General features: G+C 40.6%; 46 protein-coding genes and 1 tRNA gene (2 of these 47 running past the window's edge). 19 read left to right on the top strand and 28 right to left on the bottom strand.

Features of this window, described 5'->3' with window-relative positions; genetic code table 11:
• On the bottom strand, positions 1–737 hold the 5' portion of the coding sequence (locus V7S75_RS08725; RefSeq protein ID WP_459513147.1) for a hypothetical protein. It extends 586 nt beyond the left edge of the window; the window shows 737 of its 1,323 coding nt (coding positions 1–737); it begins with the start codon at positions 735–737; the stop codon falls past the left edge of the window.
• Positions 738–888: 151 nt separating this feature from the next.
• Between V7S75_RS08725 and V7S75_RS08720 the strand changes: the two genes are divergently transcribed.
• The 4 genes from V7S75_RS08720 to V7S75_RS08705 are packed head-to-tail and all read left to right on the top strand — an operon-like array spanning position 889 to position 9,430.
• Positions 889–4,440, top strand: a complete 3,552-nt coding sequence (locus V7S75_RS08720) for a T9SS type A sorting domain-containing protein (protein ID WP_459513145.1) — start codon at positions 889–891, stop codon at positions 4,438–4,440.
• The gene (locus V7S75_RS08715; protein ID WP_459513144.1) at positions 4,440–6,083 is read left to right on the top strand and encodes an InlB B-repeat-containing protein; all 1,644 of its coding nucleotides are present in this window, start codon (positions 4,440–4,442) and stop codon (positions 6,081–6,083) included. The genes V7S75_RS08720 and V7S75_RS08715 overlap by 1 nt, the downstream gene beginning before the upstream one ends.
• On the top strand, positions 6,083–8,161 hold the full coding sequence (locus tag V7S75_RS08710; protein ID WP_459513143.1) for an FG-GAP-like repeat-containing protein: 2,079 nt from the start codon (positions 6,083–6,085) through the stop codon (positions 8,159–8,161). The genes V7S75_RS08715 and V7S75_RS08710 overlap by 1 nt, the downstream gene beginning before the upstream one ends.
• Positions 8,162–8,203: 42 nt before the next feature.
• A complete protein-coding gene (locus V7S75_RS08705) occupies positions 8,204–9,430 on the top strand; it encodes an aminotransferase class V-fold PLP-dependent enzyme (RefSeq protein WP_459513141.1) in 1,227 nt (408 codons plus the stop codon).
• On the opposite strand, the gene V7S75_RS08700 is transcribed toward V7S75_RS08705, so the two are convergent.
• The 12 genes from V7S75_RS08700 to V7S75_RS08645 form a co-directional block, all read right to left on the bottom strand.
• Positions 9,431–10,180, bottom strand: coding sequence for a GW dipeptide domain-containing protein (locus tag V7S75_RS08700; protein ID WP_459513140.1), 750 nt, complete (start codon positions 10,178–10,180; stop codon positions 9,431–9,433).
• A gap of 3 nt (positions 10,181–10,183) precedes the next feature.
• A complete protein-coding gene (locus V7S75_RS08695) occupies positions 10,184–11,797 on the bottom strand; it encodes a hypothetical protein (protein WP_459513138.1) in 1,614 nt (537 codons plus the stop codon).
• Between the two features lie 9 nt (positions 11,798–11,806).
• Positions 11,807–14,557, bottom strand: coding sequence for a multiheme c-type cytochrome (locus tag V7S75_RS08690; protein WP_459513137.1), 2,751 nt, complete (start codon positions 14,555–14,557; stop codon positions 11,807–11,809).
• 17 nt (positions 14,558–14,574) lie between these two features.
• A complete protein-coding gene (locus V7S75_RS08685; protein WP_459513136.1) occupies positions 14,575–16,383 on the bottom strand; it encodes a cytochrome c3 family protein in 1,809 nt (602 codons plus the stop codon).
• Positions 16,384–16,421: 38 nt separating this feature from the next.
• Complete coding sequence (locus V7S75_RS08680; RefSeq protein ID WP_459513134.1) at positions 16,422–17,744, bottom strand: NAD(P)-binding domain-containing protein; 1,323 nt, start codon at positions 17,742–17,744, stop codon at positions 16,422–16,424.
• 1 nt (position 17,745) lies between these two features.
• Entirely contained in the window at positions 17,746–18,591 is an 846-nt protein-coding gene (locus V7S75_RS08675; RefSeq protein WP_459513132.1) for a hypothetical protein, read from the bottom strand.
• A complete protein-coding gene (ccsA, locus tag V7S75_RS08670; protein ID WP_459513130.1) occupies positions 18,588–21,665 on the bottom strand; it encodes a cytochrome c biogenesis protein CcsA in 3,078 nt (1,025 codons plus the stop codon). The genes V7S75_RS08675 and ccsA overlap by 4 nt, the downstream gene beginning before the upstream one ends.
• A 275-nt stretch (positions 21,666–21,940) precedes the next feature.
• Positions 21,941–24,325, bottom strand: coding sequence for a hypothetical protein (locus V7S75_RS08665; protein ID WP_459513128.1), 2,385 nt, complete (start codon positions 24,323–24,325; stop codon positions 21,941–21,943).
• Between the two features lie 8 nt (positions 24,326–24,333).
• Positions 24,334–24,993, bottom strand: coding sequence for a hypothetical protein (locus tag V7S75_RS08660; protein WP_459513126.1), 660 nt, complete (start codon positions 24,991–24,993; stop codon positions 24,334–24,336).
• A gap of 37 nt (positions 24,994–25,030) precedes the next feature.
• On the bottom strand, positions 25,031–26,242 hold the full coding sequence (locus tag V7S75_RS08655) for a BaiN/RdsA family NAD(P)/FAD-dependent oxidoreductase (protein WP_459513124.1): 1,212 nt from the start codon (positions 26,240–26,242) through the stop codon (positions 25,031–25,033).
• 30 nt (positions 26,243–26,272) lie between these two features.
• Positions 26,273–26,668, bottom strand: coding sequence for a hypothetical protein (locus V7S75_RS08650; protein ID WP_459513122.1), 396 nt, complete (start codon positions 26,666–26,668; stop codon positions 26,273–26,275).
• A 91-nt stretch (positions 26,669–26,759) separates the two neighbouring features.
• Positions 26,760–27,485, bottom strand: coding sequence for a hypothetical protein (locus tag V7S75_RS08645; RefSeq protein ID WP_459513118.1), 726 nt, complete (start codon positions 27,483–27,485; stop codon positions 26,760–26,762).
• Positions 27,486–27,940: 455 nt separating this feature from the next.
• Here V7S75_RS08645 and V7S75_RS08640 point away from each other — a divergent pair, with 455 nt between their 5' ends.
• Complete coding sequence (locus V7S75_RS08640) at positions 27,941–28,780, top strand: helix-turn-helix domain-containing protein (protein ID WP_459513117.1); 840 nt, start codon at positions 27,941–27,943, stop codon at positions 28,778–28,780.
• A 22-nt stretch (positions 28,781–28,802) separates the two neighbouring features.
• Here the strand turns inward: V7S75_RS08640 and V7S75_RS08635 are convergent, their stop codons facing one another.
• Positions 28,803–29,597 carry a hypothetical protein gene (locus V7S75_RS08635; protein WP_459513115.1) on the bottom strand — a complete coding sequence of 265 codons (795 nt, stop codon included), beginning with the start codon at positions 29,595–29,597 and terminating at the stop codon, positions 28,803–28,805.
• A 241-nt stretch (positions 29,598–29,838) separates the two neighbouring features.
• Here V7S75_RS08635 and V7S75_RS08630 point away from each other — a divergent pair, with 241 nt between their 5' ends.
• The 3 genes from V7S75_RS08630 to V7S75_RS08620 all read left to right on the top strand — a co-directional run bounded on the left by V7S75_RS08630 (position 29,839) and on the right by V7S75_RS08620 (position 32,033).
• On the top strand, positions 29,839–30,381 hold the full coding sequence (locus V7S75_RS08630; protein ID WP_459513113.1) for a hypothetical protein: 543 nt from the start codon (positions 29,839–29,841) through the stop codon (positions 30,379–30,381).
• 167 nt (positions 30,382–30,548) lie between these two features.
• Positions 30,549–31,289 carry a hypothetical protein gene (locus tag V7S75_RS08625; protein WP_459513111.1) on the top strand — a complete coding sequence of 247 codons (741 nt, stop codon included), beginning with the start codon at positions 30,549–30,551 and terminating at the stop codon, positions 31,287–31,289.
• Positions 31,290–31,529: 240 nt separating this feature from the next.
• Positions 31,530–32,033: a nuclear transport factor 2 family protein gene (locus tag V7S75_RS08620; RefSeq protein WP_459513110.1), complete on the top strand. Its 504-nt coding sequence runs from the start codon at positions 31,530–31,532 to the stop codon at positions 32,031–32,033.
• 48 nt (positions 32,034–32,081) lie between these two features.
• Here V7S75_RS08620 and V7S75_RS08615 read toward each other — a convergent pair whose 3' ends face one another.
• A complete protein-coding gene (locus V7S75_RS08615) occupies positions 32,082–32,834 on the bottom strand; it encodes a hypothetical protein (RefSeq protein ID WP_459513108.1) in 753 nt (250 codons plus the stop codon).
• Between the two features lie 148 nt (positions 32,835–32,982).
• Between V7S75_RS08615 and V7S75_RS08610 the strand changes: the two genes are divergently transcribed.
• Complete coding sequence (locus tag V7S75_RS08610; RefSeq protein ID WP_459513106.1) at positions 32,983–35,628, top strand: M14 family metallopeptidase; 2,646 nt, start codon at positions 32,983–32,985, stop codon at positions 35,626–35,628.
• A gap of 20 nt (positions 35,629–35,648) precedes the next feature.
• Positions 35,649–36,173 carry a lipocalin family protein gene (locus tag V7S75_RS08605; RefSeq protein WP_459513105.1) on the top strand — a complete coding sequence of 175 codons (525 nt, stop codon included), beginning with the start codon at positions 35,649–35,651 and terminating at the stop codon, positions 36,171–36,173.
• A gap of 70 nt (positions 36,174–36,243) precedes the next feature.
• Here V7S75_RS08605 and V7S75_RS08600 read toward each other — a convergent pair whose 3' ends face one another.
• Entirely contained in the window at positions 36,244–36,642 is a 399-nt protein-coding gene (locus V7S75_RS08600; protein WP_459513103.1) for a hypothetical protein, read from the bottom strand.
• 143 nt (positions 36,643–36,785) lie between these two features.
• Here V7S75_RS08600 and V7S75_RS08595 point away from each other — a divergent pair, with 143 nt between their 5' ends.
• Positions 36,786–37,604 carry a hypothetical protein gene (locus V7S75_RS08595; protein WP_459513101.1) on the top strand — a complete coding sequence of 273 codons (819 nt, stop codon included), beginning with the start codon at positions 36,786–36,788 and terminating at the stop codon, positions 37,602–37,604.
• 101 nt (positions 37,605–37,705) lie between these two features.
• Positions 37,706–38,104 carry a hypothetical protein gene (locus V7S75_RS08590; protein ID WP_459513099.1) on the top strand — a complete coding sequence of 133 codons (399 nt, stop codon included), beginning with the start codon at positions 37,706–37,708 and terminating at the stop codon, positions 38,102–38,104.
• Positions 38,105–38,136: 32 nt separating this feature from the next.
• On the opposite strand, the gene V7S75_RS08585 is transcribed toward V7S75_RS08590, so the two are convergent.
• Positions 38,137–39,093 (bottom strand): tetratricopeptide repeat protein, encoded by a 957-nt coding sequence (locus V7S75_RS08585; RefSeq protein ID WP_459513097.1) that lies wholly within the window; start codon positions 39,091–39,093, stop codon positions 38,137–38,139.
• Between the two features lie 258 nt (positions 39,094–39,351).
• Here V7S75_RS08585 and V7S75_RS08580 point away from each other — a divergent pair, with 258 nt between their 5' ends.
• From V7S75_RS08580 to V7S75_RS08570, 3 genes are all read left to right on the top strand, one after another.
• Positions 39,352–40,527: a Fic family protein gene (locus tag V7S75_RS08580; RefSeq protein ID WP_459513095.1), complete on the top strand. Its 1,176-nt coding sequence runs from the start codon at positions 39,352–39,354 to the stop codon at positions 40,525–40,527.
• Between the two features lie 192 nt (positions 40,528–40,719).
• Entirely contained in the window at positions 40,720–41,283 is a 564-nt protein-coding gene (locus tag V7S75_RS08575) for a hypothetical protein (protein WP_459513093.1), read from the top strand.
• A 23-nt stretch (positions 41,284–41,306) separates the two neighbouring features.
• Positions 41,307–41,852 carry a hypothetical protein gene (locus V7S75_RS08570; protein ID WP_459513091.1) on the top strand — a complete coding sequence of 182 codons (546 nt, stop codon included), beginning with the start codon at positions 41,307–41,309 and terminating at the stop codon, positions 41,850–41,852.
• A gap of 200 nt (positions 41,853–42,052) precedes the next feature.
• On the opposite strand, the gene V7S75_RS08565 is transcribed toward V7S75_RS08570, so the two are convergent.
• Positions 42,053–42,547, bottom strand: coding sequence for a hypothetical protein (locus V7S75_RS08565; RefSeq protein ID WP_459513089.1), 495 nt, complete (start codon positions 42,545–42,547; stop codon positions 42,053–42,055).
• A gap of 127 nt (positions 42,548–42,674) precedes the next feature.
• Positions 42,675–42,749, bottom strand: a tRNA-Val gene (locus V7S75_RS08560).
• A 151-nt stretch (positions 42,750–42,900) separates the two neighbouring features.
• Between V7S75_RS08560 and V7S75_RS08555 the strand changes: the two genes are divergently transcribed.
• The gene (locus V7S75_RS08555; protein ID WP_459513087.1) at positions 42,901–43,713 is read left to right on the top strand and encodes a TerC family protein; all 813 of its coding nucleotides are present in this window, start codon (positions 42,901–42,903) and stop codon (positions 43,711–43,713) included.
• Between the two features lie 139 nt (positions 43,714–43,852).
• On the opposite strand, the gene V7S75_RS08550 is transcribed toward V7S75_RS08555, so the two are convergent.
• The 8 genes from V7S75_RS08550 to V7S75_RS08515 all read right to left on the bottom strand — a co-directional run bounded on the left by V7S75_RS08550 (position 43,853) and on the right by V7S75_RS08515 (position 53,788).
• Positions 43,853–44,266 carry a thioredoxin family protein gene (locus tag V7S75_RS08550; RefSeq protein WP_459513085.1) on the bottom strand — a complete coding sequence of 138 codons (414 nt, stop codon included), beginning with the start codon at positions 44,264–44,266 and terminating at the stop codon, positions 43,853–43,855.
• Between the two features lie 158 nt (positions 44,267–44,424).
• Positions 44,425–45,549 carry a DNA polymerase III subunit beta gene (gene dnaN, locus V7S75_RS08545; protein WP_377977292.1) on the bottom strand — a complete coding sequence of 375 codons (1,125 nt, stop codon included), beginning with the start codon at positions 45,547–45,549 and terminating at the stop codon, positions 44,425–44,427.
• A gap of 71 nt (positions 45,550–45,620) precedes the next feature.
• Entirely contained in the window at positions 45,621–47,288 is a 1,668-nt protein-coding gene (gene gldG, locus V7S75_RS08540) for a gliding motility-associated ABC transporter substrate-binding protein GldG (protein WP_459513083.1), read from the bottom strand.
• Between the two features lie 60 nt (positions 47,289–47,348).
• Complete coding sequence (locus V7S75_RS08535) at positions 47,349–49,466, bottom strand: peptidylprolyl isomerase (protein WP_459513081.1); 2,118 nt, start codon at positions 49,464–49,466, stop codon at positions 47,349–47,351.
• A 123-nt stretch (positions 49,467–49,589) separates the two neighbouring features.
• Positions 49,590–50,717 carry an aspartate aminotransferase family protein gene (locus V7S75_RS08530; RefSeq protein WP_459513256.1) on the bottom strand — a complete coding sequence of 376 codons (1,128 nt, stop codon included), beginning with the start codon at positions 50,715–50,717 and terminating at the stop codon, positions 49,590–49,592.
• 258 nt (positions 50,718–50,975) lie between these two features.
• Positions 50,976–51,926: an N-acetyl-gamma-glutamyl-phosphate reductase gene (gene argC, locus V7S75_RS08525; protein WP_459513079.1), complete on the bottom strand. Its 951-nt coding sequence runs from the start codon at positions 51,924–51,926 to the stop codon at positions 50,976–50,978.
• Positions 51,926–53,122, bottom strand: a complete 1,197-nt coding sequence (locus tag V7S75_RS08520; RefSeq protein ID WP_459513077.1) for an argininosuccinate synthase — start codon at positions 53,120–53,122, stop codon at positions 51,926–51,928. The genes argC and V7S75_RS08520 overlap by 1 nt, the downstream gene beginning before the upstream one ends.
• A gap of 3 nt (positions 53,123–53,125) precedes the next feature.
• The gene (locus V7S75_RS08515; protein ID WP_459513075.1) at positions 53,126–53,788 is read right to left on the bottom strand and encodes a GNAT family N-acetyltransferase; all 663 of its coding nucleotides are present in this window, start codon (positions 53,786–53,788) and stop codon (positions 53,126–53,128) included.
• 226 nt (positions 53,789–54,014) lie between these two features.
• Here V7S75_RS08515 and aat point away from each other — a divergent pair, with 226 nt between their 5' ends.
• From aat to V7S75_RS08500, 3 genes are all read left to right on the top strand, one after another.
• Positions 54,015–54,623, top strand: coding sequence for a leucyl/phenylalanyl-tRNA--protein transferase (gene aat, locus V7S75_RS08510; protein ID WP_459513073.1), 609 nt, complete (start codon positions 54,015–54,017; stop codon positions 54,621–54,623).
• Positions 54,624–54,669: 46 nt separating this feature from the next.
• Positions 54,670–55,698, top strand: coding sequence for a glutamate 5-kinase (gene proB / locus V7S75_RS08505; protein WP_459513071.1), 1,029 nt, complete (start codon positions 54,670–54,672; stop codon positions 55,696–55,698).
• Positions 55,699–55,901: 203 nt separating this feature from the next.
• Positions 55,902–56,276 carry a four helix bundle protein gene (locus tag V7S75_RS08500; protein WP_459513069.1) on the top strand — a complete coding sequence of 125 codons (375 nt, stop codon included), beginning with the start codon at positions 55,902–55,904 and terminating at the stop codon, positions 56,274–56,276.
• A gap of 286 nt (positions 56,277–56,562) precedes the next feature.
• Here V7S75_RS08500 and secA read toward each other — a convergent pair whose 3' ends face one another.
• Positions 56,563–57,671, bottom strand: the 3' portion of a protein-coding gene (secA, locus tag V7S75_RS08495; RefSeq protein WP_459513067.1) for a preprotein translocase subunit SecA. The gene runs 2,251 nt beyond the window's last position; the window shows 1,109 of its 3,360 coding nt (coding positions 2,252–3,360); its start codon lies beyond the right edge, outside the window; its stop codon occupies positions 56,563–56,565.

Here is a 57,671-nt window from a genome sequence, read left to right as displayed (position 1 = left end):
ATTTGTACAAAATGCGTGCCATTCCAAAAAATCGTACGATGCTCCTCTAGGGAAATTTTACGGGATATTTCGCCTAATAACTCCCAGGTTTTTGATTTGAAACTAAACTTGTAGAAGTCTCGCTCGAAAGTGATTTTTTCGTCTTCTAGAAAGTTTTTGTTCGTTCCCCCTCCTGAATAGAAGGCATCTTCTTTCGCAGAATAGCCTTGAAATCCAGCTGAAATATGTTCAGGACCTTTGTTTTTGGGCCTAAATAACTCCCATTCCTTTGTCGTTCTATCATCGAAATAAGTAATTTGTCGATTGTATCCCCAAAAGCCTTCACCACCAATAGAATAAATAATGTTATTTCGAAAGAATCGAATGGCACTAAAGTTATATCCACTGTGTAAGGTTTGATCGATTCGATTGACTTGGGCGCTAGAAACATGAAAATCGAATACGATTCCAGTCCCTTGCACGGCAAAGCGGATAAGATCTTGGTTCAAGAAATAATAATCAGCTCGGTAATATTTCGTGATTAATGTATTTCGGTCGTCTTCCGAAATAACGATGGGGCGGACGATTTTCCATTGATCAACTGCCGTTTCGGTCTCAAGATTGCGCGTGTCTAAGTTGATGCGATGGCGCAATGAGGCCCCTTTGGGAAGCCAATCGATCACATGATCTATGGCAAAACTACTCCATGAGAGTAGCAAAAAGGTTATCAAAATGAGAGGTCGAACTAGTTTGTACACGCAGAATAATATTTGATGCAAATTAAGAAATTCAACGAAATTAATGTGATTGAATTTTCACGGAATTCGTTACAATAACGTGAATAACGGATTTTTTAACGGTATTCTCAGGATATAAAAGGTATTTTGAATAAAACATTTTACTGTCCTTATGAAAATTCAAGTTCGGATCTTTTTACTTTTAATACTATCTGCCAAATGTTACGCTCAAGATATTCGAGTGAAATCTGTAAGCAAGAATGTTCTAGCTTTTGATTCCAGTACCCCCAAACTCTTAGCTGACCTCGGCATTGCTGATAGATTCCATGTTTCACGATATCATGAATATGCCGACTTCACCGGCGATGGGAAAAAAGATTTTTTCATCAACTATGCGGGGAATCCAGAGAAGGCATACATAAGTGCCTTGTTTGTACAAAAAACCGTTAATGGTAAAATGCAGTGGGTCGAAGATGTCAACTACCGCGTTAAACAAAATTCTGATTTTGGTTTTGTGACAGGATTATCTGCAGATTTCAACGGCGATGGGAAACGGGATATTTACCAATTTACCCAAAACTACCACGGAAAACCGGGGAATCAACCATCCAATTTTATAGGTAGAAAAAATAATTATCCGGACAACTATTTAATTAACACGGGTTCGGGATTTAATTATGTAATGGCCGATGATTATTTTGATGGTGATCAAACTAATGGTGATTATCTAAATCAGAAGGAACCTATCATATTAGACCCCGATAAGGATGGGATACCCAATGTTGTGTTTGCCAATCAGGGGCAATTTGGTAATGACGTCTACCAAAGAAAGCCTCTTTTCTATGATTTATTTTATTCGTATGAAATGGATGCGAATAACAAATGGACGCGGGAATTTTTATATCCGAATGCAAATCCGATTGGGTTTTGTTGTGATCACTTGGAGGCATTTCCGTTTAATGGGCAAGTTGTCAATAACAAAGACTACTACTTCTTGCTGCGCTATGATCAAATGTGGGATAAATCAACTGGCAAAGTACAGCCTTTTACTTCATGGAATTTGTCTGATAATCAATACGTAGTCCAGCAGTATCAAATTCGGAAACAAGATTTAAGTCTCAAATTTGACAGCAATGGGGCCCAGGATTTTGGACAGCTACAACGCGAATATCCTTATTCCATCGTGAATGATTGGGGAACACATTTTGCGGATTTGGATAAAGATGGGAATCTGGAAATGATTACCCTCGAATGGGGGAATAATAAAGGGACGGATAATCGCCCGAATAAAATTGGAATCTACAATCTGAAAGGGGAGGAGATATCGGCTCAGTGGTTTGATAATCGATTGAATTATGATAATACGAACTCGCATGGGAATGGTATTCACTTGGTCGATGTGAACAATGATGGCTTGGTCGATATCGTTCCGCAGAACGGATGGTATGAAAAGAAAAACGATCAATGGGGCTATTTTATTTTCATGAATAATGGAAAGAAAATGGTGAAACGTTCGGTGGTTTTCCCAACCAACGATCATTCGAGTGAATTTTTTGATCAAAGTGGAAATTGGAAAGGTTTCAAGATTCCCATCGATTTCAATGGCGATGGGGTTTACGAAATCATGCAAATTCGCATGGATTATAACATCGATATTGTTGAGTTAAATTTAACGGATGTAGATAAGGATGGTTTTATCGACGACTTGGATAATTGCCCCAAATCCTATAATCCGGATCAAGCAGATACGGATAAGGATGGTATCGGGGATGTGTGTGATGTAGTGAATTCTTATTTGGTCAATCCTATTAAATTAAAAAGTACTGAAACGGTAGATATCTATGCGATTAAAAATCCGTTTGCCTATGAGAACGAAAACGGTCGAATCGTGAATGGCTTGGAGGAGTTTCATCCCCCATTTGACCGGGGAAGTATTCCAATAGATTATAATCAAGATGGCAAAATGGACATCATTCATTCGAGTACTTTTATTGATGGGATTAGCTCATCTATTGCAATGGGTCATCTATCTGTACCGTTGTATTTTAAAAACAAAGGCAATTTTAGTTTTGAGGTGTATCGAAATCCGAATTACCTTGACTATTCTATTTTCCATGCCATCCAAAATTATGAACTCGTCGATGTGAATAAAGACGGGAAATTGGAAATTTTCCCGGGTGGAGAACATTATCATTCAGAGCAAACAGGGGTAGATAATTACAAAAATCTGCAATTTTGGTTAGCCAAAAACAATAACCACCAAGTGGAAATAGATTATAGCAAGTGGGAATTTAAATTGAACCGCTATTATTCATTTAAAGACCAAAATTACATAGTTGATGAAGTCGCTAAAATTGATATTTCAGCCGAAAAAGCGAAAGACCCGAGCAATATTTTTGACTCCATTCAGTCGATTGGATCTGGTGATATTGACAATGACGGCGATGTGGATTTGGTCCAAATGGCTCAGAGCACGAATGGACGTTACTTTTCCGTGATGCTGAATGATGGCAAGGGCAATTTTACGTTGACAAAAACGAAGACCGATATTACTTTTCCGGAAGGCCGACTGATCTTAGACGATTTGAACCAGGATGGGAAGATGGAATTGTTGGGCGTCGGGAAAAAGGGGGATTCGAAACAATTGTATTTATACCAATACGAAAATTTGGGTGGGACAAGTTTTGATTTTCAGAATCCTAAACAACTTGATTTGGTGTACAATGCCACAGATCCTATCAACCCGGGGAATCAAAGTTTGCGATCCTTTAAAAAGCAGGATTTGGATGGGGATGGGAACCCTGAATTCATATGTTATTTGACAAATCAATATTCTGGATTGGGTAATTTGGATTTTCAGCCCACAAAACTAGCTTTGATTGAGCCGCATAATCAGGTGCTTATTTATACGAATACTAAAGGTGTTCTTAGTAATACGACCGCCAAATATATTCCCGACCAAAAGAATTTGGGCAAATGGTTTAGCAATGAAAGTGGCATGTATTTCATGGATATGGATTTGGATGGGAATTTGGATTTGGTGCCGTTTGTGAATACGTTGGAACCTAGTTATTTGTGGAATGGCACGTCTGATTTTCAGTATTTCAGCTTTAACCCTTCCACGAAGAAATTTGAGTACAAAAGCAAACCCAATTACATTTCGTTATTCCCAGCATCCGATAAAAATTATGGTTATTTGGCCAAAAATTTAGGTCGCTACGCATATGATTATGCGGATTTGGATGGGGATGGGGCTTTAGAAGTGATTCAGCCTTCGGTAAGAATGGATTTAGATCCAAATGTAAAAGGCAATGAAAATTATCTGTTGATTATCAAAGATAAAGCCTTAGATAAGCGCCCAGATGATGATGGCGATGGGGTTAAAAATGTTGTGGATAAATGTCCCAATACCGTCGCAGGAGCTAAGATTGACTCGTATGGTTGTGAAATTGTGCTTGCCACAGCGAAGGAAGATATCGGACTTTTGGTTTCACCAAATCCATTCGATCAAGTTGTGAAAATTACGTACCCCACTAGTTTTGGTTCTTTTGTTTCGGCTGAATTGACGGATATCAAAGGGGCTTTGGTTTGGAGAAAAAATCAAGTGACGAATGATGAGCCATTTGATCTGTCATTCTTGTCGGCAGGCAATTATTTCATGAAAGTGTTGTCGTTGACGACGGGGCAGTCGCAGGTTATTAAATTAAGTAAATCAATACATTAATGAAACGATTACACATTGCAATTTTGTGCATGGCTTTAGTAGCCTGCTCCAAAGAAGTTTTAACCCACAAATTAAGCACAGACGCGAGTCCCATGAACGGCGGAACCGTTACGCCTCCCGGGAATTCCTATGAGCATGGGCAACAGGTAAACCTAACGGCTACCCCGAGTGGGGAATATCTTTTCAAGGAGTGGAAAGGGAGCGTGACAGGAACAACGAATCCGACGAGTTTGGTGATGGATGCCGACAAGCAAGTAACGGGTGTTTTTGAGAAGCGTCAATATCCGTTGACCTTAACAATCGAGGGGAATGGAACGGTGAAAGAGGAGGTGATTGCGATGGCATCGCAGGCACAATACCCTTCGGGGACAATGGTGAAGTTGACCGCCAAAGCCAATCCTGGTTCCACATTTAGTGAGTGGAAGGGAGACATTACAGGGAAGGATTCAGTTTTGACAACAAGCATTATCAAGCCTATTAGTTTGACGGCGAAATTTTTGGACCGACCGCTGGTACCTGCCATCAATACGGATATATTTCCTGATTTAAACTGGAATGATCACGTGGCTGGTCGCAATGCTCCTTATGATTTTAATCAAGATATGATTCCGGATATTGTGACATACCGCCGAGTTTCAGAAAAGTCGATACTTCCTTCAATATTTCAAATAAAAGATTATTCCGGTTCGAGCTTGTATTCTTTTAATTTGAAGGATTTTAAACCGGCTGCGCGTGATTCCCTCCAACACATTATCATCGATTTTCAAGATTTGAACAATGACGGTTATGCGGATTTTGGTTTATCCTACATGGGTGAGTGGTGGACTGGACAAAACGGGGCTCCAGGAAGTACCGTGAAATATATTGGAAACAATATTTATTTACTTTTGTCCAAAGGGAAGTTGCAGTACGATGCGGTTGAAATTTTAGATGCCCCGAATAAGCCGCTCTCTTTTAACATTAACTTGTTTGATTGGGATTTTGATGGGAAGCAAGATGTTTTGCTTTCGGATTTAGCCAATGGTGATTATTTGAAAAACCTGGGCGGGAATAAATTTGAACGAAGTAAACTGCCGGCCTTTCCATTTAAACAAGGGATGTCCAATAAAGTTGATTTTGATAAAGATGGTAAACCGGAATTCATTAATTTATATGTTAATGAATTCGATGAGAATAATCGTCCCAAGTCATCAGATAACTCTCAAACATTATCCGTCCTTTCCTCGAAAGGAGTTTCGAGCTATCCTGTAGTAGGTAAGACCATAACCAAATACGTGTATATTTTGGGGGATATTCTATCAGCCGAACGCATTAATATGGTGGATGGCGACGGAGATGGGGACGTGGATTTGGTAGTTGGAAGTTTACGCGCCAAGCCCAATGCTCCGTGGACTTATGTTCAGGACTATTTCGAAAATACAGGGAAGCAATTTGAATACAGACCTGGTTACATCGAAATGGATGAAAATCTTATTGGTGAACTTCAAGTTTGGACTGGCGATATTGACAAGGATGGCGATGTAGATCTCTTTTACCCAACCTATCGGAAAAGCCAATTGAACGCGAATCATGGAGGGTATTTTTGGTGGGAAAATACCAAAACGGGTTTTAAGATTAATAAGAATTTTTATTTGAAATATTAATGAAAAAATACCTATTCGCTTTTTATCTACTTTCAAATTTGGCATTCGGTCAAGGAAAAGGAGAGAAAAAAATCCTTTTGGAAAAACCGATTAATGCGAATACTACATTCGAATTTGGCGATTTACATTTTGAGAAAAATGGTAAGAATTATTGGCTTACGACGTTTACTGCAATTACTGGGCCCGAGGTTGATTATTATCGGGTATTTGAAATTAAGCAAGATAGTGGATATGTGAAGGAGGTTACATCCCAACTTTTAGGCGGATTTTATCCGGTGGGTGGCATAAATCCTCCTTATTATTATGAGGATATTGATAATGATGGGATCAAGGATATTATCATTTTTGACCATGGGAAAGAGGAAGCCAATAAGCAGCCTTGGGCGGATTACAATGTTTTTTTTAAAGGAACTAAAGAAGGATTTGTTAAAAAAGAATTGCCATTAATTACAACTGATAAGCAATATTATCACGCTCATGCTGTCGCTGATTTTGATGTAGATGGAGATCTAGATATAGCATTTAGCTACAATTCTGCCCATATTTTCATGAACAATGGCAAGGGGGAGTTTAGCGAAATGAAAACGACCAATGTTAGTTTTTCTGAGTGGTTGGGTTATCAATATGTAATTAATAATCAAAAATATAATCAGGGCTCATTTGGGCTTAAGTTTGCTAATATTGATGCCGACAAGGAGTTGGAATTAATTATACCGATATCGGATCAGTCGGTCTATTTGGATTTAGTGAACAATGCCTGGGAGGCAAAATTGATAGGTTCAGCAAAGCCTTTTCAATGGAAGGAAAATGTACACATCGGAGGTGAGCAAGTTTTGAGTTTTGTAAATCCAATTACTAAAAAGACCGATTTGGTTTATCGTATTGCTTCTCAAAAGGTAACGCCTTCCGCTCCAGGAGGTAAATGGATATCGCTGTATTTTAAATCGGATGGGACTGACTATTCCAAAATTTCACCATTTAAAGGAGGCTTTATTGATACAGCTACGGTATATTATATTGACCCCAAAATTGCCGACATTAATTTTGATGGGTTTGATGATTTGACCTTTAAGGAATACGATTATACACAATATCAAAATTACCCTTGCTGTAAATATTATAATGGTGCCCAGCTTCATGCTGTAAATAACCGTATTTGGTTGAATAATGGGAACAATGACTTTGCTCCTGCGAATATTAAGTTTTCAGATGATGCGAATAAGAGTGTTTATTTATTTGTTAAGTCAGATCCCAAACTAAAATACAATCTTTTTTTGAGGGCTTCACACGTGATGAATTTTCCAATTGACAACGACTACAAGACAAAAAATGTAGAGTTCTATACGAAGATTGATAGCTTAATTTATCCAAAAGTTGATAAGCAAAAGTTGAGTCTTTGTAAAGGCAGTTCTATTAAATATGTACCTGCTTTAGTACCCGTTGAGCTTTCTATATCAAGAGCAGGTAAATTGGGCTCTCAGACTGTTGGTACAAACCTTATAACATATTCGTCAAATTCTGCAGGTTCTGACACCTTGCGATATAAACTAAAAAACAGTTTTTTCGAAAGTCCTGATTACGAGTTGACGCTGCAGGTTTTTGATAACCCAACGACGCCTTCTATTTCGAGAGAAGGTGCATCAACGCTTGTGTCCTCTGTCGAATCGGGGAATCAATGGTTTTTAAACGGGAATAAATTAGTCGGTGAAACAGGACAAAAAATCACTGCAAATGCGAATGGCCTTTATACCGTTCAAACGACTAATTCAATGGGTTGTTTGTCGGCCGTTTCCAAAGAATCATATGGTCTCATAACGGCTACGAACAGCGAACCTATTGATGTAGTAATTGCTCCCAATCCCTTTAAAGACTATATAAAAATCGAGTTTCCGGCTTCTTTTGGGATTTATTCTAAAGTTGAATTACTCGGCTTATCTAGTGTAGTTTCCAAATCAAAAATGCATGTACAATCTGGTGATGTTTTGTCAGTATCTGATTTAGCTTCGGGTATTTATGTGCTTAAAATTACGTCTGAAAGTTCGAAAGAATCTAAAATCGTTAAATTGGTCAAAGAGTAATTCTGCAATTTCTTATCTTGTGTCATATTCGCTTCAATGACTATGAACAAACGCCAATTTCTCAAATCCACCCTCGGCCTAAGCCTCGCGCCTTCGTTGGCAAAATTACTCGCACAACCCGCCGCAGCCGACGATGAAGTTTTTTGGGCGACATTACGAAAAGCCTATCGCATTAAGCCGGATTACATTAATTTGGAAAATGGCTATTACAATATTCTTCCCGAAGCTACCCTCGAAAAACACATTCAGCATATTCGAGATGTGAATTACCAGGGAGCTTATTACATGCGGACGACCCAGTTCCCCGACCGCAAAGCAATGAGTAAACTGGTTGCGGATATCGTACATTGTTCCCCGGATGATTTGATTTTGACCCGGAACACGACGGAATCTTTGGACATGATTATCGGAGGTTTCCCCTGGCAAGCAGGTGATGAAGCCGTTTTCGCTATCCAAGATTATGGTGCGATGCAGGATATGTTTGAGCAGGTTGCTCGCCGACAAGGCGTCGTATTAAAAAAGGTGTCCGTACCCTTGCATCCCGCTAATGATGAAGAAATCGTCGAGCTTTATGCGAACGCGATTACGCATAAAACCAAATTGCTCATGGTTTGCCACATGGTCAATGTGACGGGCCAAATACTACCCATCCGAAAGATTTGTGACATGGCTCATGCCAAAGGCGTTGAGGTAATGGTCGATGGGGCACATGCGGTCGCACATATTGAATTCAATCTTCCGGATTTACATTGTGATTATTACGGAGCGAGTCTCCATAAATGGTTAGCCGTTCCGCTCGGCGTCGGGATGCTCTATGTGAAACCGGAACATGTCAACAAGATTTGGCCGGTTTTTGCTGAACATGAAAATGCCGCCAAAGGCATCGAACGCCTAAATCACCTAGGAACAAATCCCGTGCATGCACATCTGGCGATTGAGGATGCGGTGGCGTTTTATCGCCAACTAGGCCCTGCGCGGAAGGAGGCGCGTTTGCGATATCTCCAACAATACTGGACCCAGCAGGTGCGTCATGTTCCGGGCATCATCCTAAATACGCCGGAAGATCCTAATCGCCACGGGGCAATTGCGAATGTAGGCGTCGCTAAACTGAAACCTGCGGAACTAGCCAAGCGCCTTTTAGAAGATTATAAAATCTACACAGTGGCCATTGATGGCAATGATGTACATGGTTGTCGGATTACACCTAATGTCTTCACAAGCACCGCGGAACTCGACCAATTGGTTCGTGCATTAAAGGCTTTGGCTTAATTATTTTAATTTTCCATTTTCCATGATAAGCTCATAGACATAGCCCGCTCCAAAATCCTTATTCAAGCGGAGCACACCCTCAAACGCTACCGGAGCACCTAAAGGAATGTTATCATCAGACGTAATGGTAAAGTCACAAATTTTGCCATCTGCCTTGCTGCCGTCCTGAATATGATACCAGTTCTTATTCATGATGCCATAATTTGCCTTCACACAGGTTCCGGCAACCAAGATTTTTTGGCCTTTGTATTTTGACTTATTGGCCATTAAAACGCTTAATTTCAATGCTCCTTTAATGTTGGGCGTAGCGGCCACCGCCACGTCATGCGTATGCGTATGCTCCGTTTCCATCGAACCACCCGGATGCGCGTTCGCATTAATGATTTCAGAAACCAAATAGATCTTATCAAATGTGCGTTTGTGTTCCACACTTTCAAAATTCGTTTTCATTAAACCGCCTTGATATAAGTACGATTCCCCGACCTTCGCCTCCAGTTTTTTCGTCGCAATCCAGAACGTATTCAACTTTTCCTTCACCTTTAAATAGGTATAACGCTCCGCTTGAAGAACTTCGACTACCTCAACTTGATGCATGTCATTTCCCACCGCAGGCGCTTGATTACTACTGCTGTCGACCGCAATACTTGGGTTAGATGGGCTTGTCGTTTCGGCGGCAATCACCTTCGGTTTTGAGTCACAAGCGGCGAATGTCAAGCTAATAAGCAGGATGAGGCTATTTAGGTATTTCATGATTTAGGTTGTTTTTGGTTTTTTCGTGCGAAAACGCTGCGTTAAAGTTAAATAATAACGACCATATTGAATCGTTGGCTCAATCGTCCCTTCATAAGAAAGCATCAAACTGGTCCTTTTTTTTCCATAAAAATTCAAAGAGCCTCCCCATATATGCTGGTTTAATGTTCCTTGCTCTTTATTGACAAATAAATAATCTACTTTTCGATAGGAGAATTCTGTCGATAAAAATCCTTTAAACAAATCTTTGTTGACACTCGCTCCCCAAATCGTCCCGCTAAAATAATAGGTGTCCATGTAATTGAAGTTCAAATTGACCGATGCCTGAACTTTTGGAATTTGGCTAATCGACAAATTCGCCACATAGTTTTTGGTGGGGTCCGGCCGGTTCGATTGATAGCGATAAAAGCCCGATAAGGATAAATAGGCCAAAGGATGTACCCGGTAATTCATTTGCAAACGAAAGCCTTGGCGGGTTTCTTGATTCAATAATTGATCCAAAAAATTTCGGTAACTCTCATAATAAATGATGTTCTTCCGGTTGTCATACGAGGTCGTGAAACTCAATTTATTGCTGGCTTTATAGCGCAAAGACAGGTACATACTTGTTAAATCCCAACGGTTTGTCTGCACACTATCTACATTTTGAAATAAATCACATTCCACCGAATAGAAGAGTTGTAGGTTCTTCAAATACGCATTTGAATGTTGGAAGTAGATAAATCGCCTGTCGGTTGCCGACTTGAATTTCTGTTCCGCAAATGCCAAACTCGTTTGAATAGGTCCATTTGTCGTTTCACTTTCATGGGCTAGGAAGCCCCCAAACTGCGTTAGCTCCTTGTTGAAGCTGTAATCTTGCACATCAGGTCTCGTGCCTGCAAAAGTTCCCCAAGTGAATTTTCGAAAGGATTTTTCCACTTGCAATCCATCGATGGCTCCCATGTTAGCTAATCGATTATTCAATTTTCGTCCCAAAGAAACGATGATACCCTTTTCACTCGCATAGGATAAAGCTAATGCGTAGATTTTGAAATCATTTCTAAATGTAGAGTCATTAATGGGCGTACCTAATTTGTGGTTGAAAGTTACATAACTTTCGAGTGACAGCCTACTGTCCTGAATGTGTTGGATATCTAAGGAAGCGGTTGTTCGTAAACGATCGAAATCGCGCGCATTTTGATCTCGGCTCCCATTGGTTGAAACACTTATCCGACTATCAATTTGCTGCTTGTTGGGGGACTCTTTCGGCTTTTTTTCTGGCCGTGGACTTGCCGATAAATACGGCACGAGCTCATAGGCATTTGCCTTTTTGATAACGGGTTTAATTTTTTCTGGGCCACTAATTTTAGTTCCTATTACTAACGTGACTGGAATAAAGGAATTTGTGATGCAGGATTGACTTGATAAAGACTCAATGATTAGTGCTTTTTTCCACTGATCATTTTGCCATACTCGAAGCGTATCGCCCACATGTAAGGAATCTGTTGTAGGAAAACGCACATATACTTTGTTCAGAGATAAATAGCTAATCGTACCTTCTTGGAACGTATTGTTTTGGCCCCAAGCCATACTGCTCAGAGAAATCAATATTCCCAATAATACGCTCTTTATCCCCATGATCTATTATTACACTCTTGGATGACAACTGTAGCAAGCGGTACTGTTGTATGAATAACCATTAACTCCTCGATGTTCACTATCTGTGGATGCCTTTTTATGGCAATTTAAGCAGTTGAAAACAGCGAAATTTCCTGCGGTCGTGTGGCATTCATTACAATTGGTCCAGCGCCCCTTATGTTTCCCGCTATAAATGCGGAAATATTGTGCATCATGGTTCCAAGTCGAAGGCGACCATGCATTCTGACTATGGCAATTCGTACAATTAGTCGGAAACCCAGCCGAAGCATGATTTGGTGTTGCACTAGTATAATCTGCCGCATGGCATCCATAACAAGTAGTAGGGGCCGTTTTTGCATTGCCTGAATTATGACAAGCGGCACAATTGGAAGCAATATTTGCATGCGCCCCTTGCAACGGATAGACACTGCTGTGATTGAATGTGGATGGACGCCATCCTGGATTTGTTGTATGGCAGGATGCGCAATCGGTACTTAGGCCCACTGTCCGGTGGTTTGGATTCACGCTGGCTGTATAAGCCGCATTGTGGCATGAATTGCAATCCATTGGGGTATTTTTATATGTGCCATTTTTGTGGCAGGCCGTGCAAGTTGCTGTTGAGTGGGCACCAGTTAATGGATAATAGGTATTGTGATTAAAGGTGGATGGTCTCCAACCAGGATTTGTCGTATGGCAGGAAGCGCAATCGGTTGAGAATCCATTGCTGGCGTGATTTGGATTTTGTGCCGCTTGGTAATTAGCATTATGACAAGCGTTACAATCCCTTGGCGTATTTTTATATACGCCGTTTTTGTGACAAGCCGTACACGTCGCTGTCGAATGGGCACCTGTCAATGGATAGAAAGCATTGTGATTAAAAGTCGAAGGTCGCCAGCCCGGATTCGTCGTATGGCAAGACGCACAATCGGTTGAGAAACCATTGCTCGCATGATTCGGGTTTTTAGCCGCTTGATAGGCCGCATTATGGCAGCTGTTGCAGTCGGTAGGTGCAGCTTTAATATCTCCAGTTTTATGGCAGGCCGCACAATTGGAAGCCACAGATGCATGTGCTCCCGTTAATTGGAAATAAGCATTGTGATTAAAACTAGATGGCCGCCAGCCCGGATTGGTACTGTGGCAACTCGCACAATCGGTTGAAAGCCCTAGTTGGGCATGGTTCGGATTTTTACTCGCTACGAATGCTGCATTATGGCAAGCATTGCAGGTATTCGGGGTATTCGCATAGGTGCCATTTTTATGGCATTGGCTACAGGTTAAATTCGAATGGGCACCCGTTAAAGGGAAAAAGGCATTGTGTTGTGGGTATTTGGCAGGTTCCCAACTCGGATTTGTACTATGACAGGATGCACAATCCGTACTCATACCCAACTTGATGTGGTTCGGATTTTGTGCCGCTTGGTAATTCGCATTGTGACATGAATTACAGTCGGTCGGTGCTGCTTTTATGTCGGCCGTTTTGTGACATTTTGCACAATCATTGATGCTTTTATGTGCCCCCGTTAATGGGAAGCTGGCATGTTGGAACGTACTTGGTCTCCATCCTGGTGCAGGGGTATGACACGTGGCACAATCCGTCGATAATCCGATCGCCACATGGTTAGGACTCGCCGCTTTTTGGTAGGCCTGATTGTGACAAGCATTACATTCGGTAGGCGTGTTTTTATACGTGCCATTTTGGTGGCATTGCTTGCATTGCAATGTGCTGTGGGCGCCTATCAAGGGGTAAAATTGATTGTGCTGGGTAAATTTGGCTGGGGCCCAACTTGGATTCGTGCTATGACAGCTAGCGCAATCATTGCTGATTCCTAAACTTGCGTGATTCGGGTTACTCGTCTTGGCATAGTTCGCCGCGTGGCAAGCATTACAATCACTCGGCATAGGTGCATAATTTCCTCCTTTATGGCATTGCGCACAATCATTGGCAATTGTTTTATGCGCTCCAGTTAGTGGAAAGAACTGATCATGATTCGCAAAGGTAGCCGGCGCCCAGCCCGGATTCGTTGTGTGACAAGACGCACAATCGGTTGATAAATTCAGTTTTTGGTGATTGGGGTTCTGCGCCTGGTTAAAATTCGTTTGATGACAACCGGCACATTGCCTCGGAGCGCTCGAGTAGTCGGAACCTTGATGGCATTTCTCACAATCTTGCGCGATTCCAGCATGTGCTCCCGTTAAGGGGTAGACCGCATTATGATCGGGGAATTTCCGCGTTTTCCATTCTTGAACGGTTGTGTTGTGGCAGGAGGCACAATCGTTGCTCAGGTTAAGTTTAACGTGATTGGGGCTTTTAGCTTGTTGGAAATTCGTTTTATGGCAATCCACGCAAGTTTGTCCCAAAGGACTGTATTGCAATTTCGTAGCTGTTTTGTGGCATTGGTTGCAATTGACGGTTTTATGTACGCCTACAAGCGGGAAGGAGGTTTTATCGTGAATTTTTGCAATATTTTCGACAATCCAAGATTGTGTATTGTGGCAGCGCGCGCAGTCATTCCCAACGGTTTGGTTATGCATGTCGCTGTGGCAACTGACACAAGAAGAGCTTGTTTTTTTAAAATTCAAATTGGTGTGACAAGCCTTACATTCGATATTTTTATGCTGTCCTTCTAAGCCAAAACCGGTTGTTTCATGTCGGAATTTAGCTTTGGCATTAAACGACCAGCTGCCTGAACTGTGGCATTGTGCACAATCCATGCGGAATCCTTTACCATGCGGATTCTGCGCTTGCAGTCCGAATGCCATCAGGAATAGGCAACTGATTATAAGTGACAGTCTATGCATTCGAATCGTTCAATTTTATAATAGCGTATCGTTGGATTACTTGCGAGTGTTCTATTATGACATTTCGTACAAGTTACCATTTTATGTTCGCCGTCCAACGTAAAACTTGTTGTGGAATGGTTAAAGTTTTTGCCATTCCAACCATCTGGCTGATGACAACGCGCACAGTCCGTTTGTCCACTTTGTTCAAATTGTTTTCCATGAGCATCTGCATGGCAACTTGCACATTGCGACGAAAGTCCTGAGAACTGTTGGACTTTATCCTTCATGTGGCAACTTCCACAAGCAGCCAAACGATGCTTTGCTTGCAGTGGGTATTTCGTTTGGTTATGATCAAATCGAATTGATTTCCAGTTTTGGGTATTGTGGCAAGTGGTGCAAGTTTGGTCTGGATAAAACTTGCTGGCCAAAATCCCTTGATGGATATCTTGATGGCAACTTTTGCAGTTTAAATCCATGTTGCTGAAAATCCAATCTTTGCCTTTTTTATGGCAGGCAAAACAGGGTTGTGCCTCATGTGCACCATCGATTTGGAACCGACTGTTTTTATGATTTTCCAAAGTAAACATGGAGGGACTAAATCCTGCCACGGTGTGGCACGTAGCACAGTCGGGATATTGCTTGGATTTTTTAGCAAAATATCCATTGTGTTTGTCCTGGTGGCAATTTTGGCAAGTAGCATGCGGCAAGGGATCCGTAAAATCCTTCTTATGACAAGCGCGGCAGTCAACGGTCTTGTGTTTTCCTTGCAAGGGATAATCGGTCTTGTCATGGTCAAATTTGCCCACTTGCTTTTTGTCTTTAAGCAAGAAAGAGATTTGATTATGGCAGGATTTACAATCTTTCCCTAATTTGCCTTCATGAACGTCTTTATGGCATGTGATGCAGGAAATGTCTTTGACTTTCTTGAATTCACTAAATGTCGTTTCATGATGATCATGGCATTTTTTACAAGAAATATCCCGGTGTTTTCCTTCCAAGTTAAATCCCGTAACACTGTGGTTAAAGCTTCGGTTAGGGCTTAAAGTTTTAAAGGATTCTTCATTGTGACAGGATTTACAATTTTGGCCAAACTGGTTTTGATGTGGATCCTTGTGACAGCTCGTGCAATTCGACGAGGGAACATCGGCAAATTGGGTGAACTTTTGGCCATTTTTTATTGAGGTCTTATGGCATTCATTGCAGTTGGTCTTTTTATGCGCCCCGTTTAATTCAAATTTCGTTTTATCGTGGTTAAAAAGACTGGCGGGTTTAAATGAATTTACATCGTGACAAGATGCACAATCGGAAGAAAGTGTTTTTTGATGCACATCCGTATGGCATGTTACGCAAGATGACGTTAATCCCACATAGCGTTTCGCTTTACTTTTCAGGGCAGGATTCGCGATATTGTCCGCTTGATGGCAATCCGTACATTGTTTGATTTTACTAACATGAGCTCCTTTTAGCGCAAAGCCCGTGAAGGCATGGTTGAAGGTTTTCTTATCGATGCGTATCATGTCAAAATTCTCGCCATGGTGTTCGCTGTGACAAGAAATGCAAGTTTTTCCTTTGGCGTAGGCGGAGGCGTGCAAGCCTTTATTCGCTCGGATCTGATTCGCCAACGGTTTGTGGCATGCCAAACATTTCTGATTCGTTATTTGGTTTCCTATCGTGTGACACTGGGTGCAGTTGGCTAGGCCTTCCAACTTGCTATGTGCCTGGCTTAGTTTTCCCGGTGAAAGCTGCGCATAGGCACTGATTATTCCCCAGAAGGCAAAGCATAGGATTCCCAGGATGCGTTGCATCCAGCGATTCGGGGCGATATGTAGGCCTGTTGAATTAATTATTTTTTTGATTTTAAGGTATAACCGAATCGCTTTGTAATTTCAATGCCTGATTTTTGTAAAAATTGCGTGGGAAGCTCTCCGCCCGCAAAAATGTAGACCAAGTCATTTTCGATCATGAAAATTCCTTGCTCGTTTTCAAGAAGAACATCCTTTTCATTAATGGAACGCACCTGTGAATTGAATTCCATACGAATTAACTGTTTGTCAATTGCCTCCTGAATACGTTCGGTATTTTTAGGTTTCAAGCGATTGAATTGAGGACTCCGGTAGGAGAGGGTCACTTGATTGTTTTCGGCTAACAATAAGGCGTTTTCAATGGCAGAGTCGCCGCCACCGACCACCAAAACATGTTTGTTTTCAATTAATTCAGGCTCGAGTAGTCGATAAGCCACCTTTTCTTTTTCTTCCCCGGGTACCCCTAATTTACGCGGTGTTCCTCGTCGGCCGATCGCCAAAAGTACTTTTTGCGTGGAGATGATTTCCCCATGTTCAATTTCTACGTGAAAGTAGTTTCCGACCGATTTGATCTCCTGCACTTTCGTGTTTTCTAGGATGTGAATATCATTTTTTTGAATAACATCTTGCCAAAGATTCAATAATTCTTGTTTGCTCGTTTCAAACAATTTTACGGGTCCGTACAGAGGTAAGTCCATCGGAGCTGTCATAACGATTTTGGCACGGGGGAAGTTGAAAACGGTTCCACCCAAAGAATCTTGTTCTAGTGTGATGCAGCGTAGTCCGCGTTTTTTTGCTTCCAACGAGGCAGAAATACCCGCAGGCCCGGCACCGATAACCACAAGGTCATAGGCTACATCATGTGTTTTCTGTAAGGTTTGACTGAGGTTTTCCACCGCTTGTTTGCCTTGTTCGACGCTGTTCTTGATTAACCCCATACCTCCCAGTTCTCCCGCGATGTAGATGCCCGGAACATTGGTTTCGAATTGTTGGTTGATGTGTGGAAGATCAACTCCGCGTTTTTCGGTACCGATTTTCAGGGAAATCGCTTCAACCGGACATGCATGGAAACAGGCGCCATGCCCCACGCAACTGGAGGCATTAATCAGTACTCCTTTTCCGTTGACGACACCAATGATGTCTTTCTCTGGGCATGCCGAAACACAAGCCGCACCACCAATGCAGATGTTGGGGTCAATAAATGGATAGAGTGAAACGGGTTCATACATACCGTCTTCTTTGGCTCGTTCGATTTTATGTTCGACTTGCTTCGATTTGCTGGATTTAATTTTGACATACAGCAGCAGCACCCCAGCACAAAGCAAGAGACCTAATCCGTATATCAATAGTTCTTCAGCTATCATCTTAAAAAATCCAACGGTATCCAAAAATCAAAGTCACAGCCACGTGAATGAGCATGATGACCAACATAATTATCGCAAAGGGCAAGTGAATTACATGCCAATATTTAAAGAGTTTTTGCATGTATTGCAAGCCAATTATCCGACGCTGTATGGTCATTTCTTGGCCAACTAATTTCATAATCACACGCAATTTTTTACCTTGAATTTGTGCAGATTTTAATCGGCCACGTAATTGACTTTTGCTCCGCCAGTCGGCCAAAACCTGTTGCACATAGCTTTTTTCGGTTTTTCTTTCCTCGCCCGTATGAATGATTTGTTGCATTAATTCTTCTCCGATTTCCTGCTGAATTTGTTGGGTAATTTGACCCTTCATCTCATGAATCTCATGCAGGCCCAATTCCCGACCTTGTATCGTACGGGGGATTTGCAAATAGATGAATCTGCCTGCCACGCCACTGGCAACGACCGCGACCATGCTCCAAAAACTAATGGATACTAGCCCTCCAAACTTAAATGAGGTATGAAATAGCACTAAAATGGGGCCTAGTGTGCACAAGAAAATGTGAAATTCAAGCCAATGCTTCAGGACGCCAATACGTGCGAGGGACCGCATGTATTTACGTGCTTGGTAGCCAAAAACACCGATAATCATCATCAGGGTGCCCACAATGCCATAGCCATGCCCGAAAGGGCCGCTGGGCTTTAACATGGCATGGTCAGCTTGATAGAAACGTTCCTCGATTGGCGTTTGGTAATAGGCATAACCCGAATAAGCTAAATAGCCACTTACCCCCAAAACAATGGCGGTCATCGTCGCAAGATAGATTCGATGGCTTAGGGGATTCATGCTTGTTGCTTTTTAAAGTTCCGATACGCGAAGACGCTCAATAAAATCAATAAAAGGGTCGTTATGTATACCTCCGGTGGAATGGGCACGGGGTCGCCAGCAGCATACGAATGCAAGCCTGATAAATAGTAATTTACGCCTAGATACGTCATGATTACCGTCGCGAAGCCAAACAAAGAGGCAAAATTATACGCGAATATGCCTTGTAATTTGGGGATAAAGCGCATGTGCAAAATAAAGGAATAAACCAGGATTGTGACTAAAGCCCAGGTTTCTTTGGCATCCCATCCCCAATAACGTCCCCAAGATTCATTCGCCCAAACACCGCCTAAATAGGTCCCGATGCTGACCATGGTTAGACCGCCCAACAAAGTAATCTCACTGATGATGCTCAATTCTTTGATTGCCCGAAAAATCTGCGAGCGATTATTCGGATTCATGAATAACATAAGGCATAGATTTAAGATGCCGAGAACGGCGCCCAATAATAGGAATCCATAACTACCCGCTTCCAAGGAAACGTGGATGGTCAACCAATAGGATTTCAATACCGGTACAAGTGGAGTGATTTCAGGATCAAGCCAACTCATCGAAGCGACTAAAAGCACGGTGGCAGCGAGGGTTGCTGTGGCTGCTAAACCGCCAAGGGATTTTCGTGAAAATAAGGTTCCTGCTAGCATCGTTGTCCAGCCGATGTAGATCATAGATTCATAGCCATTACTCCAAGGGGCACGTTCAGAAACATACCAGCGAAGGCCGATGCCCAGTGTGTGGAAAAAGAAGCCTGCCGCCATCGCATAGAATGCAATTTTTGTATAGTTAAGTTTAGTCGCGCGATTGCGTACGGTCGTAAATAAAAAGATGCCTGTGATTAATAAACACAGTATTCCATAGTAATTGCCCAGTCGGTTGAACACATTCAATTTATTCAAGAACAGTTCTGCTTTCACTTGGGTCTGCGAGGGCATACTTGCATTGACGGATGCTCGTTGCACATTGGTGATTTCTTCTAAATTTTGGTCTGCGGCACTATAATCTTGGTTCTGAATACCCGTATTGAGGTGTTCTAAATAGGCCAAAAACAAGGTACGCATGCGCGTAGAATATTCATCTTGCTGATGTTCATGCATCAGGTCTGCCGGGGATAACCAGGTATTTGAAGGGTCGTTCAACGGTGGAAACAAACGAAAAATACTGCCACTGAAAATCATATTAACGATATTTACTTTTTCGTCTAATTTGATCAAAGCCTTTTCAAAAGTGCCTTGGTCTTTCGGCATAACCGCTTGAGCGGCACGAACTTGTTCTTCTAATAAGTAGTTGCCATCCTGGCCAAAAAATGCGGCATAACTAACTAAATTAGCTTCTGTGTGTAACAATTGCTTGATTTCAGGTTGCTCGGGTAATTTAATAATTGCTGCCTTTTCCCATGCTGACGGATTAAGCATCATGGAAAGTACGAGCTGGTCGGAATTTTGATCAAACAGCGATTCGGTGCGCGCCAGTTTCCGCATAAGTTCTCCCGTGTATGTATTCATGGGCTTTATTCGCCCATTGTGATCTTGCACGAGTAGTTTTCCAAAGGCTTGTGCATGTGCTTCTTGAATGGTTGCGACTGGCATTTGTGCTTGGGCCGCAAAACTTAATGTTATGAAGGCGAATACAAGTATTTGTACCCGATTTAGTTGACCGATCAAATAACTAAACCTCGACTTTTTGTCGAAAAATGTCATCACCAAACCCAGTGTAAGTAATATGTAGCCAAAATAGGAAATCCATGTTCCCCAGAAATCATGGTTGACGCTCAGGTAAGTCCCTAATTCATCCTGATCAAAGGAAGATTGGAAGAATCGGTAACCTTGGTATTCCAAGATATTATTCATGAAAATGCGGTGATTTTCTGTGAGGTTGGCATTCGGGTCTGTCAGGGTAACCTCGCTCGCGTAGGATGATGGATTTTCGGTACCTGGATATTTTTCTAGAATGAAATCATTGCATTTTAGTGTGAATGGTAATGTTTCAGGTTTGGAACCAAAACTGATTGCAATTTGCGTTTGTCCGATCACCAATACTTGCGGCTGTCCGGCTTCTCCTTTTTTACCTGTAACGCGGATTTCTTGCGTTTTCCCATTCGCTTGTACCTGAAGTTTTAAGGATATGGCGCTTTCTGATGTAATTTTTTGGCTGCCAGATTCCAATTGGACAATGGCATTCGGTAGATAATCGCCAATCACAAAATTATTACCATTCACCGTGTACAAAGAGCGCAACATTAATTTGTGGGGAGTTCCGCTTGCTAATTGACTGCTTTGCTGTGTTGCCATCACGCGTTGCCCTACTTCGGTATCTGTGACAAAAACGAGCGAATCACCCTGTTGGCGGATATTAAACGCATCCGACATGAATTGATCGCTGAAATTAAAATTGACCCCGTTGATTTGGCTTTGTTCGCCATTTTTGAGGAAATATTCTTCCCGACCTTGTGCCCCGCCAATTACCACTTTCAAGGTTGGGACACCGCTTGGGGATTCAACTAATTTTTCGCTAGGATTGGGAATGAAGTCAACCAATTTAACATCGAGTATGGTATTTCCGATTTGGTAGGATTCATGAAATTCGTTGTCTGATAAACTTGAAAAGTGAGTCGCCTCGTCGAAAGAATATGTATTTGTGCCTTCTGTGACCCGAAACTGTAAGAAACTTTCCGCGGAAAGGTATTGATTGCTTGTCTCACCCTCGCGAATGTGCATCATGCCTTCTGTTCCGAAGTAGCGTGTAACCGCGGATCCGATTAAAATAATGATGATTGCTAAGTGGAAAGACAAAGAAGCCCATTTCTTTTGTTGGACCAAGCGATAACGCCACATGTTAGCCAAAATCGTAATGCCAAAAAGCAATAGCAATAACTCAAACCAATGGCTCTTGAAAATCAGTTCTTGCGCTGCACTTGTGCCAAAATCATTTTCTACAAACGTTGCTACTGCGATGGCTAAAGCAAACAGGAGTAAATAAATTCCTGCAAAGCGCGTAGAGCTAAGGCGGTTGAATCCGTTTAGTAGAAATATTTTGATCATGTATAGGGTATGTTAGTCAGTTAAATTTAATGCTTTCTTAGTAAAAAAAATAGGCGCTGAAATTTATAATCGTCGAATTGCCCCGTCATGGAGATGATTTTCATCAGCTTTTAGATTTTGGTACAAACTTTTTACTTTAAAATTTAGTACAATGGTGATTTTGATAATTTTTGATACGTTTTGGGCTTTAAATTTTAAGTAATGGGATAGCCTAAATGCGATATGATTTTGATGAATTTTTTATTAAAAAAGCCCGCTTTCGGCGGGCTTCTTGTTTAATATACTTGATTCACTGTGACGATCAGCGATGGTATCGCAGGCCTACTCGGACTCGTTGTTGCCGGCGAAAATGCGATATATACCTGCGGATTCGACACGCTCCACATGAGTTCAACTTGATCCCCCGCATTCAAATTTTGGAAAAAATTCCAGGAAGCCACTAAAGCTGCGGTACTCACACCCCCAGATATAATCACTTCTGTCGCGGAGGCAGGCACGTTAACCCCATTTTTTCGCAACCAAATCTTGACCAATTGGGTGGAAGTCCCCGCATTCCGATCTAATTGGGCTGAGAATTGGATGTTATATACACCTGCGTTTAGAAATCGTAATTGCGTATTGTTCTGTACAGAAATGCCTGACGCAAAGTCGGTATTGCTTAATTTCATTGCAACGGCAGAATCCGCTGCGGCAGCGGTTTGATTCGTTAAATCATAGAAACTACCATAAGCTGCTGGACTAAAAGCCCCTGTTCCATTGCCTCGAACGATACCTGTCAGTGTGCTTACGCCGGTTCCGCCATTGGCTACAGAGATATTACCTGTCAACTTACTCGCTTGCATCGAAACGATCTTCGCATCGGTTACGTTGGCATCCACAATTTTCGAAGTTGTTACCGTACTATCGGCTAGATTCGAAAACTTAACCGCGTTGATGGCTAATCGGGGAGCCGTAGCTGTCCCTGTCAAATCGCCTGCTAATTGAATTTTCCCCAACTGCGTAGTCGTCGCATTGGGTGTTGTTTGTGCATCAATATAGGTTTTGACTGCCCGTTGTGTTGGATACAAGGTATCGCTCGGTGCAGTCGCCCCCAAGTTGCTTGCTGTACTGCGGTTCGCAACATTTTCTTTTAACGCTAATCCGGGGACACTAGGTGATGTGGCAGTACCAGATAGGTCACCGGCTAATTGGATTTTACCCAATAGATTCGTTGTTGCATTGGGCGTTGTTTGCGCATCGATGTAGGTCTTCACCGCTTTTTGGGACGGATACAAATCATCGCTAGGAGCGGAGGCCCCTAGGTTGGCCGCCACTGCTTTGTTCGCCAGGTTTTCTTTTAATGCCAATGCGGGAACAGTCGGTGCGGAAGCAGTTCCCGAAAGGTCGCCGGCCAACTGTACTTTTCCTTGAATCAGCGTTGTTGCTTCAGGTGTCGTTTGCGCATCCACGTAAGTCTTAACCGCATTTTGCGTTGGATATAGTGTTGTACTGTTGCCTAAGTTCAAATTGTCCGACTTGTTGGCTAAATTTTCCTTTAATGCCAAAGCCGGTACGGTAGGAGCGGAGGCGGTTCCAGAAAGATCTCCCGCTAGCTGGACTTTTCCTTGAATGAGCGTTGTCGCTGATGGTGTCGTTTGAGCGTCAACGTATGTCTTAACCGCATTTTGGGTTGGATATAGTGTTGTGCTATTGCCCAAGGTCAAATTGTCCGATTTATTTGCAAGATTTTCTTTGCTTGTTAATGCAGGCACCGTAGGGGCAAAATAAGTGCCAGCCAAATCTCCCGCTAAGATAATTTTACCAGCAATGGTATTCGTTGCTGGAACGGTTGTTTGTGCATCCACATAGGCTTTCACGGCTCGCTGGCTTGGATAAAAACCATCGGTCGCATTAGCACCTCCTAAATTAGTAGCAGCCGATTTATTTTGAAGTCTTTCGTACGTAAAATTCAAATTCGTGATGACGCCATTTACCTCATTCGCCTGCGTGACCAATTGGTCTAAACGACGATTTTGAACATCGTTCATGACATTGATGTCTGTGATGGATTGGTTGATAACAGCGACCTGTGAAGTGGTTTGCAAATTACTCGTTTGAATACTTTGAATGTCTTGTTTGTTCTTGAGGATATCAGCTTTGATCGGGTCTAGATCCTTTTTCGAAACAACTTGGATGTCATCCGTGAACTGAGATAATTTCGTAGGTGCGGAACGAACATTTTGGTAGTCGACACTTTCCGCATACAAGGCGTAAGCTGAATAATTGAGGTTTTGCGTGCTTACCTGGGTGTAGGTTTTCCCTTGATCAAAACTTACATCCACTTTCATTTTTTTCGGATTAGCATCCCAAACAATGGCATCGAATTTGTTATATTTTCCCGTATTTGAGCTATTCCCTGCCCCAATATTCAGGTTGACTAAGCCATAGGCATCCGTCTTCGTGCATTGAACTTCTTGGTAGTCTAGTTGGCCAGCTTTGTCCAATAAACTGAATTTGATGCAGACATCACTCGATCCATAAGGGAGATTTGAAATGGTATTTCCTGGAACGTCCAAGGGGTTTGGATTAAGGATGACAGCCTGGTAGTTCAGGTTTTTTGTTTGTGCCAAACCGGAGAATGCCAGTAGGAACAAACATGCGATGCGTATATAGGTCAACATAGGTATGCTTAGGGATTGATTTTAATGCCCAACGAAATTGTCGTAGGGATGATGCGTAAATGATTCACCGGGTAGTCGGGTTCTTTCACCGATCCAAGGGATTGGAATTTGATGAATCCACTGACGAATTTACTCAGGTGATGTACCAAAGCGACGGAATAACCGGAATAGATCCGAATCTTCGAGAATTGCGGTTGGTCGTCCAGCGGCATATATTGGTTGGCAATATACTGATTGCCATTCCACATTTTTGCGACTGAGACGATGCCTTTAATATCCAAGGAAATGGCTTGATTGATTGGGATTTCGGGCCCTATTTCGCCAATGATCCCAAGGTGGTCTGTTTGATAACTTAATGCAACCCCTTGCGTATTTCCTAGGCTATTGTATTGGTTGTAGGTAAATCCAAATGCATATTTGATGGTAGGTACATACAGCGGATTGTCGTCTTTATCGCTTGCGCCAAACATTTTCGAGACTTTCCAAAGAACGTTTTCGCGTTTTAATTGGGCATGGAGTCCAGTAGCGGGTTTAAGGTAATCGACTTGGGTGCCGTTTAGATTTTGGTATTGATATTCGGTGGAGTTTCCGCCCACTTCGAAAACCAATTCTTGTGCGTTTGCTTGGTTGAGTATAAGGCAAGCAAACAATAGAAATAGGATGCGCATGAAATGTTATAACGTTTTACGAAGATACAAAAATCGTTTATAATCCGCATGATTTTCCGGCGATGTATCCCGTTGTCCAGGCGCCTTGAAAATTGAAGCCGCCAGTGATGCCATCGATGTTTGTTACTTCGCCAGCAAAATAGAGGCCCGGCATTAATTTGCTTTGCATCGTTTTAACGTCAATTTCTTCCAGGTCGATCCCGCCAGCCGTTACAAATTCTTCTTTGAATGTAGTTTTGCCTTGCACTTCGTAGCGGTCGTTGATGAGGGTATTGATTAGTTTATTGGCATGTTTGCCAACTAAATCTTGCCAGCGCGCTTCGGGTTTGATTTCGTTTTTCTGCAAGAGGTAAATCCACAATCGATTGGGAATCGGGAAGGGATTATGATTTTGAAGCATTTTGGCCCCATGGATTTTTTGAATCGATAGAAATTCTTGTCGGAGGGCCTCTTCCTTCATCTCATCGAGCCAATTCACTAAAATGGAGCAGTTATAATTCTTCTCTTCTAGGATGCGGGCTCCCCAGGCAGACAGTTGCAAGATGGCTGGGCCGCTCATGCCCCAATGGGTAACAAGAAGAGGTCCTATACCCAAGAGTTTTTGGCCTTCTATGCGTACGCGCGCATGTTCAACCACGACACCCATCAAAGCTTTGATAGGTTCTTTGGGCATATTGAAGGTAAACAGAGAAGGTACGGGAGGAATGATGTTATGGCCAAAGGATTCGATAGCAGTAAACCAAGTGCTTTTCGGTTGGCCTCCCACCGTGATAATGACCCGGTCTGCTGATTGTATCCCTTGGTTAGTCTCGATTTCAAACCCATTATCTGTTTTTCTAATATGCTCAACGGAATGATTGGTCTGTAATTCGATTCCCAATTTTCGTGCTTCATTTAGGAAGCAATCGATGATACTTTGGGATTCGTTGGACAGGGGAAATATGCAGTTGTCGGGGTAAGTTTTTAGCGCCACTCCGCGCGATTCGAACCAGTTGACCGTGTCTTGCGCGTTAAATTGTTCGAAGGCTTTGCGGAGAAATTTCTCGCCCCTTGGATAGTTCTCGGAAAGTAGTCGGTTGTTGAACGTGGCATTCGTTACGTTACAACGCCCACCACCGGAAATTTTCACCTTCCCGAGGAACTTGCTCGTCTTTTCCAGGATGCAAACATGGGCATCAGGGAAATGGGATTTGGCTGAAAGGGCGGCAAAGAAACCGGCGGCTCCTCCGCCGATGATGGTGATTTTCAAGGGGGTGAATGGCTAATGGGGTGCAAGATACTATTGAATAGCCATATTCAATGAAATCTTCCAGTCATCGTTAGCCTTTTTGAAGAAATACAAACCTCGTCCTTGGTAGATTTGTTGATGATTCTCATTATATCGACTGTATGTGACATCAAGGTAGCAGTTGGATTCAGAGAGAATGGTCAACTGGGTGGAATCTGTTTTTGAATAAGCATAGCCGGGTTGAAGTTTATTTTCTCGAATGAATTTAATTGTCTCAATGAAACTCGTTTCATCTTTGAGTATTAGTGGGCTTTCTAACAGTAAAGTGAAAGGAAAGTGAAATTGTGTGATTAATGTTTGGTAATCGGCTTGCGTGAAAGCTTGTAAATAGGCTTCCCATTTAGCTTCGAAAAAAGATTTTGTAGGAAAGGTATTTAGATTTTTCATCTTGCATTTTAGAATAAAAGAGTTGGGATTCGCGAAAATAATTCACTCCAATTAAATTAAAAAGCCCTTCGTTTGAAGGGCTTTATGTTCTTTATTTCGATGATATTTCTGGCTGAAAAGTCATGTAGGTCGTTTCATTTTCCACAACAAAATTTCGCATAATTGCCATGTCTTTTTCATAGGCTCCTTTTCCATATACTTCGTCATATGCCGTTTTTAATTTGGCAGGTTCATCCAATTCCTTCCAACCGTTTGGAAAACGACGAGAAAAAATAAGCCGGTTTAGTCCTGAAGTGGTATAGGTAGCCACTTTAATTCCTGCTTTATCCCAGGCTTTGGGTAGGCGCTTGATGACATCCCAAAATTCTTGGCTCGGGGCATAACGCAAAGTCAAGATGTTAGATCGAATCTTTGCCGAACGTTCGCTTGGATTTGAATTACTGTATTCGGCTTGGAAGCTAATAATTTCCCCTCCCGTTACAGCCTCGATGTGGGGTGAAACTTTGAGATAAAAATCATCCGCAGCATCTTGATTGCTAGCTAATGCACTCATCTCGTCGCGTTGCGCCCAAGATTTCCCTATATTAAACAGGGCCATCACCTCATTGTGGTGACTTCCTCCCACCAAATTGAAAACGGCCCATGCGTAAGGGGAACCTGCCTTACGGTATTTGTCTACATGGTTTTTTAAAGCCTCATTGAACGCTCCACGATGTCCTATTTTGACTTTGTAATATTGAAAATTAGCTGTGTTTGCTTGTGCCAATACTTGTAATGTACCCAAGCAAAGCATAGAAAGAATGAGTAATTTTTTCATGTGTATAATGAGATAAAGGTTTAAAATTGAAAATTAGGCCAATGCATTGTGGGGCAATATTTTTTTTGCATTCGCTTTGTCCAATTTTTTGATTTTTTTGTCTAAATTTCTTTTACCAACTTACCTATCAAGCTTTTATGTACGATTTTGTACCCTATCTGTCATTTTTGACGAGTGGAATTGGGTTATTTTTTATCTGTTATTTATTGCTCCGTTATGGGAAATACCCCAAAATTTACGGACTCATTTTTATCATTTTTGCGCTCGTCTACATGGAGTTCTATTTATATGCTTTGACATCCAAGCATATTTATAAAATGCTCTTTCTTTTACGTAGTTCTAATATCTTTCGCATATTTTTGCCAGCTGCACTCTATCTGTATGTAAGGAGTATGTTATTGCCCACGAATAAGTTGCAAGCTTTACAATACCTGCATTTTACAGTCCCGGTTTTAATGAGCATTGGGATAATGCCTGATTTATTCTTGTCGGAAGAAGCGAAAACAGCCGTTTTAGACAACTACTATGTAAATAATAAGTATTTTATTTCTATTCCGGTTGGCTGGATTCCTGCTGGATTTATGCAGCCTATTTCCATTAATTTTGGCATTATTTATGGCTTGATGACCATCGCATTGATTCAGAAAACTCGTCGGAAACAAGGTCAATTGTATGCGCAAATCAATAAACAGACCTTGACATGGTTGAATCTTCTAGCTTCCGCGGTGACAATATACTTTATGCTACAGTTGTATCAATACATTAATTTATTCCTTAATAATGCTTTTGATCCACCTTCTCAAGTGATTAAATGTCTGTTGGGTATTTTATTGTTTAGCTATTTCATCAGTACTCCCAATGTGCAGGAAAATATGGATGGTTGCATCGTTCCCCAGGGAAAGGTATTTCCAACTTTAGAGGAGTTGTTTCCCGCGCTTTTGCCGGCTATTCAGACGGATGATCAGGCGATGGCATTTGATGCGCAAATGAAGGATTTGAAAGCTTATTTATCTTCGGATTACGATCTTTCGGTGATGGCGAAATCGATAGACATGCCTGCGGCAAAATTGTCCAAACTAATTAAGAAGTATTATGGGATATCCTTTGTGGAGTTGGTAAATCGCTTAAGGATTTATTATTTTTTGCAACAAAGGGCTTCGTTTGATCAGTTTACATTGGAAACTTATATGTACCAAAGTGGATTTGCGAATCGATCAACTTTTTATGCGGCTTTCAAGAAATATGTTGGCGTTAATCCGAGTTATTATTTGAAGGAAATTAACGAAGCGAGCTAAAGCCCGCTTCGTCAAGAGGGTCTTATTCATTCCACGTACCTACAGCATATTGCACGAGGCAATTTTGGGTCATGTTTCGCAAGCCATCAATTTTTTTCAGGAATTGATCCGGGCTTAAATTCATACGTTTTTTGACGGATTCAATCGTCGTATTATTGGGTGCATCCACATGGGCTAGGTCTTTGAAGAAGGTAAAGGCAGTAAATTGTCCTTTGGAATCATCTGCTAATGGCGAAACGGTTTGCCAAAAACTCCATTCTTGAATTTCACCTGCATTGATACGGTCCTGGTGGATATTTTTCATCTGTTTTTCAAACTCCATGTAATTGAAATAATTGGGAATACTCGTTTTAAAAATTTCCATTGAAATCACGGAGTTCAAATCATTTGAACTCGCAGTACCATCGATTAATTTGACAATTGCATTGTAGCTGATTGATTGTACTTTAGCCGTTTCTTCGCCTATCGTAGCAAAACTTAGGTCTTTAGCGACTAAAGCTGCATATTTATCCATCGGATATTGCCCGATTGTGTTTAGGTCGGAGGATAAATTAACTGAAATGTAATCCCAATCAATGCTTGGAGTTTTGTAGCCATTGACGATGGTATAGACAGACCATCCCGAAATCAGACCTGCGTCTTTACGGATTTTGTGAATGGTTTTCCATTTCTTTTCGATGGCTATAGCTTCATCGAGCGTATGACCTGGCTTGAGTTTGTGGAATGCGACATTGGCATAAAGTGGTTTGTTTTGGCCATACATCGCTGATGCGAAGATTGCACAAAATAGGAGGGTAAGTGTTAGCAATTTTTTCATGGGATACATGGGTTTATGGTTGGATTAATTTGATATCAATTTCTTTCAAGTTGTTTACAGTTGGAAATATTGTCATCACATTTTTGTCCAAAAAATTGCTTGATTTGTCTAAAGTTCTTTTGAGGAAATGATTTGTTCCTTTTTGAGAATTGGGAACAAATCCTATTCTGTGTATATGAAATATTCTGCTAAAGTCATGTAGCTTAGCATTCACACATGTTAAACTAAACGTAATAAAACAATGAAGAAATTGATGTTGATGATGGCCGTTGCTATGGCCTTATTTTCTTGCGGTCAAAAGCAAGGCGAAACAGCTAAGACAGCTGAAGCAAGTGCAGATTCTTTGGGTGGAACGATGACCACTCTTGATGAAAAAACTAAATCTATTCATGCGCAAATCAAGGCTTATCAAACCAAGGATTCCACTTACAAGGGAGATGAATTAGCCGAAAATATTCAAGTGTATTATCCTAGTGATACGACGGCAGATTTGGTTGGGAAAAAAGCCTATATGGCTGACTTTTTCTCGAATCAAAACTTATGGGAGAATTCAAATTTCGGAAGTTTACGGGTAACTACGTTGACTTTAAACAATGGTGAGGTTTGGACGAATATATGGGCGATTTTTACGGCCAAGGGGAAATACAGTGGAAAAGATATTTTGATTCCAGTACATGAGGCCATCTTATGGGTGAATGACAAGGAGACAAAGGAAATTCATTTTTATGATACCAAACTTGTCATGGATGAATTAGCTGCAAAAGCTGCTGCTGAAAAGAAATAGTCATTTAGCGCTTTATTTTGAAGGGAGGCAAATGCCTCCCTTTTTTTTGCTTTGAATATTGGACAATCTTGGCAGAATTCAAGACAAAGTTCGTGTTATCTTTTGATGTGAACAGAATTGAAATTTGAAACTTGGAGTATTGTTTTATCACTTAAATTAAATCTCCCATGAAAAAAATTACACTGAGTTTATTGACCTTTTTATGTGCTTTTCAAATGGTCGCACAGACCACCGAAAAGACCTATTTTCTAATGAACGAAAGTAGGGTATTAGACACGGATATTTATAAGAAAAATTATCCAGCTATTCGCAACTGGTGGTTGGAAGCGACCAAGGGTATTACTTATAATCTTGCGGCGCATACTGCTGAATCAGGAAGAACCTATGGAATGGTTTTTGTTCGAGGAGATGAAAATTTAGGAAAATATGTTGGGCAGCGGGTGGCATTGTCAAACAAGGTGGCTGTCGCATTAAAAGCCATAACGGATGAAAATACCGCTAATAGGTCACTAGCAATTCAGCGGTCCATTTGGGAGCAAGTGCCTAGTATTTCTGTGATGGATTCAGATTTCAAAATTGAGAATTTTGATTTTCGTAAGATTCAAATTTTTACCGTTCCCTTTGATAAAATTGCAGAATACGAAAAATTGATTGAACAATCCAATGCCGAGGATAAAGCGATTGGGATTAGCTACAACTATATCATGTACAAAGCCGTAGATGGCTACCCGAATAATACTTACATGATGATATTGCCAGATAAGTCCCGATTGGATTATTATACTCACCAAGATGAAAGGAATGCTAAACGAAAGGGGAATATGAAATTAGCCGCTCTCAATAAGCGCGCAAGTCAATTAAGAACCATCATTCGGTTTGATCATTTGAATCGGGTGCCTGTTAATTAAGTTGGTTAGGTAGTGAAGTAAAAAGCCTCTGATTTAGAGGCTTTTTTTTGAAATTGTTTAGAATCATAAAATCAATTACTTACAGGGTTTGCGCTATGGGCTTTTTAGCGATTAATCTTGGGAGCGATTAAAAATGTTCCCAAATGTGAATTGGGAACAAATCCCACAAGGCTTCCAGGATATATTTTGGGAGATTCATGTAGGTTCGTATCAGTCTTAAAACTAAAAAAATATTTATCTATGAAAAAAATCGTATTTTCTATTCTGACAGCAGCAACGATGCTTGCATGTACCGAGGCAAAAAAAGAAGAAACAGCAAACGCTGTTGTTCACATTTACAAACCTACCTACACGGATAACTTTAAAATAGGGGATCCCAATAATGCTTTACTAGCGGAGAAATTTCATCAGGATCTTTTTGCGCAAGATTACCAAAAGGCAGGTGAAATTATCGCTGATACAGCGGTATTCCACAATGAAGATGGAACTACCATCAAAGGAAAAGCGGCTATTCTCGATTTTATGCAAAAGAGTTTTGCCCAAGTAAAATTCAAGAACTATGAAATCGTTGCCATTATTCCTACGGTTGGCGAAAATGGTCATCAGTGGGTTAATATCTGGGATAAAGCCGATGTAGAAACTCCCGACGGGAAAACACAAAAACTGGCTTGGGTAGATTCTTTCCGATTTGAAAATGGGAAAGTGGTGAGGTTTGATGGATTTGTCAAAGCCATCAAAGAATAAATTGAAAAAAGCCTCCTAGTGTTAGGGGGCTTTTTTTGTTAGGTTAAATTAATGGGCTAATTCCTCTTGAATCAAAGCGATTAGCTCTTTGGCTTTCTTCTGCTGCGCTTTGGACATGCGTTCATAATGAGCGATATAGCCTGTCATGATATTGGCGTAGTTCGCATATTCAAAGAATGCATTTTTATCTGATGTTAGAAATATGTTCCCAGTCTGTTGTTTAATGGCTTCTAATTTAGCTTTGTCAAGTACAGATTTAAGATCCTTAGAAAATACAGTGATATGAAGAATACTATTTTGAATTCGATGGACATTTGCGGCGCGTTCAATGATCTCATCGAGTTGCACTTGCATTGTTAATTTCCCTTTTTCATAGTCGGAAATTTTGCGCACAATAGCTTCGTTTTGAATAAGTCGGAAACCTCCAGCATTTCGTAATTGGTCAATCGTACCTGTAGAAAAATCGATGTTATAAACCCTGGAAATCATTATTTCGCTCGCAACATATAGCGAATCAATATCTCTATCACGTAAAGTAGGTTTGTAGATTACATCACTTAGTTGATTGCCGGCGGCTACGATTTCTTCCATGTTAGCATTTTTTGCATCCATTTCTTTGAGGTCAGAATGCAGGTCGATCAACATGCTATTGAGGTAATCATGTTCCTTGTGTCTTTCTGCTCGGTATTCGAGGTAATATTCCGACATGTATCCTAGAAAGACGGCGAAGAATAGCATTAAAAATTCCTGAAGGTATTCTTTCCACGATTTAGGGTGGTGGGTATGGTGATGGACTTCCATGGATAAAGAGGGAGGATAAATGTTTTATGAAATTATCCATTTTTATTGATTAGGCCAAAGCTGTTTGGGATGTTGATGCATTTTTTGCAACACCTGAATCTCCTTCCGCGCTTTTTTTCTATCTTTAAAACTTACCTACATCAGCACTATGAAAAAAATCACATTACTGTTCCTTTTCTTCACCCAGCTTATTTTTGCTCAAGTCCCTAGTCCCAAATCGCATTTTGGTTTTTCCATCGGGGATAATTATCACTTAGCTACGTTTACGCAAACTGAAGCCTATTTACAGAAAGTTGCCAAAGCATCCCCTCGGGTCAAATTACAATCCATCGGGAAAACGGAAGAGGGAAGAAACCAATACATGGTCATCGTTTCTGATCCGAAAAACATCAAGAACTTAGCTAAATATAAAGACATCTCTCAGCGACTCGCTCGGGCGGAAGGTCTCAGCGAATCAGAAGCAAAAGCTTTGGCCAAAGAGGGCAAAGCCGTTGTTTGGATTGATGGTGGATTGCATGCGACAGAGACGGTAGGTATTCACCAATGGATCGAATCCATTTATCAATTCACCACACGAAACGATGAGGAAACCAAACGTATTTTGGCAAATACCATTATCCTTTTTGTACACGCGAATCCGGATGGACAGGAGTTGGTCTCCAACTGGTATATGCGCCAACAAGACACGCTGAAACGCTCGACGGAACATTTGCCACGACTGTATGAAAAATACATCGGGCATGATAATAACCGGGATTTCTATATGATGAATATGAGCGAGTCGGCGAATATGGCACGCCAACAATACATCGAATGGATGCCACAGATTCTATATAATCACCATCAAACAGGTCCAGAAGGAACAGTTGTGGCAGGTCCGCCTTACCGTGATCCTTTTAATTATGTCTATGATCCTTTGTTGGTCACCGGCATCGATGCCCTTGGCGCCGCGATGAGTTCGCGCTTAAATGCCGAGGACAAACCCGGTTACACGATGAAGTCCGGATCCGTTTATTCGACTTGGTGGAACGGGGGATTGCGTACGACCGCTTATTACCATAACATCATTGGTCTATTGACAGAAATCATCGGTAGCCCGACGCCGCAAAATATCCCTTTGGTGCCCAATCGTTTGATTCCCAATTCAGCGACGCCTTTTCCGATCACACCTCGCAAATGGTTTTTCAAGAATTCCATCGACTATTCGTTATCGCTCAACTATGCCGTGCTGAATTATGCGACGCGTTACCGGGAAGAGGTCTTAATGAATATTTATAAAATGGGCCGTAAATCCATTGAACTAGGGTCCAAAGATTATTGGACAATGTCGCCGAATAAAGTGGAGAAATTAACGGGAATTGCAGGAAACAATCTCAAGACCAAAAGCGATAGTTTATTTGCAGTCGTATATAAGAATCCGGAAACGCGGGATGCACGCGCTTACATTATCACGGCGGATCAATCGACGACACGTTTGGCCTTCGTAAATATCTTGATTAAGAGTGGTATTCGCGTGGAGAAAGCGACTAAGGCTTTTGAAGTGAACGGCAAAACCTATCCACAAGGTTCGTATGTCGTAATGACAAATCAAGCATTCCGTCCGCATGTCATCGACATGTTTGAGCCACAAGATCATCCCAATGATTTTCAATACCCAGGCGGCCCTCCCGTTCGTCCGTATGATTCTGCGGGATGGACACCGGCCTTTACGATGGGGATTCAGTTTGATCGGATATTGACCGACCTACAAGCCCCGTTGGAAACCATCCCTTATGGTCAGCTCCAACAGGCAAGTCCGGCGTTTGAAACCGCTAATTATTATGCTTTTCCCACTTCGGATAATGCGTCATTTACCCTGTTGAACGACCTGCTAAAAGCTGGAATCGAGGTTACGAAAACCAAAGAATCTTTCTGGCTAAAACATAGCACAGCTGCTGCAGCCATTCTTGCTAAAGCAACCGTGAAAATTTCACCGTTGGCAAACATGCCTCAGCAGGCATCAAAAAAATTGGGAGCTAAGCGGATCGGTTTATGGGATGTCTATGGCGGTTCCATGCCTTCAGGTTGGTTGCGTTGGATCTTAGAACAACATCATTTTGATTTTAAACTGGTCTTTGCCAAAGAAATCGACAAAGGAAATCTGCGTGCTAAATTTGACGCGCTCATCTTTGTTACGCGCGCAATTCCAGGTCTAAAACCTGAAACAGCTGGCGAGAACACGCCCAAAGAACCTGTAGAAACTGATATTCCTGAAGAATATCGCGCGACGATGGGAAAAATTACCGTTGCCAAATCCATTCCTGCCTTGCGTGCATTCTTGGAAGAGGGGGGAGATATTATCACCATCGGTTCCAGTTCAAATCTCGCATATCACCTGAATTTGCCGGTAAAAAATGCCTTGGTGGAAGTTGTGGCTGGTAAGGAACGCGATTTGCCGGGTGAGAAATTTTACATTCCGGGAAGTGTGATGCAAGTTGCGGTGGATGATGCGGTGGAGGCCAACTGGGGAATGTCGTCGAAAGCAGATGTTTATTTTAGTGCGAGTCCAGTCTTTAAATTATCGGCGGAGGCCATTGCGCATGGCAGTTTAATTCCATTGGCTTGGTATGCTTCTGATAAAACCTTACGTAGTGGATGGGCATTTGGCCAAACTTATTTGGAAGATGGCATCGCGGCATTTCAAGCGAAAGTAGGCAAAGGGAATTTGTTCGTCTATGGACCTGAAGTAACATTTAGAGCACAGACGCACAATACCTTTAAGATGGTATTTAATCAATTATACGAGAGTCGGTAAGTTCTCCTAAACCAAATGCTATGAAAAAATATCAGCTAGGTATAATATTAATGTATTCGGTTTTGCTGTTTGGGGCTTGTTCGAGTACGACGATCCCAGCGGGAGCAAAGGCTGTCACGCATTTCGACAAAACGAATTACTTGGGGACTTGGTATGAAGTTGCTCGCTTGGATTTTTATTTTGAAAGGAATTTGGTCAATACTACGGCCAATTATTCGTTGAATGAAGACGGGAGTATCAAGGTTGTCAATCGGGGATATGAACCCTTTAAAAAGGTGTGGAAGGAGTCTACAGGCAAAGCTAAATTTGTGGGACCTGAGGACGTCGGGATGTTGAAGGTATCGTTTTTCGGACCCTTTTATGGCGGATATAATGTGGTAGCCTTGGATTCGAATTACCAATATGCTTTAGTCGCGGGTGAGAATATATCCTACTTGTGGATTTTATCGAGGCAAAAATCGATACCTGATGCGGTTCGAAAGGAATATCTCGAGATAGCGAAGGGGATAGGGTATAAAACGGAGGAGTTGATTTGGTTGTATTGAGGTAATAAAATTTCTTAGGCTAGTAGGTTTACCATTATAAATTAAATGGGAAATAACTTGTATCAAAAGACTAAGGTGCCATTTTAATTATTTCAATAATTTCATAAATCTTATAAAGTAGAATAAGTATTGTAATAATTATAGGCCACTTAAGCCAATGGATTACCTTTTGAATAATATTTATTTTGCCTAGAATTTCGAATAGGATAAATAAAATAATACCTCCAATTAATTCTTTTATGAACACTTTGGGAAGAAAATATGCCCCGTGATATGCCACATTATACCACTCATATATAGGTATTAAAAACACAAAACTAGTCAAGGTGAGTTCAGCTAATTTTGCTTTTGAGCCTTTTAATGCATTGCAATAGTATTGATTTAATAAGGCAACTAAAAAACAAATGATAAAATAATAGTTTGTTAATCCTGGGTAATAAGTATAAATGTTTTGGAAAATTTGAATCATGGAGAATTACCGGTTAATAACTTTTTGAACAATTAAAATATAAGTTGAATGCGATAGGCTTTAATTAATTAAATTGCTTCCAAAATTTTTTGTTTTACTAAGGTTAACTCTTCACGAGTTTCACATTAAATATCATTGAAATTATGACTAAAGTATTGATTTTGAAGCGTATATTTTTCGTTTTTAGTTTATTTTATTCTTGTATAGCATACTCCCAACAAGAGTTATTGAAAAATGAAACTGTAATTCAATTGGTCAAATTGGGTATCGGGAATGAAGTCATAATTGATAAGATCAAAACCTCAACTGTCAACTTTGATGTATCTATAGAGCAGCTAATCAAATTGAAAGAAATAGGAGTTTCTGACTCTATTGTTTCTGAAATGATTAAGGCTTCTGGTAAATCAAAAGATAGTAAACCAGAGATTCACCAATCGGGAATATTTGTTTCGTATCTAAATGGGGATAGTTTGAAAGTAGAAAAGCAGATTGTACCCAACGCTATTTCTGGTCAAAAATCAAAGAATCTCTTGGGGGCTGCATTTTCATATGGCTTATCTAGTGTGAAGACAGTTGCGATTATTCCGAACCCAATGTCTGAGATTCAGCTTTCCACAAGTAAGCCTGAATTTTTGTTTTATTTTAGTAAATCTACCTCTTCGTTAAACAATAGTGGGTTTTCAATTGAGTCAAATTCGCCAAATGAATTTGTGTTAATTAAGTTGGCCTTAGATGGAGAACAGCGTATTTTTCAAACAGGAAAAGCTAGCATTGGAGGTTATAGTTTTGGGGTAAGTGAAAAAGATATGATTGCTTTTGAGATTGAGCAAGTTAACTCAGATACCTATCGAATAAAGTTTAATCAAGACTTGGCAAGTGGCGAATATGCTTTTATTCCTAAAAATTCAGGCATGCTAGGAAGTTCATTTGCTAAGGTTTATGATTTTGGAATAACATTGTAATTAAGTTGTTTAATCTCAAGTTGAAGAATTGTATTTTATGTTTTTGAATAAGATAAAATTCAAAAGTTTCAAAATGTTAAATCATTTACAATCTATATTGAATGAAAAATTTAATACAAACGGGATTAATTGTTGTTTTGTTAGCGGCATTAATATATAACTTGTTTTTTAATGAATCGGTAATTTTAAATGAAGATATAGCCAAATTAAACAATAAGTCTTGGCAAATTTCAAGGGCTATTGATAGCTTATCTAATGAGAGTGGGAAGGTTTTTAAAGAATTATTCCCAGAAGGGAAAACTCCTGAAGAAATGGTTAATATACTTGGTAAAAATGCAGCAACAGATAGTGCATTTAACTTAAAGTGGATAAAAATTCAAACTATTAATAATCGAATTGATAGTTTAGAAAAAGTCAGATTTAAATTGATAAATGAGATCAATCGTGATATCGATGATTATTCAAAGTTACATCCTGAGGACAAATTTATGTTAAAATGAGAGTAATTAACGATTAAAAGCAAAATGATAATTTAGTTGCAAAATTTTTGAATTGCAGTATAAGCTTCGCTTTTACCTAATTCTCCAGCCTTACTTAAACATTTGCATCCTTCGATATCTTCCCCTCTCATTGAATGGATTAAGCCTTTGTAAAAATATAAATCGGCATTTTCATTTTTTTCTATTGTCTTCATTAATTCATACGCTTTATTCAAGTCCTCCATTCCACCATATTTATCTTCAAGCATAGCTTTTGACCAACCTCTGAAAATATAGGAATACATTCTATTATCTATTATATCGATAGACCCAGAAAAAAATCTAATTGCTTCAAAATATTTTTTCTCTTGAAGCATTTTAAATCCTTGTTGATAGTTTGAATTATCAAATAATAATATTTCTGAAATTAAAATTTTAATTGATTCCTTTGATTTAAAATGACTGTACCCAGAAAATTTAGGGTTAGGTAGCGATATTAAATATAAATCTGAATTATTATCTCTTTTGTCTTCGTAGCTTATTAGACTATTTTCATTAGCAAAGTAAATATATTCTTTGTCTTTGAATCGCTTAGGAACTCCATATTTTGATTTCATTTCGGTGGAAATTTTATCAAAAAAATAGTCCTTATTCATGCCTTTTTCCAGTACATTAAGTACATATAACTCATTGCCTGCGTTGGCTTTATCGAAATTAATTATAATTGCAATTTCTGTGACACCACTTTTTGAATCCTTCCTTTTGAGAACATTATATTCATTTTTCTGTATTGTGTTTTGATGCCCGAATCCCAACTTAGTCATTTCCAAAGTTGCAGACTTGAAGCTTTCACTTCTCGAGATAGCTAAATAGTCTTGACAATGTGTTTTTGAATTGCTAATAATTATAATAAAAAGAAACAAGTATCTCATTTTTGCAAAAATTTGATTTAAATATACATAATCTCTCATATCCATATTTGATTTTTTTAATTTTGGGTATTGTGCCACAAATATTGCTTTTATTAATTACTCGTAAATGTTTGGTGTAAATTCTAAAGAAGTATTATCATATTAGCTTCTTAACCTCTTTAACCTAGCTACTAGGAAATAGGACTTTGTTTAATTGTAAATGACAATTTTGCAATTGATTAATTTTAAAATGTTAAATGTTGTTAGTTTATAATTGATATGTAATGTATTGATTTTTAGCGGTTTTTATTAAACAAACGTTAATTGTTGTATATTGATTTTGTTAATTAAAAGTATATGCAAGCACAAATGTCTGGAGCGCGATTTAATCATTTTGATTTAAAATTAATAGAGCCATCTTTTGGCTCCAAACTAACTGATTTAATAATTGATTTGGACCACTTGCGAAAGAAGAAGTTAGGTGGGTCCACTCATCCATTGGTGTTTTTTCAGCTAAAACATATCTTCCATAAATTAGAAAGTATTGGTTCCGCACGTATAGAGGGCAATAACACCACGATAGCTGAATATATGGAAACAAATCTTACTGATAAAAAACAATTCTCTGAAGGAATAAAAGAAATTCGGAATATTGAAAAATCTATGGCATTTGTGGAAGAGAATATTGTTAACTATCCCATTAATAGGGCTATCATAAGTGAAATGCATAAGATGATCGTGGATGATCTTTTGCCACCACCACATGGTGAGGGAGATATTACTCCAGGCCAATATCGTCAAGTGAATCTTGAGATAAGTAAGTCGTCACATAAGCCACCAGAATGGTTAAAGGTTAATGATTATATGGATGAATTATTCGATTTTATAAATAAAGAGGATAGTCCCAAATATGATTTAATAAAAACAGCTATGGCGCATCATCGATTTGTTTGGGTTCACCCGTTTCGCAATGGTAATGGTAGGACTGTTCGTTTATTTACATATGCAATGCTAGTTAAAGCAGGATTTAACGTTAATGTTGGTCGAATTATCAATCCAACTGCAGTGTTTTGCAGTAATCGGAATGATTACTATCGTTTTTTGTCTGATGCTGATAATGGTACAGAGTCTGGTTTGTTATCGTGGATCGAGTATGTTTTAAAAGGATTGAAAGAAGAGATAGAGAAAATCGATAAATTATCTGATTATGACTATTTGCGGAAAGAAATCCTGATGCCATCAATAAGTTTATCTTTAGAAAAGAAATATATTACTGATTTGGAAGCTAAAATACTTAAACGAGCAGTTGAACATCAAGTTATATCTGCGTCGGATGTTAAAAGCATTTTTCCAGGTAAGGCTGACTCTGAGGTTTCAAGACAAATAAGAAAACTTATTGATCAAAAAATGTTGACTCAAGAGAAAGAAGGTGGACGTAAGTATGTATTAAGGTTTGATAATAGTTATTTGCTTCGTAGTATTATTCAGCTTTTAGGGGATAAGGGATTTTTACCTTTAAGGGATGATGAGTAGGTGATGGAATCATTTATAGAGCATATTTAAAATAGGTTATTAGTTATTAAGAAGCGAAAATTGGTTACCTATTAGCATCTATTTAGTATTATCCTGTTTGTTATCAATCATATTATAATACTAAATAATACCAAGTTGTTCAGCTTTCGGTGGCTTGATGGCCAATAAAAATCAAAAAAAATAAAAGTTATTATGGATATCACGATCGGAATTGTAGGGATAATATTAGCAATTATTATTGCAATTGTTCCTTTTTTATGGAAGAAGTATATTGAAAGACCAGAAGTCACAATCGAGATTATCAATAACAGAGGTTCAAGTTCCCCCAAGGGATTTAGCTCACAAAATACAGTGAATGACGATGGATATATAGACGGGAATAGTGCAATTATGATATTTGAATTAACATGGAATTTTAACATCCGAATAACTAATAATTCAGATTTGACGGCTTTTTACCCAATACTTAATTTTAATCCTAATGGTCCAAAATTCACGCTTATTGATAAATTGAATGCTCTTCAGCCAATTAAATCGGCAGATACTATTGAACTTAAATTTGAATACAGAAAATATGAAGAGAAATCTGGGAAAGAACGAACATTAGTTGGGATTGAAATGCCTGAAGAGTTTACCGATCTTGGATTGCTTCTTGCCTATCAAAATTCTCATAAAAGAAACTTTTACACATTGTATGATTTCAACGAAAATCGGAGTGTTTTTTTAAGAAAAAAACCGATTGAATATAGAAGTTAGTCTTTGGTTATATAAATGAAAACATGTCAATTTTATTCGAAAATCATGAAAAATTCAAATGTTCTATAGGACATTTTATAATGCGATTCGCTGAACTAGAGTTTTCTCTTCTTTACTTTTGTGGAATTGTAGATAACCCAATTGATTTGAATTTAGGTATTTCTTTGAATTTGAAATTGACTTTTAACGAAAGGCAAAAAAAGATTTCCAAGTTCATTAAGAATGAAATACCTGAGCTCCAAGATAAATGGAATTTGATTAATTCTAAATTAGGTCAAATTAATCTCGAAAGGAATTTTCTAGTCCACGGAATAGGGCAAACAAGTTTTTATCAAGATTCAATTCGAGCATTTATTACTCGAAAAGAATCAGTTAAAGTAAAGGAATTTTCAATAATTGAAATTAAAAAATTATCTAATGATATTTCTAACCTTTTAACTGGTGTTAACGGCCTATCAGGAGAATTTTTAATAGCTTTCAATACAAAGCGTTTGGATTTATTTAATAGGAATACTGATAATGAAAATAAGATTATTTATCAAGTTGATAGCAAAATTTTGACAGAATAAAAAGGATAATTGTTGATTTGAAATCGCTCATAAATCGTAGACGTGTAATTTTTGACAATCCCAAATTTCATTCGTAATAACCGCTGGTGCTACCCACTTTGCTACTCCTGTCGTAAAATAAATAAACCAACTCATTTGAGATGGTTTGTAAGTAAATGGAAATGTTAAAGTGAGATGATAGCTGAACTATAGTAAAGCTTCTAAAAGACATCATCAATTGTTTGTCCCCCATTTAACTTTATTAAATGAGTAAATGCTTTTTTTAATCTATTGGGTAAATTATCTTGACCTAAAGATTTATCGAAAAATAATTCACTTGCTGGTAAAAACTCGATTCTAGCGCCACTAACTTTAATATTGTCATTGGTAACGGTAACGCATTCATCTCTATTTTTACACCTGAATTTTATAGTGTATCCCTCTCTATCATCTGCATTAAATGAGTTTATTATTACTTGGTTAATTTTATTCAAGGGAATACTGTGTTTGAAATTTGTTCCATAGATGGGCTGCGTATATTCAAAATATCCTTTTTTTGATAAGTCAAATGTATAATTATGAAGTCCATTTGAATAAATGTGACTTGTTAGTTTTGAAACTATCCAATCTTGAGTGTCTTTTTCAGATTGTGCATAATTTACGAATGGCAATAAGACTGCTAACACTAGGAATTTAGATAACTTGAGATTTTTCATTGAAAACTTTTTAGAGTCAAAAATTGTAAAATTTGTTCGAAATATAAAATAAATTCCCCACTCGTGCTACCCAATCTGCTACCACTGCCGTAAAATAAAAAAACCACCTCGTTTGAGGTGGTTTCTGTGGTCCCACTAGGATTCGAACCTAGGACCCCCTGCTTGTAAGGCAGGTGCTCTGAACCAGCTGAGCTATAGGACCATTCCGTGTGAATCGGTTTGCAAATATCTGCTTTTTATTTTTTTTATGCAAACGGGCGTCTGAAAAAAAATGATAATTTTTCGCTTAAAAGCAATTTGAATTGATTATCTGCCTGAAACACACCATCTTTACGCTTCAATATTTTTTTTGCATGGAATCACTTTTTAGTCTTGATAATCTGATCAGTTTACTGACTTTGACATTTTTGGAGATCGTTTTGGGAATCGACAACATCATCTTCATCTCCATTACCGCTTCTCGCTTGCCCCAAAAGGATCAAGCCAAAGCCCGCAACATCGGTCTTTTGTTGGCCATGGTCTTTCGCGTCATCTTATTGTTTGGGATATCCGTGCTTATCTCTTTGCAAAAACCTTTCATGCACATCGATTGGGGCTTCGTCAAATTAGCTCCCAGCGGCCAAGCGATCATCCTATTCGTAGGGGGCTTGTTCCTGCTTTACAAAGCCACCAATGAAATCTTCATGAAACTGGAAGGGGAGGAGGAGCATATCGCCCATTCGGGAAAGACGGTTAATAGCATTGCCAAGATTGTAACTCAAATCGCACTCATCAACTTGGTCTTCTCGATCGACTCGATTTTGACCGCCATCGGACTTTCCGACAACATGGGTGTCATGATTATTGCTGTCGTTGCCTCAGCGATCATCATGATGGGCTTCTCTGGGCCGGTTGGGCGATTTGTCAACAATCACCCTTCTTTACAGGTTTTGGGGCTCTCATTCTTAATTATGATCGGTTTTATGCTCATCGCAGAGGCAAGCCACGATTCGGAATTAAGTATTTTGAACAATCACATAGGTCAAATCCCGAAAGGCTATTTATACTTCTCGATTGCCTTCTCCTTGTTCGTGGAATTTCTCAACATCCAAATGCGCAAGCGTTCCAAGAAACCTGTGGAAATTCATGATTTAAAGAACCAGGCGGAGGAGGAAGGGATCATTTAGACGTTAGACATTGGTCATTAGACGTTGGTCGCTGGCATGTTTTGTGTTAACGATTCCCATTTCAGTTCTAATTTATTTTTAAATAAAAAAGACGCGATATAAATCGCGTCTCTATAATCTTTAATCCAACGTCTAATGTCTATTTAACCCCTTTCGCCACTCCCAGCAACTCCTTCGCCCCACCTTGTGGTAAGCCTAAGACTTTCTTTTTAATCTTTCCTGAGGCATCTAAAAACAAGATCGTTGGATAGCCTTCTACCGGATACATATTTGCCAAAGCTGGGCCTTCGCCCGCTTCCATATCTACACCGATAGCCACAAAATGTTCATTGATATACTCGCCTAATTCCTTATTCGGGAATACCTTGTTTTTCAAAACCTTGCAAGGGCCACACCAAGACGTGTAAGCGTCCAACATGACCATTTTCTTTTCCTTTTTCGCCTTCGCCAATGCCTGACGGAAGCTACCTTCAAAGAAATTTACCCCATCACCTTCTGCGAAAGCGGGTAGGGATAAGGTTGAAATCAGCAAGAAAATAAATAAGTTTTTCATTGTTACTGCCTATTAATTGGTTTATACATCTAGCCCCAGACTTTAGTCTGGGGTCCCCTAGGCTAAAGCCTAGGGTTATAATAATCGTCTAACGACAAAAGTCCAATGACTAACGTCCAACGTCTATTGTTAAATTCTTACAATTAATTCCGACGGAATTAATTGTAAGAATTTAACATCACCGGCATCACCAATAACAAAATATCCTCCGCCTCATCTTGATCCGATGGGATGATTAATCCTGCCTTGTTTGGCTCGCTCAATTTGATGTCCACAAACTTCGACGATAAATTGCTCAATAACTCCGAAATCAATTTCGCATTGAAACCAATCTCCATGTCCTTACCTGCATAATCACAAGTCAATGCTTCATTCGCCTCGTTTGAGTAATCTAAATCCTCTGCCGACAAAGTCAATTTATTGGCACTCAATTTCAAACGAATTTGGTGTGTTGTCTTATTCGAATAAATCGAAATACGTTTAACAGAACTCAAGAATTCCAAACGATTAATCGTCAAAATCTCATTGTTTTCCTTCGGAATCGCGTTCTCATATTCTGGGAAACGCTCGTCGATGATCCGACAAATCAACTGGAAGCTTTGGAAGCTAAAGAAGGCATTCGATGAACTGAATTCCACCGTTACAGGTGTTTCATCGGCTGGCAATGTCGACTTCAACAAAGACAAAGCTTTCTTTGGTAAAATCAATGAACTGCTTCCTTCTGTCTTCAAATCCGTTCTGCGGTAACGTACCAAACGATGTCCGTCCGTTGCCACAAAATTCGTGTGATCGCCCATCATCTGAATTAACACACCCGTCATCGCCGGACGCATATCATCATTGGATACAGCTAATAAAGTATTTGCAATGGCCTCACCTAAGGTTAAAGCCGACAAAGAAATCGATTGATTCTTCGCTACTTCGGGAATGCGTGGGAAGTCGATTGGGTTCTCACCGCTCAACTTAAAACGACCGTTTTGTGTCGCAATTTCCGCGCCAAATGTTCCCTGATCTGCACCAATCGTAACGGGTTGCTCAGGTAAACTACGAAGGGTCTCCAACAATAATCGTGCAGGTAAAGCAATAGAGCCATTTTCAAAGCCCTCAACCTCTAAGGTTGTTGTCATCACCGTTTGCAAATCCGATGCCGTTAACATCAATTTGTTACCCTCCAATTCCACTAATATGTTTTCCAAAATAGGGATAATCGGATTGCTCGCTACCACACCATTAATGGCAGATAGTTGCTTCAATAAGACATTAGAGGCTACTAAAAATTTCATTGCTTTTAATTATTGATTAATGTTGAATTCAGACCTTGAAGTTAAATCAATTTGACTACAAAGCCAAGTGTTTAAGCTCCGTATTTGCGCTTGCGGTAAAGAATTACCAAAAGACTGATTAGGATTCCAAATGCGACCGGTACCAAGACATTTAAGAATTGGTAATAGCTTCTTTCTTCCTGTATTTTGGCTTTGTCTAAAGGACGCAAGCGAATGTTTTTATTGCGCGCCAACAAGGCTTTTTGGTCATCCAATAAATAATGAAATGCATTCAGCGCAAAATCCCGATTGGCAAATGTGTGCTTCATAAAGGGATCATATCCCAAAGGCGTTGGCCCCTTCGTATTCGGGTCAATTCCATTCAATGCCAAATCTCCATCGCCCACAATAATTAAGCCCCCCGGATTTTCTCCCTGGGCAACAAATCCCTTCGCTAAAGTATCCTGCGGCAAAGGCCGATTCGCGAAAATGGACTTGAATTTCCCCTCCAATAAATACGAGATGATTTGTCGGCCGGATTTATATTGTGCCGGATTAAAGTCCTTGCCTGAAGAGGAAAACGGTAGCATCGCCGGTGCTTTTTGCACTTGGGTGTATGTACTCGTCACCAACAAGGGTGTTTTCGTCAATCCACTATTACCCGAAACCGTATCCATGCTCGATACAAATTTGCCATAAATGGCATCCAAATTTTTCGTAATGACCGAAGCCGGATTCCCTGTCAATAAGGGGAAGGCTGGCCAAGGCATCAATTGTAAATTGGCCTTATTACCAAAGTTGCCTACTTCCAATGGAATCATTCCGCTCAATTCCGCATCCTTCACCCAGTTGGCATTCAACCTCAATCCATAACGATACAACATCTCCTCCAAGCCCACATCCATCGCCGAACTTACCAAGCCCTGCCCTTGAATCGTATCTACGCGAACGCCTTCCAAAAAGAATACGCCCTTGCCACCTTTGACTAAAAATTGGTCGATTTTATATTGGTCGCTTGTGCTAAATTTTCGATCGGGTTGAATGACACAGATCGCATCCAATCCCTCCAAGGTAGATGAAGCACTCAAATCAACGGGATATAAATCATAGCTTTTTCGCAAGGAAGAAATTAGCCCTAATTGTTTGATGGCTGGCACCTTACTATAATCCAACAGGAAGCCTATCTTCTTGCGTTCCGTTTCCATGAGGCTCTGAATGCCTTGCATGATTTCATATTCGAGGCCTTCCACCGACTGGTTCAAAACCTCTTGCGAAGAGGCTAATTGGTTCCCCTTTAATAACAGAACTCCTGTTTTTTTATCTCCTTTTTCAATCACCAAACCCGGGAATACCATTTGTTGGACCTGCTTCCCACCCACATTATTGACAACGTTCGTCGGGGGTAAGCCTAGCGAATCCAATAAAAATATCTGCTTTTCACGCGCATCTGTATTCGGAAATTCCGCATAGAGATCGATGGTTTCAATACTAATCGTTTGAGGGCTATTGCGCTGCAAGTCTTGCAAGATAGCATAGCTTGCTTTTTGGAGGCGTTTAAAGCCACCTGGGAGATCATTTCCGGCTAGGTAGACTTTGATGTGAATCGGGCCATCCAAAGCCTGTAAGGTTGCAAGGGTAGATTCGCTTAGGGTGAACTTCTTTTCTTCGCTTAAATCCCAACGAACGAGGATATACGGACTTGCCAGGAGCAATAATAGCCCTGCAGCAACGAATAAAATCCAAGCACGTAAATTTTTCATGGCATCTAAACAAGAAAAGCATCCCTTACAGAATGCTTTTCTCTTTTTCGGTAAGTACTACTAATAGAACTTGTAACGCTTATCTACAATCTTAGCATTCTCTTTGATTGCCTCGTTGATGTAGAATGAAGAGCGTTGAACGCCCATCATTTGAATTTGATTTTTGTATAATGAGTAATCTGCTAAGGCTGGAGCAGCAACACCCCCTGTTTTTTCAGCGATGAAAACACCATTGTCTCCTACGAATACCGAACTACGCTTGCCGTTTTTCAAACCTGCAATACGTCCTAAAGCGACTGCATCTGGCCCTGCTGTATTCAACATACCGCTTGCCAATGTTTGATCTTGTACCGTTTCTACTAAAGCACCCGCACCGTATTTCTGTGCGATTTGCTCTAATGTACCTTTGATACCTGCTAATTTTTTCGAGATTTGTTCACCTTTGATTTCGTTACGAACCAAAGCCGTCAATTCGATGCGGAAGTCTTCAACTTTCACATTTTCTTTCTCTGTTTTACCTGTTAAGAAAGCAACGATGTATTGGTTGTCTTGCTCAAATACTTTCTTTGAACCATCACCTACCGCCGTGTTGTCATCAAATGCCCAACGAACGATTTCACGTGCATTAGCTAAGTTGTTAACTGCTGATGAGTTTTCTTGCAAACGATCTGCACGCATCATGATGATGGATTTGTCTTTCTTCAAAGCCGCCTCAAATGCACCTACTGTTCCGTTCGCATTCGCAAATGCATCTGCTTGCGTGAAAACTTTGTCTAAGGTCGCTTGAGATGGAGCGATGGTCTTGTTGATCGCTGCTAATTTATAGCTCGTGTTTGTTTTAGCATCCGTTACTTTCACAACGTGGTAACCAAAATCTGTTTCAACAACACCTGGCATCAAACCTGTTCCGTTAAAACCAAACAAAGCTTTCTCGAATGACTTAACCATTCCGCCATTATTTTTGAAATAGCCTAAATCACCACCGTTTTGAGCTGTACCATCCATGCCATTCATTTGAGCTAATGTCTCAAAGCTTCCGCCTCCTTTAACTTGCGCTAAAATTGCTTCAGCACGTTGCTTCGCTTGTGCTTTCGCTGAATCTGATTTGTTTGCTGGAGCAATTAAGATATGACTCGCACGCATCGTGAACAAAGAATCTTTCTTCACGCCACCGTATTTGTAAATCGAATAAGTTAATCCTTCTTTGAATGGACCATAGATACCACCCACTTGGAAAGTTGGCAACATCGTTTTCACCGCTGCAGGAATTTCCGCGTACGGCAACAAGTACGGTGTGCGCACATCTGAATTCAACATGGCAAAAGCTGAATCGTTGGGTGCAACCGCTAAGTCTTTCGCTAATTTTTTGATTTGCGTGTAGAACTCAGCTGTATCTTGTTTCGTTGGAATTACTGGGAAAGTCGCATATTGGATTGAACGTGTGTTCGTTCCTTTGAATTGATCTTTGTGCTTCGCTAAATACTCTTCTAATTGCGCATCCGTCACTTTTACGGTTGTGTCAGCCACTGAGAAGAAAGGTACAAATAAGAAACGCGCGTTGAACTTCGCATTTTGTGCTTGGTATTCTTTTTGCGCATCTGCTTGTGTTACGTAGTTGGACAAACGCAATAAATTCTCATATTTTGAACGAATACGATCTTGTGAAATCGACTTCTCAAACGCCGCCCAAGCTTGTTGTTGTTGCGCTGGCATTGTTTTCAAGTTCTTCAAAAATTGGATGACAAACGTTTTGTCAAATTGACCTGTTTGTGGATTTGTGAATTGTTGGCGTACCGATGGGTGGATGTAATTTCCTTGAACCATGTCGATCAACTCCTCTTCAGAAACTTTTAATCCCAAGGCATCGAATTCTTTTTTGTAAGCGATATCCAAAACGAATTGGTTCCAAACTTGCTCACGAATCGAAGCAGCTTCTTGTTCAGATGGGCCTTTGCCCGTTTGAGCCGTGTAATTAGCCGTAGCTTCTTCTACTTTCTTTTGGAAGTCTTGAATCATGATGCTTTCGCCCGCGATTTGACCTACTTCTTGAGAACTTGAACCAAATAAAGATGATTTACCTTGGAAAATATCACTTCCCACGAGAAACAACACTAAACTGATCGCGATAGCCGCTGCCGCAATTCCCGATTTCTCTCTAATTTTTGTAATTAATGCCATTGATACTATTATCTAATTGTTTTGTACGCTTTCTTTTCTTTGTATTTCTCGACTTTGTCTTGAACAAAAGAAACGCAAAATAATCACATTTCTAATGAAAAAGCAAGTCATTTCTAAACTAATCTAGCCTTTTAAAACGCTTCGTAAACTTTCAAGGAAACGATCTGCGATGGCTTGGTCAATCGCCAAACTTGGCAATAAACGCAGCGTATGCTTTCCTGCATAGCCCATGAAAATATGGTGCTGATGTAATAATGCATCCCGAATAGGCCCTACAGCCTCTTCTAACTCGATTCCAATCATCAATCCACGTCCGCGAACTTCTTTGATACCTTGTATTCCGGCTAATTCTTGCTCGATATAGGCGCCAATTTGCGTTGCATTGGCTAATAAATTTTCTTCTTCAATGATATCTAAAACCACATTAGCTGCCGTGCATGCTAAGTGATTTCCGCCAAAAGTCGTACCTAATAAGCCATAACTCGCCTGAATATGCGGTGCGATTAACACGCCGCCAATCGGGAAACCATTGCCCATGCCTTTTGCTGTGGTCATCATATCCGGATTAATTCCCGCATATTGATGCGAGAAGAATTTTCCCGAACGGCCATAGCCACATTGAACCGAATCCAAGATCAATTGGGCTCCCGTTTCATCGCAACGCTGACGCAATGCTTGTAAAAATGGGGTAGAGGCAACTTGAATACCTCCTACGCCTTGAATGCCTTCTACAATCACAGCGGCCGTTTCTTCTGTAATGACGTCCGATAATCCCTCGATTTGATTGAAAGGATGAAATGTTACATGGGATGTATCATTGATAGGTGCGACGATACTCGGGTTGTCGGTCACCGCCACCGCACCGGCTGTTCTGCCATGGAATGCTTTGGTGAATGCGACAACTTTTTTGCGTCCCGTATGAAAAGAAGCCAATTTTAAGGCATTCTCATTTGATTCTGCACCCGAATTCGTTAAGAATAATTGGTAGCTTGGGTAACCCGACACACGTCCTAATTTCTCTGCTAATTCCGCTTGGCCACCGATGATGATGGAATTTGAATAAAAACCGATGTTGGACAATTGTTCCGTCATCTTAGCCACATAGGTCGGGTGGGAGTGACCAATCGAGATCACCGCATGTCCGCCATATAAATCTAAATATTCCTGTCCATTTTTATCCCAAACCGTACTTCCTTGGGCTTTCACCAATTCGATGGGGTAGAGGGGATATACGTCAAATAGTTTCATAATCCTTTGTTTTATAGCCCTAGGCTTCAGCCTAGGTTTTCCCCAGGTTAAAACCTGGGGTTAATGTTTTATTCATAGCCCTAGGCTTCAGCCTAGGGTTTCCCCAGGTTAAAACCTGGGGTTATAGTTTTATTTATAGCCTCAAACTTTGGCAATCTTAATCGGTTTGCCAAAGAGTCCAACGTCCAATGTCCAATGTCTAACAGACGCGAAGTATCGCGGCTCTACAACCTAACGTCCAACTCTCTTCATTCTTCACTCCTAAAACCCTATCGCCTTCAACCCTAACCCCGCCGTCTCAGGCCAGCCCAACATCAAATTCATGTTTTGAACGGCTTGGCCAGATGCGCCTTTGATTAAGTTGTCAATGACCGAGCTGATCAACAATTGGCCATCATGTACTTCTAAATGCAAGAAACATTTATTGGTATTCACCACTTGCTTCACATCGACAGCCTTTGGACTAACAAATACGAAAGGCGAATCTTGGTAATAGTTTTCATATAATTCAATCGCCTCTTCCTGTGTACCCGCATATGCCGTGTACACATTGGCCATGATGCCGCGTGAAAAGTTTCCACGGTAGGGGATGAAATTTACCTTCGGTGCAGGAGATTTGGCTCCTAATACCATTCCAATTTCCGTCAGGTGCTGATGAGTAAAAGCTTTGTAAATGCTCACATTGTTATTTCTCCAGGAGAAATGACTCGTGGAAGATAGCGCCTGGCCTGCTCCCGTCGAACCTGTCACCGCCGAAACGTGTACATCTGCTTTCAATAAACCAGCTTGTGCCAAAGGTAAAAGTGCCAATTCAATCGAAGTAGCGAAACAGCCTGGGTTGGCGATTTTATTCGCCGACTGGATTTTTGACTTTTGGAATTCGGCTAAACCGTAGACAAATCCTTCGGACTCATCACGGAAATCTGTGCTCAAATCGACGATTTTGGTATGCCAAGGAATCTCATTCGCGGCTAAGAATTTCTTCGATTCGCCGTGTCCTGAACACAAGAAGAGTACATCTACCGGGCTCAAATCTGCACAAAAATGTGCATTCGTTGATCCCAAAAGATCCGTATGCACGTCTGAAACCAATTTGCCTGCTTGCGAATTGGACATGATGCATGTTAATTGAACATCCGGGTGATTCACCAAGATGCGCAACAATTCGCCACCTGTGTAGCCCGCAGCGCCTACGATTCCAATTTTTGCCATTAGTTTGATTCGTTTACTTTCCGGTGAATCATCGTTTGGTTCGAAACGATTTTCGAGAATCCTCTCACATCATCGCCCGTCCATGCTTTGTTCATTTCCCCATAGGCACCAAATGCCGATGACATCAAGTCAAATTTCGACTCGATACCCGTCACCTGGAATTGATAAGGGGATAAAACCACATGAACCGTACCTGTAACATTGTCCTGTGTATCTGCTAAGAAGGTCTCGAAATTCCGCATAATCGGATCCAAGAATTGTCCTTCGTGCAATAAAGTGCCATACATATCACCTATGTTTTGTTTCCAATACAATTGGTGTTTCGTCAACACATGTTTCTCTAATAAATGATGCGCCTTGATAATGATCAATGGAGCTGGAGCCTCAAAGCCCACACGGCCTTTGATACCAATAATTGTATCTCCCACGTGAATGTCACGGCCGATCGCATAAGCTCCCGCGCGTGCAGTCAATTCACGAATGGCATCAACCGAACTTGCATATTTCTCGCCATCGATACCCACCAACTGGCCACATTCAAATTGCAAGGATAATTTGCTTGGTTTCGTTTCTGTCAACTGCGTAGGCCATGCTTCTTCGGGTAAATAACCATCGGATGTCAACGTTTCCTTGCCACCTACGGATGTTCCCCAAAGACCTTTATTGATCGAATAAGTTGATTTGTGCCACTCTTGTACAACTCCTTTTGATTTCAAGAAATCGATTTCCGCTTCACGAGATAATTGTAAGTCGCGAATAGGGGTAATTACTTCACATTCTGGTGCCAAAATGCGGAATACCACATCGAAACGAACTTGGTCATTGCCTGCACCCGTACTACCGTGAGCGATCGCTTTGGCACCTAATTTAGCTGCATATTTGGCAACAGCAGTTGCTTGGAAAACACGCTCAGCAGAAACAGATAATGGGTAAGTATTATTTTTCAATACGTTTCCAAAGACCAAATACTTGATGCAATCTTGGTAATATTCTTCCACCACATCTAAGGTAACGTGTGAAGTTACTCCTAGGGAATAGGCTTTTTCTTCAATCGTCTTTAATTCCGCAGGTGAAAAACCACCTGTGTCTACCAAAGCTGAGTGCACTTCCATGCCGCGCTCTTCGGTTAAGTATTTTACACAAAATGATGTATCTAATCCCCCACTAAATGCGAGTATTACTTTCGGCTTGCTCATAATTTATTTGGATTTTCCTTTCTTGTGGAAAGGCATTAATAATTTCTCTTTAATTTTTTTCAATTGGGTGAAGTCGGCAATGTTCTTTAAAAAGATCCATTTGTCGTCTTTTTCCGGTTTAACCGTTGTTTGTGCCGGGTCGTAAATCATCCCCGTGCATAAACAAATCTTGCGTTCCGTTCGGGTTAAGATGTCATAATTCACGCAGGATTGGCAACCTTTCCAAAAGTTATCATCTACCGGTAATTCAGAAAATGTCGTAGGCTCATAGCCCAAATCCGAATTAATCTTCATCACCGCGAGTGAAGTCGTAATACCAATGATTTTGGCATCCGGAAAACGGGTACGTGATAATTCAAATGCTTTTGATTTAACTGCTTTTGCGACACCGTATTGTCGGTAAGATGGTTTAACGATCAAACCCGAGTTGGCCACAAACTTGCCATGTTGCCAGGTTTCGATGTAGCAAAAGCCCACGAATTCGCCCGTTACATCATCGGTAGCGATGATGGCTTTGCCTTCCGACATTTTTTCTTGTAGGTATTCCGGCGTACGTTTGGCGATACCGGTGCCACGTGCTTTGGCAGATTCTGCCATCTCGTGGCAAATAGATTCCGCTAGGTCAAAATGGGCTTGACTAGCGATTTGAACAGTATATGAATTCATGAATGGAATCAAGTATAAATGAAACAAATAGGTAAATCAATCTTGCAAGGGAATCATACCCTGAAGATGAATCTTCGTCGTCGGAGCGACGTGACTACATACCTGTTTGAATTATTTATCTTCATGTTCTTGATAAACAGCGTGATTAAACGCTAATTTTGTCTCGATATAGGGGGCAAATTTCAGTAATTCAACGGGGAAATCCCAACAATCACCTGATTATTTCATGGAAAATGATAATTCTTTAACAGCTGAAGCCTTGATCTATGCCTATACTTCGGGCGTCTTCCCGATGGCCGAAGCGGATGGAACGATCTATTGGTACCGCCCTGATCCTCGGGCAATCATTCCCATTGATACCTATAAACCTGCCAAATCCCTGAAACCGATACTTAATCGGGGCCAATTTGAAATACGAATTGATACGGCATTTGAAGCTGTCATGCGGGCATGTGGGGAACCTCGTGCGTATGAGCAGGAGACCTGGATATCGGAAGAACTCATTCAAGCCTATGTCGAATTACATCAAATGGGTTTCGCTCATTCGGTGGAAGCGTATGAAAATGGAGAACTCGTAGGTGGGCTTTATGGCGTACATTTCGCTTCAGCATTTTTTGGTGAATCGATGTTTATGAAGGTTTCCAATGCGTCCAAAGTCGCTTTTCATTATTTAATCGAGATATTGCGAGCCAATGAATTTAATTTGTTAGATACGCAATTCATGAATGACAATGTGCAGCGCTATGGTGCCATTGAGATCAAGCGATCGGCCTATGAAAAATTGTTGGAAGCAGCTTTGCAACAAGCCTGTGAATTTAAATTGCCGAGTAAATAGCCTAAATTTCATCAGAAAGGGCTAAATTGTAGCAAATTTACCGATTATGTCAAAGCCGATTCTCGTTATTAAGTTTGGTTCATCGTCTATCACCCATGCTAATGGAGAAGTGAATGAGCAGACGCTCGAGAAAATTGCGGCACAGGTGGCAAGTCTTCAAGGTGAATATTCCATTGTTTTAGTATCGAGTGGCGCCGTTGCTGCGGGTAAAGGTTCTTTGAAACATTATAAAGGAACTTTGTCGGAGCGCAAAGCTGCCGCCGCAGTTGGGAACCCTTTATTAATCGCCAAATACAATCATTATTTCCAAAAATATGGCATCTCCATCGCGCAGAGCCTTTGCGAGCGTCATCATTTTTCTAAACGGGAATCTTTCCTGCAATTGAAGGAAACCTATCAGGAGCTTTGGCGAAATGACATCATTCCAATTGCGAATGAAAATGACGTCGTGAGTAATGTGGAATTGAAGTTTTCGGATAATGATGAATTGGCTACCTTAATCGCTACCGGTTTTGGAGCTGAAAAATTATTGATTTCTACTTCAGTAGGTGGCTTACTCGACGAGCAAGGTCAAATCATTCGCCATGTAGCAGAGATCAATGCATCTATTTTGGATGTGGTGAATACGGATACTTCTAGCACAGGTTTGGGCGGCATGATTTCCAAATTGACCTTCACGCGTTTGGCAACTCGTATGGGAATCAAAGTTTTGATTTTTGGATTAGATCAGGCGAATGGCATCATCGACGCCTTGCATGAAAATATCGGAACGGTCTTTGATGCACAAACGGCAACCTTATCTGCCCGACAAAAATGGTTAGCTTCCGGAAGCGTCATTACGGGTAGAATCGTTTTAGACAAAGGGGCTGTCAAAGCGATACAAAACCGGAAGAGTCTTTTATCGGTCGGCGTACTTGAGTACATTGGTGATTTCGAAAAAGGCGAAGTGGTTGAAATGCTGGACCCACAACACAATCCGATCGCCGTTGCGCGCGCCCGTTATTCCATATCAGAGCTTGTTAATGCTACGGAAAGCAGGGAGGTGGCGAATGCGGATGATATTGTAGTCTATTAGACGTTAGACATTAGACGTTGGTCGTTAGACATTGGAAGCATTTGTGTAGAGACGCGATACTTCGCGTCTAAAAGACTTTGGACGTTGGAATTATTTGTTTACGGATGCGATACTTCACGACTAATAATATTATCAATTTGATAAAATTGAATCTTTATCAATTTTAATACTCAAAATTATTTGAATTCATTCTTTCTTTGTTCATGAAGAAAAAAGAAAGAAAAGTTGAGGATTTGCTCGTTTGGCAGCAAGCCATTTCTGTTGCGAATGTAATTTATTTGCATTTTAATTTATTGAACGATTTCGGCTTTCGAAATCAAATTCAACGTGCGGCAGTTTCCATTTCCAATAATATTGCTGAAGGGTTTTATCGAAAATCTGACCGTGAATTTAAGCGCTTTCTTACTATTGCTCTCGGTTCAATGGGTGAACTGAAATCGATGTTGATTCTCGCCGTTCATTTGAAATATATATCAGAAGCATTACAATCGATATTAACAGATCAACTTAATCAGATAGGCAAGATGATTAATTCGCTTATCAATTACTTGGGGCGTGAAATTGAGAGCTCTAAATGAAAAAAGACGCGAATTTCTTCGCGCCTTAATTAATATGCTTCCTTCGTCTAACGTCTAACGTCCAATGTCCAAAGTATAGAAGACGCGAAGTATCGCGTCTCTACACAAATGCTGCCATCGTCTAACGTCTAACGTCCAATGTTCAAAGTATAGAAGACGCGAAGTATCGCGTCTCTACACAAATGCTTCCATCGTCTAACGTCTAAAGTCTAACGTCCAACGTCTAACGTCCAACGACCAACGTCTAAAGTCCAAAGTCCAACGTCTAAAGTCTAACGTCTAACGTCTATTCCACCACCACCGCTTTCCCACTCTCCACATCCGCTTCCACTGCTTTGTACTTCACGTTTTCCTTAATGCTTCCATCTTGGTATTGTACCGTTACGCGTTGGTTGCGATCCGCAATTTTGATGGCTTGACGAGGTGCTACGCGCTCCGCTTGGCCTGCTGATGGATCATGGTAGCCTGGCTCTTCTTGCGCGCCAGCTAATCCGCCTAATAAAGAAGATAATGCCTCATCCTTGCTCATTTGCAATTTGGGTGCCTTCTCTTTCGGTGCTTTAGGTGCCGTTTGATTCGTCGATTGTGCCGCAGGAATTTCTGCTTTGATCACGAAGCTAATCGTATCCGAATTCACACGCGCCACAAAACGTTGGAATAAATTCACCGCCTCAAACTTGTAAATCAATAATGGATCTTTCTGTTCAAACACCGCATTTTGTACCGATTGCTTCAAGTCATCCATTTCACGTAAATGTTCTTTCCACTCTTGGTCAATCAGTGTCAATGTGATGAATTTCTCCATCTCAGAGATTACTTCTTTTCCTTGTGTCGCCAACGTTTTGTCGGCATCCACCACAACCCCTGTCACCATGTGACCATTCGAAATTGGAACCTGAATGCCAGAGAATCCTTGGCGCTTCGCCTCTTCTGCAACCTGAATGACTTGTTGGGCAATCGTCTCATTCTTTGCCTTATAATGCAGTTCCGCCGCTAAGAACAATTGTTCCGTGCGCTTGTCTACGGCCAAACGATTGAATTCCTCTGCCGTAAACGGTGGCTCCATGCCTAATAATTCAATGACTTTTAATTCAAGCTCCTCATAATTCGAGTAGCTAGTCGTGATATCTTGACAAACATCAAACAAGATGTTGATGATGTCCAACGATAAACGTTCGCCTAATAATGCATTCTGCCGACGCTTATAAATCGCATTTCGTTGGTAATTCATTACGTCATCGTATTCCAATAAACGCTTACGAATACCAAAATTGTTTTCCTCTACTTTCTTCTGCGCACGCTCAATCGAATTCGTAATCATCGAGTGTTGAATCACTTCCCCTTCTTCCATGCCCAAACGATCCATCACTTTTGCGATACGGTCTGAACCGAACA

Source organism: Aquirufa sp. TARAVU-A1A (assembly GCF_054558675.1).
This window is presented reverse-complemented; position numbering and strand designations above follow the sequence as displayed.

Bases quoted from the DNA above. Each gene is read 5' to 3' on its own strand.
- V7S75_RS08615 (WP_459513108.1), bottom strand. From the start codon at position 32,834: ATGGAAGTCCATCACCATACCCACCACCCTAAATCGTGGAAAGAATAC.
- V7S75_RS08575 (WP_459513093.1), top strand. From the start codon at position 40,720: ATGGATATCACGATCGGAATTGTAGGGATAATATTAGCAATTATTATT.
- V7S75_RS08715 (WP_459513144.1), top strand. From the start codon at position 4,440: ATGAAACGATTACACATTGCAATTTTGTGCATGGCTTTAGTAGCCTGC.
- ccsA (WP_459513130.1), bottom strand. From the start codon at position 21,665: ATGATCAAAATATTTCTACTAAACGGATTCAACCGCCTTAGCTCTACG.
- V7S75_RS08555 (WP_459513087.1), top strand. From the start codon at position 42,901: ATGGAATCACTTTTTAGTCTTGATAATCTGATCAGTTTACTGACTTTG.
- argC (WP_459513079.1), bottom strand. From the start codon at position 51,926: ATGGCAAAAATTGGAATCGTAGGCGCTGCGGGCTACACAGGTGGCGAA.
- V7S75_RS08565 (WP_459513089.1), bottom strand. From the start codon at position 42,547: ATGAAAAATCTCAAGTTATCTAAATTCCTAGTGTTAGCAGTCTTATTG.
- V7S75_RS08720 (WP_459513145.1), top strand. From the start codon at position 889: ATGAAAATTCAAGTTCGGATCTTTTTACTTTTAATACTATCTGCCAAA.
- V7S75_RS08635 (WP_459513115.1), bottom strand. From the start codon at position 29,597: ATGAAAAAATTGCTAACACTTACCCTCCTATTTTGTGCAATCTTCGCA.
- gldG (WP_459513083.1), bottom strand. From the start codon at position 47,288: ATGAAAAATTTACGTGCTTGGATTTTATTCGTTGCTGCAGGGCTATTA.
- V7S75_RS08580 (WP_459513095.1), top strand. From the start codon at position 39,352: ATGCAAGCACAAATGTCTGGAGCGCGATTTAATCATTTTGATTTAAAA.
- V7S75_RS08710 (WP_459513143.1), top strand. From the start codon at position 6,083: ATGAAAAAATACCTATTCGCTTTTTATCTACTTTCAAATTTGGCATTC.
- V7S75_RS08605 (WP_459513105.1), top strand. From the start codon at position 35,649: ATGAAAAAATATCAGCTAGGTATAATATTAATGTATTCGGTTTTGCTG.
- V7S75_RS08620 (WP_459513110.1), top strand. From the start codon at position 31,530: ATGAAAAAAATCGTATTTTCTATTCTGACAGCAGCAACGATGCTTGCA.
- V7S75_RS08645 (WP_459513118.1), bottom strand. From the start codon at position 27,485: ATGAAAAAATTACTCATTCTTTCTATGCTTTGCTTGGGTACATTACAA.
- proB (WP_459513071.1), top strand. From the start codon at position 54,670: ATGTCAAAGCCGATTCTCGTTATTAAGTTTGGTTCATCGTCTATCACC.
- dnaN (WP_377977292.1), bottom strand. From the start codon at position 45,549: ATGAAATTTTTAGTAGCCTCTAATGTCTTATTGAAGCAACTATCTGCC.
- V7S75_RS08705 (WP_459513141.1), top strand. From the start codon at position 8,204: ATGAACAAACGCCAATTTCTCAAATCCACCCTCGGCCTAAGCCTCGCG.
- V7S75_RS08685 (WP_459513136.1), bottom strand. From the start codon at position 16,383: ATGCAACGCATCCTGGGAATCCTATGCTTTGCCTTCTGGGGAATAATC.
- V7S75_RS08550 (WP_459513085.1), bottom strand. From the start codon at position 44,266: ATGAAAAACTTATTTATTTTCTTGCTGATTTCAACCTTATCCCTACCC.
- V7S75_RS08665 (WP_459513128.1), bottom strand. From the start codon at position 24,325: ATGTTGACCTATATACGCATCGCATGTTTGTTCCTACTGGCATTCTCC.
- V7S75_RS08650 (WP_459513122.1), bottom strand. From the start codon at position 26,668: ATGAAAAATCTAAATACCTTTCCTACAAAATCTTTTTTCGAAGCTAAA.
- V7S75_RS08515 (WP_459513075.1), bottom strand. From the start codon at position 53,788: ATGAATTCATATACTGTTCAAATCGCTAGTCAAGCCCATTTTGACCTA.
- V7S75_RS08610 (WP_459513106.1), top strand. From the start codon at position 32,983: ATGAAAAAAATCACATTACTGTTCCTTTTCTTCACCCAGCTTATTTTT.
- V7S75_RS08570 (WP_459513091.1), top strand. From the start codon at position 41,307: ATGTCAATTTTATTCGAAAATCATGAAAAATTCAAATGTTCTATAGGA.
- V7S75_RS08630 (WP_459513113.1), top strand. From the start codon at position 29,839: ATGAAGAAATTGATGTTGATGATGGCCGTTGCTATGGCCTTATTTTCT.
- V7S75_RS08625 (WP_459513111.1), top strand. From the start codon at position 30,549: ATGAAAAAAATTACACTGAGTTTATTGACCTTTTTATGTGCTTTTCAA.
- V7S75_RS08695 (WP_459513138.1), bottom strand. From the start codon at position 11,797: ATGGGGATAAAGAGCGTATTATTGGGAATATTGATTTCTCTGAGCAGT.
- V7S75_RS08640 (WP_459513117.1), top strand. From the start codon at position 27,941: ATGAGCATTGGGATAATGCCTGATTTATTCTTGTCGGAAGAAGCGAAA.
- V7S75_RS08700 (WP_459513140.1), bottom strand. From the start codon at position 10,180: ATGAAATACCTAAATAGCCTCATCCTGCTTATTAGCTTGACATTCGCC.
- V7S75_RS08660 (WP_459513126.1), bottom strand. From the start codon at position 24,993: ATGCGCATCCTATTTCTATTGTTTGCTTGCCTTATACTCAACCAAGCA.
- V7S75_RS08520 (WP_459513077.1), bottom strand. From the start codon at position 53,122: ATGAGCAAGCCGAAAGTAATACTCGCATTTAGTGGGGGATTAGATACA.
- V7S75_RS08675 (WP_459513132.1), bottom strand. From the start codon at position 18,591: ATGAATCCCCTAAGCCATCGAATCTATCTTGCGACGATGACCGCCATT.
- V7S75_RS08600 (WP_459513103.1), bottom strand. From the start codon at position 36,642: ATGATTCAAATTTTCCAAAACATTTATACTTATTACCCAGGATTAACA.
- V7S75_RS08680 (WP_459513134.1), bottom strand. From the start codon at position 17,744: ATGATAGCTGAAGAACTATTGATATACGGATTAGGTCTCTTGCTTTGT.
- V7S75_RS08590 (WP_459513099.1), top strand. From the start codon at position 37,706: ATGAAAAATTTAATACAAACGGGATTAATTGTTGTTTTGTTAGCGGCA.
- V7S75_RS08500 (WP_459513069.1), top strand. From the start codon at position 55,902: ATGAAGAAAAAAGAAAGAAAAGTTGAGGATTTGCTCGTTTGGCAGCAA.
- V7S75_RS08535 (WP_459513081.1), bottom strand. From the start codon at position 49,466: ATGGCATTAATTACAAAAATTAGAGAGAAATCGGGAATTGCGGCAGCG.
- aat (WP_459513073.1), top strand. From the start codon at position 54,015: ATGGAAAATGATAATTCTTTAACAGCTGAAGCCTTGATCTATGCCTAT.
- V7S75_RS08690 (WP_459513137.1), bottom strand. From the start codon at position 14,557: ATGGCATTCGGACTGCAAGCGCAGAATCCGCATGGTAAAGGATTCCGC.
- V7S75_RS08595 (WP_459513101.1), top strand. From the start codon at position 36,786: ATGACTAAAGTATTGATTTTGAAGCGTATATTTTTCGTTTTTAGTTTA.